Consider the following 47,609-nt stretch of genomic DNA (forward strand, 5'->3'; position numbering starts at 1 on the left):
ATGGCCCGTGCTACGGCTACCCGTTGTTTTTGCCCACCAGAGATTTCGTAGGGATATTTTTCAAGCAGTTGGTGAATGCCCAACTCCCGACTGACGCTCTCCACCTTGCTCATCATTTCCTTGACTGGTCTGCGAGAAAGGACTAGAGGGAGAAGGATATTGTCCTTGACAGACAAGGTATCAAGCAGATTGAAGTCTTGAAAGACAAAGCCAAGTTTTTCCCGGCGGAAGCTGGACGCGTCTTTGTTCTTGATGGTTGAGGTGTCCGTGCCATTGAGGTAGACCCGTCCTTCGGTTGGCTGGTCCAGCATGGCTAGGATATTGAGGAGGGTTGATTTCCCGGATCCTGATTCCCCCATGATGGCGACATACTCCCCTTTTTCCACGGTAAAATGAATGTCCTTTAGGGCTTCGACTTGCGTGCCTTGAAAGCGGGTTTTGTAGATTTTTTTGATGTGTTGAACGTCTAACAATGACATACTTTTCTCCTTTTACTAGTAGATCAAGAAAAATTCTTGGGTTTGTTGTAGGACTTGGCGACCAAATTCCGCCTTTTCCAGATCGGTTTGCTCATTTGGTTTCTCAGTCTTTTTGAGTTGTTTCATCCATTTCAAGAGTTTCATTTTCTTGACCTCCTTCATTTGATGAGACTATTGTATAAAAAATAAAAGGCGGCTACCATAACCTAACCTTTCATTTTGACGTTTATTTCTTACATTTTTGTAAGATGGGGAAAAACTAATCCATGACCAACTTCTTTTCTTCAAAGTGAATGGCAACGGTCGTGCCTTGGCCAACCTCTGAGTGGAGGGTGATCTTGTGGCCCAATTGCTCTGCAATTTTCTTAGACAGATAGAGCCCCAGCCCTGAGGATTGCTGGGTCATGTGGCCATTGTAACCGGAGAAGCCCCGCTCAAAGACGCGGAGGACATCGCTATTTTTGATTCCAATCCCGCTGTCTTTTATATAGAGAGTTTGGTCTTTGAAATAGATCTCTATTCCACCTGTACTGGTGTACTTGAGGCTATTGGACAAGAGCTGCTCGATGATGACCAAAAGCCACTTGCGATCGGTAATGACGGCGACATCCAAATCATGCAGGTTCACTGTCAAGTTCTTTTGGATAAAAAAGAGGGCATATTTGCGGACCACTTCTTTGATCAAGTCCTCTAGCGACACGCGCTTTAAGACCAGATCGTCATGGAAACTCTCCAGTCGCAGGTACTGCAGAACCAGATTGGCATAGGAGTCAATCTTAAAGAGCTCCTGCTCCATCTGTTGCTTGATAATAGGTGTCTCGACATCTTGGACCAAGAGCTGGCTAGCTGCGATGGGCGTCTTAATCTGGTGAACCCAGAGGGTGTAGTAATCCATCAGGTCATTGAACTTGGCCTGGGCTACTTTGCCTTGCTCCAGGCGCGCCTGCTGTTCTTCTGTATATTTTTCATAAAGGAGATGTTCCAAGGGCGAAGCAGCCTCTATTTCCTCATAAAACGCAGCTTTGCGATAGTCTTGAAAGGTTATGACGAAATCCCAGACCAAGACACAGAGGCTAAAAAAGCCTAGTACTAGAGTCGCATAGAGGAACACATTCCCCGTCTCTGGAAAGAGATAGGCAAAGACCAAATCGACGATCAAAAAGATGACCAATAGATAGAGCAGGCGCCTGCGGGAAACCACATACTGCCAAACAATATTTCCAAATTTATTCATGGGTCAACCCGTAACCGATGCCTTTCTTGGTTTCGATGAAGTTTGACAAGCCAGCCTCTTCTAACTTCTTGCGAAGGCGGGCCACATTGACAGACAAGGTATTGTCATCAATAAAGAAGTCGCTATTCCAGAGCTCCTTCATCATGTCATCGCGCGCCACGATACTGCCCGCATGCTCAAACAGGACGCGCAGAATCTGAAATTCATTCTTGGTCAACTTGATAACTTCCCCTTCATACACCAAGTCCGTGGACTTGAGATTGAGGATGGCTCCCCGGTACTCCAGCAGATTTTGATCTGTCCCAAATTCGTAGGAACGGCGCAAGAGTCCTTGAACCTTGGCCAGGAGGACATTTTGGTCAAAGGGCTTGGTGACAAAGTCGTCTCCACCCATATTGATGGCCATGACAATATCCATGGCTTGATCCCGTGAAGAAAGAAACATGATCGGAACCTTTGAAACCTTACGAATCTCCTGGCACCAGTGGTAACCATTGTAGAGAGGCAGGCCAATATCCATGAGGATCAAGTGGGGATCACTTTCGACAAAGATCCCGAGGACATCCATAAAGTCCTCTACTGTGACCACTTCATAGCCCCATTGTTCCAATAATTGTTTGACTTGTTGGCGGATAATTTCATCGTCTTCTACTAAGAGAATTTTATGCATGGCTTTCTTTCCTTCTTTTTTTCTTCCTATTATAACAGATTAAGCAGCAGAGAAAAAGGCTGTTTCAGAGGGAAAGAAGATCTCACTCCTCCTTTCTTGATGGAGGGCGCTTTTTCTCCATCCATTTTTGTGCTATACTAAAAGAAATAAGACACGGGAGGCACAGATGTCAACTATTTTTGATTACCTAAAAGAAGTGACCTACGATTCCATATACGACCGTCCCTTCAAGGAACTGGATGTCCTGGCACTGACAGAGCTGACCTATCTTCCTTTTGATCGGATCGTACCCCAAGGGGATACGACCAATATTGAAGTCCGCTTATCTGATGCAGCAGAGCTAGTCGATCGAACCACCGATTTCATCGTGACAGACCAACACCTGCAATTAGTCGATGACTTAGCTAGTTCAAAGCGTTTTAAAAACATCAAACTCCTTAACTATGTCAACGAATATGACCCCGATGTTCAGAAGCAGTTTGCGGCTATGACCTATCGTCTTACCATGGATGTTTATTTAGTTGTCTTCAGAGGGACGGATGACACCTTGATCGGCTGGAAGGAAGACTTCCACATGACCTATATGGACCATGTCCCATCTCAGAGGCGTGCAGCCAGCTACCTGCAAAACGTCATGAAGGAATTTCCTAAAGGGCGCTTCTTAGTAGCCGGTCACTCCAAAGGGGGCAATCTCGCAACCTATGCCTGCTCTCACCTTCCAAATCATCTGTTTGAACGGGTCGATGCCATCTACAGCTACGATGCTCCTGGCCTCAACAGGGCCATTATCGAGACCGAAGGCTACCAGCGGACGTCCCCAAACATTCTTCGCTTTGTTCCTCAAGGTTCCATCGTCGGCATGATGCTAGAAGTCCCTGAGCCTGCTACAATCGTAAAAAGCCGAGCTTTTGGTGGCTTTGTCCAGCATGACGCTTTTACTTGGATGATTGAGAAAGATAAATTTGTGACCCTGGATCAAACCAGTCCCGATAGCCAGCAGACCGACGAGACCTTGAAGCAGTGGGTTCGCGAAACATCGGCGGATGAGCGCAAGAAGTTCTTTGATACCTTCTTCGGCCTCTTCTTAGATGCAGGCATTACTTCAATCAATGATTTGAGGAACTTGAAAAATTTCTCCAAGATCAAAGAGATCTTTCAAAATGCTCAAGACCTAGATCCTACAGAAAGGGAAATGCTGGAACGTCTAGCCAAGCAACTCCTCGATACCCGTGTCCAAGCTTGGAAAAAATGGCAGACGGTTCCCCGTATTCTGGTTCAAATGACTGCATTTTTCAAGCGAAAAAAATCACTCTTGTCCTCCTCACCTCTGCTCCTTGAGAACAAAGAATGAGACTCAACAACTGAAAAAAGAGACCACCTCTTCTATTCACTAGAACACAAAAATCATCTGAAAGACATTTCAGATGATTTTCTATTTTCTATTGGTCCTGAGAAGATGGAGCATCTGGCGTGCCTTCTTCTATGGAAGCTGGGCTTGCAGGCTCTGTTTCTGTCTCAGTTGTGGCAGTGTTGTTCCCTGCTGAAGCTGCTGTTCCTGTTTCCACCGGAGTCTCTGCAGTGACAGGCGTTTCAGTTGTGGTAGCTGGTTTGGTCACTTCGGTTGCAGATGGCACCGCTGCTAACTCTGCCTGAAAGGCTTGGATAGCCTGTAGTAAGGCTGCCTTGTCACTCTTAGGATTAGCCAATTGGTCAAAGAGAGCTTCTAAGCGATCAAATACAGCATCACTAGCACCCTTTTCCTGCAATTGTTGGTGAAGCGCCATCAATTGGTTATAGAGCTGTTGATAAAGGGCGACATCCCCAATCTGAGGCTCTTCTGTTTGCTTTTGTTTTTGCTTTTCAATGGTGTCACTGATTTCGCGTAACAGAGCTTGTCCACTTGCAATAGCCTTGTCTGGATCCGTCTCATTTCCAAGCTGAGCCAAACTTGCTTCAAAGGCAGTTCGTTTGGCCTGGTCTTCGACTTGTGGCAAGAGCGACTGGATTTGCTCTGAGAGGGCTGTCAGGATGCTGGTTCGTTGACGGGATTCTGTCGCCTTGTCCAACTCTCCATATAAGCCCTTGAGGAAATCATAGACCGCTAAGTTATAAGATGGGGACTGACTTCCTTTTTGATCCAAAACTGTTTTTTCAACAGGATAGGTTTGGCCTTTTTCTTGAGAGAAGAGCTGGTCAATTGCTTGCTTGGTTTGGTAGAGTTCCATAAAGTGAGCCTTAGCATCCCAGGCTTCTTCAAAGGCTTGGGATCGATAGAGTTTCAAAGATAGATCTGCTGCCTTGGTGCGCAGTTCTGGTGTCAAGCGCGCGTCGCTCAAGCTTTGGTAGAAGTACTTGAGATAGTCGACCGATGTCACACCCGTCCGATCTTGCATCTCCTGAACAGCTTCTAATAGCTTCCCTTCCTGCTCTAAACGCATGCTATCCTTGGCAGCATAGGCTTCCTGCAATTGTGAGACCAACCCTTCCTTCTTCAGTTGGAAAGCTTCTGTGTCTAGCAAGCGCACTTGTTCCAGCAATTCCTGGTATCGACGATCGAGGGCTGTCTCTTCTTTTGGTTTGATCGCTTGAGTCGCATGGATGTACTGTTCATCAACCTGCTTAAGACTGGCAAGATAGCCCTCTGTTGAATTGCTTGGGAAACTCTTGACATTTTCCAAGAAGTGGCCCAAGATGAGCTCAATCCGTCGTTGTTGCAATGGATCAGAAGCGTAAAGAGTCCGGCTTTCTGCTAAAAGTTGGTTGACCCTGTCCTCTACTGCTTTTTTATCCAAGTCTCCTTTTTTGTAAGGCGATTGGATGGTAGGAAGGCGATGGGCTAAGTAGTCTGCTAGTCCCGCTGAACGTACCTTGATATAGTGGTTGTGATCGCCATGTGGGATGACAAACTGACCATTTTCAATCTGGAGGCTATAAGGAGAAATCCCCGAGCGAAGGGCTGTTGCATAGAGTTCATTGATAAAGTCTAGTTCAGGATTACCAGTCTCAAGTGGGATCCGGACATGTTCCTTACGAACGGCATAAGGGTGGATGTGGGTCGGATCGTATTCTTGGTCTGGATTGTTAAAGACAAAGAAACCATTGGAAATCTTAATGGCCTCACGAGGGACGCCGTAGGTCTTGCTGATGTATTGGATCTTTTCCTCATCTGAGGCATCGCGAGAATAGCTGGCAACATCATCTGTCAGTGGCTGTCCCTTGTCCTCTTCTTTCTTACCTGCCAGAGTTGCCTCTGCTGCTGCAATCTCTTGAGGAGAGAGGTCCTTTTTATAGAAATAATGAGCGTGGTTGCCATGAGCGACCATGTAACCGTCCTCGTCCTTACTGATGACCATGTCTGCATGGAAACCATGATCGTGCTCCTCTTCGTGCTCGTGATCATGACTGTCCCCATGTTCATGCTCGTGACTATCCCCATGTTCATGCTCGTGCTCATGGTCAATTGGTTTTGTACTTGGACTTGAAGGCCGGTTTGGACTTATTTCAGCAGGTGTAGTAGCACCTTGGGCCCGAAGCAGTTGGAATTGCCGTGCCAGCTCACGTTCTAAAGGAGATAGGGAGCTGTATGGGATAAAGTGGAAATGATCCCCGTGAGGGTAGACAATTCCTTGATCGGTCCACTTGGTGATCTTACTTGGATCAAAGACAGAACCATCAGACTCCACATGACGAGAAGACAGAGGTGTTTTTTGCAATTCTTCCATCAGATTGCTCAGGTTTGGACTCGGTTTCGATGTAGACGGTTTAGAAGTCGTTGGTGTCACATGGGAATTGGTTGGACTTGGTGACACCTGGTTGCTAGCTTGTTTTCCTAAGCTTGGAGAGGCTTGATCTGGAGTCCCTTGATTCTTACCTGCTTCTACACTTGGGCTAGCTAAGTACGAGCTTCCAGCCTGGTGGCCACTTTGACCGCCTAGGACAGAGAGGGCTGCTGCTAACTCGCCAGCAGATAAGGCACTCTTTGGAATATAATGGTAATGTCCACCATGGGGCACAATGAAGCCATCCCCTGTATCTGAAATGACATCTCCAGGGCTAAAGACATAACCATCGTCCGTACGATAGCCTCCTCCTGAATGATTTTTAGCAGTCAGCGTTTCAAGGGTCTTCCCCTCTTTTAGCGCTTGACTAGGTTGACGGAAGTCACGGGTTTTGCCTGCCTTGTGCGAGGAGCTCGCCTGTACCGATCCCGTTTCCCCTTCTTCTTTAGCGCCTCCTTTTTGTTGTTGAGCGATCTCTTCGATCGAGCGCACATTGACAGTATGCTGCGCATCCTTTAAGTAGAGATAGTATTTCCCAGCGCGTTTAATGATATAGCCATCCTTGACCTTGCTAACAATATCAGCTTCTTGGAGCTGATAAGTTGGATCTCGCAAAATCAACTCCTCACTAAAGATGGCATCAAATGGGACCTTACCACTATAGTAATGAAAATGATCCCCATGAGAAGTGACAAAGCCTTCATCCGTAATTTTGATGACAATCTGCTCCGCCTGAGTCTTTTCCTTGGCATTGACTGCTTCGATGCTGTCTTCCTTTTTGCTGGAGGCAGTCGATGACGCTTTCTTTTCTGCCTGTAGATACTGAATCTGATTCTTTTTCTCTTCCTTAGCTTGTGGTTGCTGACTGAGCGCATAGGCACAAAGCCCTAGCCCCAAGGTCGCTACAATTCCAATCGTTCCCTTTTTCTTCATTCTTGATTTACTCCTCTAATTCCTTGGCTAAAGTCGCCATATTTTCTTCTAAATTTTCTAATAGATCCTTATCATTTTTCGGATCAGCTTCCAGTGGATCCAAGACCTTGACACGCGCCCCTGTTGCCTTGGCAATACTATCTGCCACTTTTGATGACGTGTGCTTTTCCACAAAGATCGTTTTCACCTTGTAGTCTTTGACAAACTGCTGGATCTCCGCCAATTGCCGAGCGGTCGGTTCTTGCTCTGGGGAAATCCCTGCAATCCCTAACTGCTTGAGACCAAAGCGTTTGGCCAGATAGGAAAAGGCCGTATGCTGGGTCACAAAAGTCTTTTGCTTGGCCTTGTCAAAGAGAGGCTGGTAGTGGGCTACCAGTTCCTCACAGCGCTTTTCAAGCTTTTGAGCATTGGTCTGATAGAGCTCCTTGTTCTTTGGATCAATCTCTCCCAAGCGCTGGGCGATGATCTTTCCTTCCTCTGCGATTTTTACAGGATCCAACCAAGTATGCGGATCATACAAGTGCTTGGCTTCTTTTCCCTGACCAGCATCGACATCCTCTAATCCAGCCACCTTATCAAGGGTCATTCCTTGGCTGCCTTCGATCACTCGCAACTTGGAACCTTGAAGATTGGGATCTAAGCGACCGGCCCAAGATTCCAGGGTCTGAGAATGATAGACAAATACATCCGCATCATAGATCTGGGCCACTTCCTTGGTTGAGGGTTCATAATCATGGATCCCTGCACCTGACTGAACCATCCAGATGTCATTTTGATCGCCAGAGATTTCCTTGACCAGGGCATAGATAGGATAAAAACTCGTGACAATTTTAAGACCTTTTTTAGAAGGGGGCTTGCCTGCATTTCCTTGACTTCCACAAGCTGTCAGCAGAAAGAAACCGAGAAACAAGAGTCCCAGAACCTTCATTCTTCTCCTATTCATCCTTCACCTCTTTTTCATTTTCGTTAACTAGTTTATTAATCAGTTAATTAACTAGTTAATAATACTGCTAATCATTTGCTTTGTCAAGTCTTTTTTGCATATTTTTCCTTTTAATGCTAGAGACTAACAATTTCCTAGACCCCACGAGCCTTTCTTACAGTAAAAAAAGAGGCTGGGACAAAAGTCCTAGCCTCTCTATTGTTTTTGGATTGTCGAGCAAGACGCAGTTGTTGAGTGGGCTCTAATACGCTGATTTCATCAGCTTATACAGGCCTACTCAACTGTGCGGAGGTGGAACGACGAAATCGAATTCTAACGAATGACCGATTTCTGTCCCACTCTCTTTTATTGACGGTAGAAATATTGATCAGCCGGGTAGTTGCCTGCAGATTGAGTGACCACTAGACGTGGCTTGCTGGTATCAGACTGGTCTCCATCTGGATTTTGGAACCCGATTTTCAAAAGTCCAATCGCAGCACCAGTCTCACCCATCTTCATCTCAACATAAGGGATCTTGCTCTTCTTATCCGAGTCCGCAACAGCCTTGAGGCTGCCTTGGCCCTTGACTTTTCCGTCTGCTTGGATGACGATTTCAGCTCCCTTGCCATTGCGCCAGGTTCCAGCTAAGCTTGAGAAATCGCCTCCGTTAATGGCCGCAATATCCAAGTCTTTCTCTTTTTTCGGTTGTGGGTAAGCTTTCCACCACTCTAGATGATAATCCCGAAAGGCCGCATCCCCAAAGAGAATCCGACGTTCTTGGGAAGCTACTCCATCAGGACCTGTCACACCTGCTGGGATCAAGTACAAGGTTTGCTCTTGCCCTTGGATCGCAGTCGCATTGGCCCCAGTGAAATAAACTTCATAATAGCCTTTTCGCTTCTTAGGCTCTTTTTCTTTATTGAACAAGTAACTCGCCCGAGTGCCTCCACTCCAGAAAGTCCAGCCAGTCTCCCCATTTACAATACTTGGAAAGGCATTGGTCTTGTTTTGGTAATACTCTTCTGGAGTATAGCCATAAAGTTTAAAACCGGAATCTGCGATTTCCTTTTCATAGGTATCATTGGAATAAGCACCTTCAAACGGTGAGAGATTGCCATCAAGGACGACATCATTTGGATCTGTCGATTTGAAAAAATCCTCCCGATTGGCAAAGACCATCTCGTGGTCAGGATTTTTATCAGACATGGTGACCGTGATCAAAGGCTTCTTATCTGTCTTGTATTTGAAGACACGAACAGTGACTGTAAAGTCTGTATTACCATCGGACTTTTTCATCTTGCCTGTAGAAACTTTATTAGACCCTTCGACCTTCCAATCCGTACTAAATTCAGCAGATACCTTGCCATCAGACGTTTGGTAATCGATCTTCCAAGCCTTGCCTTTTTTCTCGATTTTGGCTTCATCCCGTTCATTAGAGACGTAGTCACCACTCAAGTCAATAGCTTTTTCCTTTGGCTTAGTGGCCTTCTTACTGGTCTGGTTAAATTCCTTTTGATGGTCTGGTTGGATGTTGGAGCTAGAGTAGAGATAGACTCCACCGATCAGAACAGCTGCTCCGACCAGCCCCAAAATCGGCCCCAGGTATTTTTTCTTCCACTTAAGATTCATTTTACTACCTCCATGGAATAAGATCTTTACACTAGTATACCCTAAATCGAAAGTATAGTAAAATTCCCCTCTATGTAGTGGTTTCCCCGGCTTAAACCGACTAGTTTGAGCAGAGAATACCTGTTTTTCAAAAACAATATTTTGTTTATCATTATTTTTTTATCGTTTTTCGATACTTTTTTATTGACTAATTTTTTATAAGGAGTATACTATAAGTGAAAAATAAATAAACTTCAAGGAGGCTTGCGATGAAAAACTCAAAAACCTTAAAAAATGTCATTGAAGTCTTAACGGCTTTCATTTACTTCTGTGGCTTTATGACTGTGGCTGCACTGGTCGTCCACCTGCTTTCCCGCATGGGGCTTTTCAAAGATCTCATTCAATCAGGTCGCTTGTCCTTTGATGCGAATGGCATCCAGCTCTTCCCCAAACATCCGCAACCTCTCTGGCAGTTGCTCTTCCCACTAGCCTCAAGCGCTATCTATATTTACCTTCTCATCACCATTCGCAGCTTCCTCCAAAATCTCTACCAAGAAAAGATCTTTTCTCACTCCAACATTGATCTTTGCAACCGAGCTTGGAAGATTCTCTTGGTCTTGTCCTTTATGTCTGGCACACTTGAAACCAGTGGAAATGCTTATCTCCTCCCCTTCACTTTCCAATTTACCTTTAACACAGGACTTCTTCTTGCTGTCCCAATTGTCTGGGTCCTTGGCAAGATTTTAGAGAGAGGGATTGAGATTGCTGAAGAAAATGAGCTAACCATTTAAGGAGGGTGCCATGATTATCGTCAATCTAGATGTCATGCTGGCCAAGCGAAAAATGAAATCCAATGAGCTAGCCGACAAAATCGGCATCACGACAGCCAACCTCTCCATTCTCAAGACCGGCAAGGCCAAAGCCATCCGCTTCACTACTCTTGAAGCCATCTGCAAAGAACTCGACTGCCAGCCTGGAGATATCCTAGAATACAGGCCAGATGAATAGGGACTATATTCGGAGACTTTCCTTGGGTGAGGACGGACGGTAGCGAATCCCTCTGGGATTCCATACCTAAGATTTGAGCCCACTGTCTCAAATCTTCCGAGAGTCTGAAACGATACCGTTTCAGACTCTTTTCTCACTGCGGAAGTCTCCATTAATATTCATTACTAATAGGACTCATATACCATCCTTATAAAATTCAATGATGGGAACTATATCGACACAAGAAAAGCACTCCCGCGGGAGTGCTTTTTTACATATGTTTAACCAATAATGCTTCCATTTGGAACAGATGGATCAACGGTTAGGACCGTTAATTGATCTCCGTGTTCTGCGGAAAGAATCATACCTTGGCTGACATATTTCTTCATCATCTTACGTGGTTTGAGGTTGGCCACGATTTGGAGTTTCTTACCGACTAATTCTTGTTCATTTGGATAGAATTTCGCAATACCAGAGAGGATTTGACGGTCTTCGCCATCTCCTGCATCTAGGCGGAAGCGTAGCAATTTGTCTGATCCTTCGACGCGTTCCACTTCTTTGACTTCTGCTACACGGATTTCAACCTTGTCAAAGTCTTCAAATTTGATCTCATCTTTTTCAGACTTGAGTTCCACTTCTTCTGGAATCCATTCTTTTTCTTGTGGTTTTCCAGCAGTCATTTGAGATTGGATGTAGGCAATTTCTTCTTCCATGTCGAGACGTGGGAAGATTGGAGTTCCTTTGGCAACCACTGTGACATTTTCAGGGAAGCCTGCTAAGGTCAAGTTTTCAAGATCGAAGTCCAAGCCCAAGCCAAGTTGTTCCATGATGGCGTTTGAGGTGTTCATCATGAATGGTTGGATCAAATGAGCCACGACACGAAGACTAGCTGCCAAGTGAGCCATGACCGCTGCCAATTGTTCCTTGTCCCCATCTTCTTTAGCGAGGACCCAAGGAGCTGTCTCATCGATGTACTTGTTGGTCCGAGAGATGATGTTCCATACGGCTTCCAAAGCGCGTGGGTAATCAACCGCGTTCATTTGCTTGTGATATTCTGCGATGTTTTCTTCAACTACCTTAGCCAAATCTGCATCAAATGCTGTGACATTTTCCACATAAGCTGGAACTTGGCCACTAAAGTATTTATTGATCATGGCGACCGTCCGGTTGAGGAGGTTTCCAAGGTCATTGGCCAATTCATAGTTGATGCGGGCCACGTAGTCTTCTGGTGTGAAGGTCCCATCTGAACCAACTGGAAGACTACGCATGAGGTAGTAACGAAGCGGATCCAAGCCGAAGCGTTCCACCAACATTTCTGGGTAGATGACATTCCCTTTAGACTTAGACATCTTGCCGTCTTTCATGACAAACCAACCATGGCCAATCAAACGTTCTGGCAATTTGATATCCAACATCATGAGAAGGATTGGCCAGTAGATGGAGTGGAAACGAAGGATGTCTTTTCCGACCATGTGGAAGACCGTTCCGTTCCAGAATTTGTCAAAGTTTTCATGATCTTCTTGGCCATAACCAAGAGCCGTCACATAGTTAAGCAGAGCATCAAACCAAACGTAGACAACGTGTCGAGGATTGGATGGAACTGGGACTCCCCAGGTAAAGGTAGTACGAGATACCGCCAAATCTTCCAAACCGGGCTCGATGAAGTTTTTCAACATTTCATTGAGACGGCCATCTGGCGTGATGAAATCAGGTTGGGATTTGAAAAACTCAACCAAGCGGTCTTGGTATTTGCTGAGACGAAGGAAATAAGATTCTTCAGAAACCCATTCTACTTCGTGGCCTGATGGGGCTACCCCACCGATGACCTTGCCATTCTCATCACGGTAGACCTCAGCCAATTGGCTTTCTGTAAAGAACTCTTCATCAGAGACTGAATACCAACCAGAGTATTCACCAAGGTAGATGTCGTCTTGAGCCAGCAAGCGTTCAAAGATCTGGGCCACCACTTTTTCATGGTAATCGTCTGTCGTACGGATGAATTTATCATATGAGATATCGAGTAATTGCCAGAGTTCTTTCACTCCAACGGCCATCCCATCTACATAAGCTTGCGGCGTGATCCCAGCTTCTTCTGCTTTCTGCTGGATCTTTTGACCGTGCTCATCAAGACCAGTCAGGTAGAAAACATCGTAGTTCATCATACGTTTGTAACGCGCCAAGACGTCACAGGCGATCGTTGTGTATGCTGAACCAATATGCAATTTACCAGATGGGTAATAGATAGGGGTTGTGATGTAGAATGATTTTGTCATGTTTCTTTTCCTTTCAGGGCTAATGGAACCCAATTTAGTAACACTCTATTATAACATTTTTATGAGACCCTGAAAACCCAAAATCAGCTAGGATCTAAGGAAGACAAGCAAAAAGAGAGTGGGACAGAAATAGGTAATTCGTTAGAATTCGATTTCGTCGTCCCACCTCCGCACAGTTGAGTAGGGCTGTATAAGCTGATGAAATCAGCGTATTAGAGCCCACTCAACCACTGCGTCTTGCTCTACAATCCAAAAATAAGAAGAGGCTAGGACTTTTGTCCCAGCCTCTTCTATGATTGATAACGAATCCCGCTAGAATTGCCTCGCTTTGGTATTTCTAGGCTCGGGATAAAAATATCCACTGGATATTTTTATTTTCCAAGATAGTATTCTTTTACAACGTTCAATTTTTCGTCAAATTCGAATACCAATGGTGGGAAGTTAGGGATTTCCACATCCATGATTTCGTCGTCTGACAATTGTTTGATGTGTTTTACAAGGGCACGGATTGAGTTACCGTGTGCTCCTACGAATACGTTTTTACCGTCTTTAAGAGCTGGAGCGATTTTATCTTCCCAGAATGGAAGGGCACGTTCCAAAGTAACTTTCAAGTTTTCAGCATCTGGAATCACTGAATCGTCAAGTGAAGCGTAACGACGGTCAGTGTGTGCTGAGTGTTCATCATCACGGTCCATTGCAGGAGGCAATACATCGTAAGAACGACGCCAGATGTGAACTTGTTCATCACCAAATTGTTCAGCAGCTTCTGCTTTGTTTTTACCAGTCAAACCACCGTAGTGACGTTCGTTCAAACGCCATGATTTTTCAACTGGAACCCACAATTGGTCAGAAGCTTCAAGAGCCAAGTTAGTAGTTTTGATCGCACGTTTCAATACTGAAGTGTATGCTTGGTCAAATTCGATACCAGCTTCTTTGATCAATTTACCAGCGTCGATCGCTTGTTGTGTACCTTTTTCAGACAAATCAACATCAGCCCAACCAGTGAAAAGGTTAGCTTTGTTCCATTCAGACTCACCGTGGCGAGCAAAAACCAATTTTACCATTAGATGGATCTCCTTTTTATTCTCCGAGGTTTCCCCCGTTTATCTATTTTATTCTACTAGATTTTCAGTAAAAAATCTAGTGGCGACCATAGAAAAGTGCAATTTCTCACAAAAAAGAGCCTGACGGCTCTCTTGGAATATCTTCATCATTGTTTTTGACACTCTGAGCAAATACCATAGACGGTCATTTGGGTCTTGGTGATCTGGTAGCCACTTTGACTGGCTGCTTCTTCGCGAAGATCTGGGACTTCAATGTCCACATCTGCGATACGGCCACATTTTTCACACACCACATTCAAATGGTCATGCCCCATGAAATCAAAATAGGTCGTGGTATCATTGCGAACCTTGATCTCAGAAACAACCCCCTCATCAATTAAAACCTTGATATTGTTGTAGACAGTTGCTAGACTCATGCTTGGAAACTGAGGCAATAAATCGCGATAGATCTTCTCAGCACTTGGATGTTCATGACTCGCCACTAAATAGGAAAGAACTGCTCTGCGAGTATAGGTAATCCGAATGCCCTTAGCACGCAAACTTTGCAAAACTTCTTCCACTCGCTCTTCTTCATGACGATGCAATGTGTTCACTATGATCCCCCCTTTCCAATTTGATTTAATCGATTCGTTACCCCTATTATAGCATGTTTCAAAATAAATCACTATTTAGAATGCTTTTAATTAAAAAAATGTCCAGTGGACATTTTTTTCACGAGCCTGAAAACGGAAAAGCGAGGTTATGTCCAGTGGACACTGATTCACGTATCTAAATACGACTTTTTATCTTAAAAATGAAACTAATTAATTAGTTTCATTTTTAAGAGAACCGAGGAATAATGAACCACCAATCAATACGATGATACCACCAATCCATCCTAAGAATGGGATAATCGCAACAGATCCACCTACAATCAGTAGCTCTGAAGGAGCAACACCCACTCGCTCATCACCCTTGTAATAAACAATTGCAATAATTCCTAATACTAGATTTGCAATTTTCAAAGCATTTAATAAAAGAATTGATCCAGCAGTTGCATCTGAACTAGCTGTAGCAGCTGCAGTACCAAGAATAAAGAACGGTCCAACTAATAGTAAAATACCACCAACTAAACCTACAATTCCGCTAAAAAGTGCTAAAGTTTTTGTTTTCATCTTACTTTTCTCCTATTTTATACATTTAGAACTAACTAAATTCTATTGATTAGATATTATATGTTCTACATGGTTACCAGAATATCCTACATATACAAGTATTAATTTGAACTTTCTCCAAATTACATATAGTAATACAGACAACCACTATAAACTTTTCTTAATTGCTCCCTTTCCTAATTTACTTTCATGCTCCACAGTATTATACTATGGTTACTAAAAAAAAAAAAGCATTTTTTGAAATTAATTATTATTTAGTGAAATTTTTTATAAAAAAAGAATTAAGCATCAAACTTAATTCTACTATGCAACGTAAAATTAATAAATCCCTCTCACTACTCTCAGCCGGTCCAACTGGTCATCCAGCGCACGGTTCCTAGGATCATTTTGACCACGAGGATCATAAAACAGAACTCCAGTACAAACCACAGCCCTTTCAGTAGATACAAAATAGGTCGGATAAACAACAGGGCAAAGAGTCCTAAAATGAATCGCATGTTCTTTTCTCTCTCTTTCTTTTTTCCTATTATACCCTTATCCTATAGAGCTGTCCAACAAAAAAACCACCCTAGAAATCTAGGATGGCTTTTCAAAATGCAATTATTTAACTGCTTCTTTAAGAGCTTTACCAGCTTTGAATGCTGGAACTTTAGAAGCTGCGATTTTGATTTCTTTACCAGTTTGTGGGTTGCGACCTTTACGAGCTGCACGTTCACGAACTTCGAAGTTACCGAAACCGATCAATTGAACTTTTTCACCTTTTGAAAGGTATTCTGAAACAGCTGCAAATACAGCGTCAACTGCTGCTGCTGAGTCTTTTTTAGTCAATTCTGTAGCTTCTGCCACTTTTGCGATCAAATCTTGTTTGTTAGCCATTTAACAAATCCTCCAAATTTTTTTAGGCTTTACGCCTTAACAGTACTATAATATCTAAAAAAAGCCTTTAGGTCAAGTACTAAACCTGTTTTTTCAAACATTTATTCAGCTTATTCGTAGCGCACCAAAACTGCAAATGCATTCTCACCTGTATGGGTTTGAATAATCGATCCAGTTTCGAGAACAGGGATTGCTTTTTCAACGAGCGATTGCAACTGAGCCTTCATTTCATTGGCCCACTCTGGTGTTCCTGCATAAGAGATTCCGATCTCAGCCACCTTATTATGGGAAAGTTTCTCTACCAATTCATCCAACCATTTCTTAAAGGTCTTGTTCCCACGCCCTTTGACGATTGGTTCCAACTGATGGTCCTTCATTTGCATCACCACACGGATGTTAAGAAGCGAGCTCAAAAGTCCGGTAACACGGCCAATTCGACCACCTTTAACTAGATTTTCCAAGGTAGATACGCCGATATACAACTCTGTCTTTTCTTTGACTTCTTCAATACGAGCTAAAACGGTGTCTAGATCTGCTCCTTCTTTAGCCAACTTAGCTGCCTCAACCACTTGGAACTTCATGGCTTGGTCTGTAAAGCCACTATCAATCACAGTCACTTCTGCTCCTGACAAGGTTGCTCCTTGACGTGCCGCCTCTACTGTTCCTGACAAGGCATGAGACATATGAATCGAAACGATATGAGCTCCGTCTGCTGCTAACTTTTCATAAATTTCCGCAAAAACTCCAACGGGTGGTTGGCTGGTCTTTGGAAGATTTTTGCTAGACTGCATTAAGCGCAAGAAGTCCCCTTGGCCCAACTCACTGTCAGAATAAAGGACTCCATCCACCATAACAGAAAGCGGCACAATCGTAATGCCATATTCTTCAACCACTTCAGGCTCAATTGTAATAGATGAGTCTGTAACTATTTTAATATTTGCCATATATTCCTATACTCTTCCTAGAATGTTCTGCTTTCATTATATCAAAAAACACGAGGTTTTGCAGTGAAAGATAACTAGTTCGGCTCCCTTAATCATCTGCAGCAGAAAAACCTGTATTGTGAAGGACATGGTCTTGGACAATTCCTTGATCATCCGAGAGCAACCCATGGAGAACCCCTCCATAAACAGCGCCCCCATCGACACCCATTTTTTGATCTGAAATCCAAAGATTTTCGGTACCGACTGGCTCATTGAGCAGTCCATAGACCGGTGTATGACCAAAGACGATCCATTTGCCTGTCTGATTCTCCGCTTCATGGAATGGTTTTCGGATCCAGACCTTTTGGTAATCACTGGTTTCTCGCCAATTTTCAAGGGTTAGATCCACACCAGCGTGGACAAAATAATAGGTCTCTGTCTCGTAGTCAAAAGGCAAACTACGGATGAAAGCCACCAAGTCAGGAACGGCGTTTTCTACTGCTTGCGCATCCGCAATCCCATCTACAGGAGCATCGAGTGGCCGGCCTAACAGAGAGTTGATGGTCGTATCGCCACCATTTCTTCGGTAGTGGTCATAACGCTCTTCTGGATTGTCCAACCAGGCTAAAAACATGTACTCGTGATTCCCGGAAAGGCAAACAGCTCCGTGATGGTCTACGTAGTCTTTTACGATTTCAATCGATCGTTTGCTGTTTTCGCCTCGATCTATCAAATCCCCTAAAAAGATCAATTGGGCTTTTCCATCCCACTCTGTCATGATCTCTTCTAGCATTTGTGCTTTTCCGTGAATATCTCCGACTACAAAGTATGTTGACATTGTTTCAAACCTTCTTTCTCTTAACGCTTGAGAAGTTGCTCTGCTTGTTGACGGGCAGCTTCCGTTAAATCCTCTCCTGCCAGCATCTTGGCAATTTCTTCGATTCGTTCTTCTCTATTGAGCAAACGCACAGTAGATACAGTTGAGTGTTCATCACTGATTTTCTCAATATAGAATTGATAATCTGCTGCAGCGATGACTTGAGGCAGGTGAGAAATGGCAAGCACTTGGCCATTTTGACCAATCTTATGAATTTTCGCTGCGATGGCTTGGGCCACGCGCCCAGAGACTCCTGTATCCACCTCGTCAAAGACGATACTGGTTTTTCCTTCTTTTCGAGAAAAAGCCGACTTAATGGCCAACATCAAACGTGACAATTCTCCGCCAGATGCTACCTTGACAAGGGGTTTAAAGTCCTCACCTGGGTTGGTCGAAATGTAAAATTCGACGGCTTCATTTCCCTCACGATTAAACTTAGCCTTGCTAAAACGCACTTGGAAACGCGCCTTGTCCATGTAGAGGTCTGCCAATTCTTGCTGGATTTCATTTTCCAAGGCTTGGGCCAGAGCATGCCGCTGATCACTCAAATCTTGAGCCAAGGTGACCAAACTCTTTTCCAAACGTTTGAGTTCTTTTTCCAAGTCCTCAGACGAGAGGTCACTTCCGGTGAGGAGGCTATATTCTTTGGTGATTTGCGCCAGGTATTCTAAGACATCCTTGACTTGGCCACCATACTTGCGCGTGATGGAGTGGATCAAATCTAAACGTGATTCCACCTGCATGAGGCGATTGCCATCAAACTCCAGACCATCGACTACATCTTCTAAGCGCTTGGTAATATCCTCAAGGGCATAGAAGGTTTCAGATAACTGGCTTGAGAGCTCTTTGTAGCTGGGATCATATTCTTCAATGCTTTCCAGATCATTCATGGCTGAGCGAACATTGGAGAGGCTCGAAAATTCTTCTGCATCCAGCATGGTATAGGCATTGGTTAGGGTATCTGCAATCATCTTGTGGTTGAGCAGGCGTTGGCGTTCTTGCTCCAGACGCACGTCCTCATCCACTTCCAAGGCAGCTGCCTCAATCTCTGCGATTTGAAACTCCAACATCTCGATACGGGCCTTGTTTTCCTGCTGGTTGCGCTGGAGTTCCACCACTTGTTTGCGCAGGCGTTTGTAGTCTTCAAAGGTCTGACGATACGCGTCTTTGGTTTGGAAAAAGGCTGCATCCCCAAATTCATCCAGCATAGCGATATGCAATTGGGGCCGCATAAGTTCTTCCTGATCATGCTGGCCATGGATGTCCACCAAATGTTGACCGACTGCCTTTAAGACAGATAAATTCACCATCTGACCATTGATCCGGCTGACACTTCGTCCATTTTGCAGGATCTCTCGGCGAATGATCAATTCATCGGTCCACTCTAGTCCTTGCTCTTCAAAAAGAGCTGTCAGGTGTCGATTACTCTCAACGGTAAAGAGACCTTCGATTTCCGCTTTTGGGGCTCCATGTCGAATGACATCCGTCGTTGCGCGGCTTCCCAGCATCATGTTCATGGCATCGATAATGATGGATTTCCCTGCACCTGTTTCCCCTGTCAGTACCGTCATTCCCTTTTCAAAATTTAAGGAAATCTCTTCGATAATGGCAAAGTTCTTAATCGAAATTTCTAATAGCATAGGCTCTTACCACCCAAAGATTGATTTGAGGATATTCTCTGCTTCTGGAGCTGAATAGGCGATCAACAAGATCGTATCATCATCTGCAACAATACTAAAGATATGCTCCTTATAAATCTCCCGCAAGCGACGTTTAACTAAGGGAGCTGTCCCTGGAACCATGGTGAAATTGACATATTCTCCCATGCGACGATGAGACAAGATATTGCTTTCGATCATCCCAATCCCTTGGTGGTGCTTACGTGGCAATTCATAGACATAGGTCATGTCTTTTAGAGGGCGTTTTACGATGCCCAATTCTTTGATATCCCGTGACACCGTCGCTTGGGTTGCTGAGATGCCTTCTTCTTTCAAATGTTCGACGATCTCTTCTTGCGTCCCCACTTCATGATCGCGAATGAAGCGACGAATTTTTTCTAATCTGATATTCTTACTCTTCATGTTTAAATTCCTTGTGTGCCAGCTCCACAACAGCCTCCAGCTGCTCTGTAGTCGGCTTTGTTTTCTCTTCTTTTTTTTCTAGATACATCAAAAATTCGATGTTGCCATGGCCTCCTTGGATAGGGGAATAATCTACTCCCATTACCGCAAAGCCATGTGTCCCTGCAAAAGCAGCGACCTTTTCAAGAACGGCTAAATGAATCTTAGGATCCTTAATGATCCCATTTTTCCCGATCTGTTCGCGTCCTGCCTCAAACTGAGGTTTGACCAAGGCCACGACTTGTCCATTTTCTGCCAAAATCCGGTGAAGGGCTGGCAGAATCAAGTCTAAGGAAATAAAGCTGACATCGATACTCGCAAAGCTCGGTGTCGCTTCAAAATCATCTGGCTCGGCATAGCGGAAATTGAACTGCTCCATCGAGACCACCCGAGGATCATTGCGCAATTTCCAGGCCAACTGATTGGTCCCGACATCCACCGAAAAGACCTGGCTGGCTCCGTTTTGCAGCATGACATCTGTAAAGCCACCTGTAGAAGCTCCAATATCAATCGTAATTTTACCCTCTACAGATAAACCAAATTGGTTCAGGGCTTTTTCTAATTTGAGTCCGCCCCGACTGACATATTTAAGCTTTTCGCCCTTTAATTTCAACTCGGTTGCTTCATCAATTTTTTCACCCGGTTTATCGAAGCGCTCACCATTGATAACGGCAACGACAAGGCCTGCCATCACCCCTCTTTTGGCTTGTTCGCGGGTATCAAATAGGCCTTGTTTATAGGCTAATACATCCACTCTTTCCTTAGCCATCTATTCGTAATCCTTCTATTAATTTCTTGATCGCTCGCGGATCAAACTCACAAGCACTTGTAATCTGATCCAACAAGTCCTCGCAAGCGTCTAATTCACTTGTCAGCAAAGCTTTTGATTCTTCCAATCCCAACAGGGCTGGATAGGTCGATTTTTCAGCTACTAAGTCCTTTTGAGGGGTCTTACCCAAAGCTTCAAAATCAGCGACCAGATCCAAAATATCATCCCGCACTTGAAAAGCCAGGCCTAATTTTTTCCCGATTTTTTCTAAGAGCTGACCAATGTCTGCTTGCAACTCTAAAATCAAAGCTGCTGCAATGAAAGGATAGGCAAGGAGGCGCCCTGTCTTATTGGCATGGATAGTCTGCAATTCTGCTAGCGTGAGCTGTTTGTGCTCCCCTTCCATATCAAGGACTTGGCCAGCTACCATTCCACGACTACCGGAAGCATCCGACAATTCTAAGATCAAGGAAACCTTGACCGCATCAGGAAGGGCACTCGCAGCTATCAGCCCAAAGGGATCGAGAAAAAGCGCATCCCCTGCTAAAATCGCCAAGTCTTCTCCGAATTTCTTGTGGTTGGTCAATTGCCCCCGACGGTAATCGTCATTGTCCATGGCTGGTAGATCATCATGGATAAGGCTTCCTGTGTGGATCATCTCCAATGCCCCTGCCACCTGAAAATGAGCCTCTGTCAACTCCTGTCCGAAGGCTTCTAACAATTCTAGAAGAAGCATTGGGCGCAGGCGTTTTCCACCTGCCTGGATCGAATAAAGGACCGAGTCCACTAAATGGGGGGCAACGGCTTTCTCCTCATAAAAAGAGCGAACTGCTTGCTCTACTCTATTTCGTTTTTCTTCTTGTCTCATGCTAGATCCGCTTCAGTACCATCTGCTTGCATGACCTTGACCAAGGTTTTCTCTGCTTGATCCAAGGTATCTTGCAATTCTTTTGACAACTTCATTCCTTTTTGGAATTCTGTAATGGCTTCTTCAAGAGCCACATCTCCACTCTCCAATTTTTGGACGATGGCTTCCAAATCTGCTAAATTTTCTTCAAATTTCTTTTCTTTCGACATGTTTTACCTCTACTTCTAACTGGCCATCTCTCATGATGAGGGACAGCGGGTCTCCTTCTTTTACGTTAGCAACCGAGTCTAGGACCTGATCGTCTTGCTTAACCATGGCATAGCCACGCGCAATAATCCGACTGGTATCGAGCATCAAGAGGGCTTCTGATAAGCCTTGCACCTTGGTCTTTTGCTCTTTTAGGACTTGTTCCATTCGGTTGGTTAAGATTCTCTTATCTTGGAGCAGGCGGTCTTGGTAGCGCTCAATGCGATGCAAAGGCGACATGGCTTCTAGGCGATGACGCAGACCTTGCAGCTGATTGGCCCCTTGTCCATAAGCATCCCGCATTCCTTGTTTCAATCGTAATTGCAACTGGTCAATTTTTTGCAGGTAGCCATCATAGAGTCTTTCAGGCTGTCTAAAAATAACCGATTGACTTAATTTGGCCAAGCGTTCACGATTATAGGCCAAACGATTGGACATGGCTGTTGCCATGCGATTTTCCTGCTTTTGTAAATGGGACAAGAGATCCAGCTTCGTTACTGGAGTGGCCAATTCAGCAGCGGCTGTCGGAGTAGCGGCTCGTCGGTCTGCTACAAAATCGGCTAGAGTCGTATCTGTCTCATGTCCAACACTGGAGATAATCGGAATCCGCGATTCAAAAATGGCTCGCACCACTGCTTCTTCATTAAAGGCCCAGAGATCTTCAATTGAACCACCCCCACGACCGATAATCAAGACATCCAAATCATCCCGTTGATTGGCTCTTTGAATATTAGCAACCACCTCACTAGATGCGCCGTCACCCTGAACCTTGGTCGGGTAGAGCACAATCTCTACACCAGGGAAGCGTCGGCTCACCGTTGTGATAATATCGCGAATCACGGCCCCACTTTGACTAGTGATGACCCCGATCTTTCTTGGAAATTGTGGCAGAGCTTGCTTCCACCGATCCTGAAAGAACCCTTCTTCGGTCAACTTTTTCTTGAGTTGCTCAAATTGGATGGCCAAGGCCCCTACTCCATCTGGCTCAGCCTTTTCAATGACAATGGAATAACTCCCACTTGGCTCATAGAGCTGAATGCGACCGATGACGTTGATCTTCATGCCTTCTTCTAGCTCAAAACCAAAGCTTCGATAAACCCCAGCCCAGACCGTCGCCTGAATAACCGCTTTTTCATCCTTTAATGAAAAATACTGGTGGTTGGGGCGTTTTCGGAAATTGGAGACCTGCCCTGTCAGATAAACCCTTTCCAAATAGGGATCCTTATCAAATTTTAATTTCAAATATTTGGTCAAACTTGATACGGATAAATAGTTGGACATAGGAACTCCTTTCTGCAGAATATGATCAAGTTTAATTATACCAAAAAACACCAAAAAAGGCTGGCAGACAAAGCGAAATCATGAATTTCCTTTCTCTACAAGCCTCATTTTATTCAAGTTACCCTCTACTTGTCTGTTTAACACCAGCTTCCCTATTTTTCACACTTCTCTAACCGTTCAATAAAGGAGCTAAGAAGTGCTTGGGGTTCCCCTTCATTTGGATAGGCATAACTAATATAGAAGACTGTTTTTTCCTCTTCAACCAGCGGAATTTTGACAAGATTTGGATATTCTGGAAAGAGAGTCAGATCGGTCATAAGACCAATTCCCAAATTTTCTTCGATGAACACAAATCCTATTTAGGATACAACAAAAGAGGCTGGGACAAAAGTCCTAGCCTCTCTATTGTTTTTGGATTGTCGAGCAAGACGCAGTTGTTGAGTGGGCTCTAATACGCTGATTTCATCAGCTTATACAGGCCTACTCAACTGTGCGGAGGTGGAACGACGAAATCGAATTCTAACGAATGACCGATTTCTGTCCCACTCTCTTTATTCTTTAGGAGGCTTTTGTATCCTATTTTTGATAGGTTTTCACGACCCAATCGACCCCTTCATCTGCCGTGAGAGTATAGACGGGATTCTCAGTCGTTTCATAAAAAGTCATGGAGAGAGTTTTGCCATCCACGAATACTTCGATGGAGTTGGTATCGCGAATGATCGAAAAATGATGATCCTTTTCAGTATCCAACTGAATCCATCTCGATTGAAATGCTGGATTTTCTTTTCCAGAAATGGGGTACCCAAATTGGTCTCGACTTAAGCTAAAGCGTTTTCGAGAGGCGTCATAAACCAATTGCAAGACACTATCAGGATCAGTTTCATCGCCATAACCAAGGATAAAGGAGCGACCCGGTTTGGCATCTAGTTCAAACAAGGTTTGTTTCCCTTTAGCTGAGATTATGATCTGATTGCCCTTAACAATGGTTTCTAGAAAATTCTCTACAAGAAAGTGTTCTTTCACTGACTCAGGTAACTCCTGAACCAATCGTCCGTCTTTCAAGGACAATTTTCTTGGAAGAGTCATACTACCTGCCCACCCATGAGCTAAATCATGACTGGGGATAGACCGGTGCCACATTTGCATCCAAGCAACCATGTAGCGTTCGCCATTTGGTCCTTGACAAGTTTGAGGGGCATAGAAATCCAAACCACCATCGATTTCATCATAGGAATCGACACGAAAATGCCCCGTTTCCCAATTCATGTCACCGATAAAGGTAACCGTCGAATTTAAGTTCCAGTATTTTTCTTGCTGCCTTTCCATTTCAATGGGAGACAAAATCAAGACCCATTTGCCATCTAAAGGGAAGAAATCAGGACACTCCCACATAATCCCTTGCCCTTTTTCACCTTCTAGAAGGACTGATGTAAAGGTCCAATCTACTAGATTACTTGATGCAAATAGGAAAATTTGACCTCTTTCGTCTGGTGTCTTAGAAGCAACGACAGCGTAATAGTTTCCTTGATATTCAAATACTTTAGGATCACGAAAATCTGCAATATCTGCGATCCCCTCAATATGTTGAGCATGGATCACAGGATTAGTAGGCAACTTTTCAAAGGTAATGCCATCTGTCGACACCGCAAGACACTGCGTCTCTTCTCGCTTTTCCTCATCGTCTACATGACCAGTATAAAGCAAATAGAGCTTGTCATCTTTCACAATAGCACTACCCGAGAAACAACCATCCTTATCATAGCTTTCACTTGGTGCTAAAGCTACTGGCAGTTCTTCCCAATGGAGAAGATCTTTTGATTTGGCATGCCCCCAATGCATGGGACCCCAAACACTATCATAGGGATAGAATTGGTAAAACAAATGGTATTCCCCACGGAAATAAACAAAACCATTTGGATCGTTCATCCAGCCGATAGGAGGTAGCAAATGAAATGCCCCTCTATATTGCTGGTCAACCTTCTCCCTGTTTTCATCGATATACTGATTTGCTTTTCGAATGCTTTCCTTCATTTTTTTACCTATTTTCTATTTTCAGTGCTGACAACCTGATCTTGGTCACTCCATTTCTTCATCCATTTGGGGATTTCTTGGCTGATGGTTGTCGGCAGAACCACATAGGCCTCCTTGCTCAAGTCCTCAGCAATGGCTGAATGAAGATAAGTCGCAACCACCACGCGCTCATAGAGACTGACCTGTGGAAATTGACTCACAAATCCTGCGATCATCCCTGCCAAGGTATCCCCCATTCCACCTGTGGCTTGATAGGGACCACCAACATCTAGCTGATAGCCCTCTTCTTGCCCACTTGTCCAAATGCGGGTGTGAGGCCCTTTTTCTACAATGACAGTCCCTTGAGGAAAGTTCTGTACTGCTCTTCGACTCTTGCCTTCTGTCTGGCTTGCTAGATCAAGCCCTGACAGTTTTTCCCATTCTTTTTGATGAGGGGTAAAGACCAACTGAGCCTCTGGCAGGTCAAACTGAGAGGCTGTAAAAAGACTGATAGCTCCTCCATCTAATATCAAGACCTGCTGGCTAGAGACTTGTTCAAAAATCATGTGCAAGATTGCTTGGTTTTCTCTTGCTTCCTTTAAGCCCGGTCCTACGAGAATCACGCTAGCTTTTTGGAGTTGCTCACAAAGGAGTTCGTGATCTGCCAAATCAAAGCCCATGGCTTCAGGAAGATGGCTATGAAGGGCTGTCAGATTATCAGGATCTGTTGCGACAGTAACCAGCCCCGCACCACTATGAACCGCAGCAAGCGCCGCCATAATAATAGCTCCTCCATAGGGGTAAGTCCCCCCAATCAAGAGCAGGCGACCAAAATCTCCCTTATAAGAATTTGCCTTTCGCTTTGCAATAACACGTTGGATCTCTTCTTTCTGAATTGTTCTCATACCTTCCTCATTTCTAGCGAAAAAGGAGAAGCCACGACTCCCCCTCCTTCTTTTATTTTCCTCTGAATTCTGCAAAGACTTGCAAGATCTTAGCAGCCACAGCTTGTGGTTGATTTTGTTTGGCTACCAATTGATCATCCGCATAAGGCCGAAGGGCTGGAAAATCACCAATTTGAACTGCATAAAGAGCTTTTTCAAAGAGCTCGATATCATTTTGATCATTGCCAAAAGCCACGAAATTCTCTCCGCAGAGTTCTTCTACTGTTGTCGCTTTATGCGTGTCTGCTGGATTGAGATAGATGCATTTTTCATGCGCATGATAGCGGATATGGGCCTTATCTGTCTTTTCGATCCGCTCGATAATCTCATCCACGAGCTCCTCATGGCCACCCATATAGATCACGACCTTAATCGGATCTGTCAGCTCCTCTAATGAACGATACTGGGCTTTCTTGAGGGGATCTACATTAGCAACAAAGGGAATCTTTTCCAAAATCTGTCCGCTATAATCAAAGGTATCATCCACAAAAAATGGTAGATTGTAATGGCGACAAAAGCCAAGGACTTCCCGATACACATCCTTGTCCAATTGGTCCTCATATACTAATTGCCCCTGACGATAGGCCAATCCACCATTTAAACCAATCACGAGTTGCTGACTCAATGGGTCCCCTAAAAGGCCCAAGCAGTCCCGGTAAGAACGTGCAGAAGCAAAGGCAACTTCATGGCCAAATTCTTCTGCTCTCAATAAGACCTGTTTGATTTCATCATCGATTGTGACACCATCGAATGACAGGGTTCCATCTAAATCAAATACAAACTTCATCTTGTTCACACTTTCATTTTTTTAAGGCACGAACAGCTGCTTCGTAGGTCTGCTCCATCAGCATGGTGACGGTCATAGGCCCAACCCCTCCTGGTACCGGGGTAATATGACTGGCCAAAGGGGCAACGGAGTCAAAATCGACATCCCCACACAATTTGCCATTCTCATCGCGATTCATTCCGACGTCAATAACGACGGCGCCTTCTTTCACGAAGTCTGCTGTTACAAATTTCGCACGACCGATTGCAACAACCAAGATATCTGCTCTTCTAGCAATTTTAGGCAGATGATGGGTCCGAGAATGGGTCAAGGTTACCGTCGCATTTTTAGCGAGGAGCAACTGCGCCATTGGTTTTCCAACGATATTGGAACGACCAATCACGACTGCTCTCTTCCCTTCTAGATCAATCCCGTACTCTTTGAACATCTCCATGATACCAGCGGGAGTCGATGGCACCATGAGAGGATTTCCAGCCCACAAGCGTCCCATATTCAATGGATGAAAGCCATCCACATCTTTTGTCGGATCAATCGCTAAAAGTACTGCATCCGCATCGATATGCTTAGGCAGTGGCAACTGCACTAAAATCCCATGCCAAAGGGGATCTTGATTGTAGTGTTCGATCACTTCTAATAATTCAGCTTGGCTAATACTTTCAGGAAGTCGTCTCACTTCACTCCGAAAGCCTGCCGCAATAGCAGAACGCTCTTTATTTCTTACATAGATTTTGCTAGCTGGATTATCTCCTACCACGATTACAACGAGACCAGGCACAACCCCTGTCTCTTCTTTTAATCGTACTGTTTTCTTCGCAATCTCACCCTGTAATTTTGTAGCGAGCGCCTTCCCATCAATGATTGTCGTCATGTCAATTCTCTTTCTAGTCAAGTAATGAAAATAGTCCTCTCTATTATAGCAGATTTCAACTCTCAAACCTAACTGTTCCTAATTAGAATTTCTTATAGACGAAAACTATAGCCAGATGGACAAAAAATGAGCTTGAGACCACCCCAAACTCATCCACACAGCTGCTTAGTAAAGCAATTCATAAATTTCCATTGCAATTAAATCAATGCTATCAAATGTATAGGTTTCACGCGCTTCAACATCACGAAGTGTAAAGGTTGAACCTTCTTCTTCATTGTGGTTGTAGGCTACTTCAGCGACAACAACACCGTCACGTTCAAAATTACGTTTCAAGTTTCCACCGTCTTTTGTCATCGTCTCCAAACGGTTGATAATCCGTACTAAATGTGATTCCATTTTATTTCTCCTCTTTACTTTCTACTCTCCTATTTTATCATAAAAGAGAAAGCTCTTCCAATAAAAATTCACATTTTTCCATTGATTTGCTCTCTTCTTCACTCCTTAGCGACATTCCGTAGCAAATTCTTGCAAACTTCTAGAATACTGATATAATGAAACTATAAATCTTTGACTATTTTTGACCTTTCAAAAATAGGCTCGTCTCTTGATGGAAAACCATCAAAAACCTACTGTGAGGTATGTATATGCTTTGTCAAAATTGTAAAATAAATGAATCAACCATCCATTTATATACAAATGTAAATGGACGTCAGCAGCAAGTAGACCTCTGTCAAAATTGCTATAAAATTATGAAAACAGACCCAAATAACAGCTTCTTGAAAGGCATGACCCAACGGAGCCAACTCACTGGAGATCCTTTTGAAGATTTCTTCAATAACCTTGGAAACTTCCAAAGTCCGCAAGAACCTCAAACCCCTCCAACTCAATCCGGAGGCAGTTATGGAGGTGGCGGCTACGGCCAAAACAATAACCGTGGTGGTGGTCAAGACCCCCGTCAAGCACGCCCTCAAAAGCCAAAAGGACTGTTAGAAGAGTTCGGCATCAATGTCACAGAAATTGCCCGCAAAGGGGATATTGACCCTGTCATTGGCCGTGACGAGGAGATTATCCGTGTCATCGAAATCCTCAACCGTCGAACCAAGAACAATCCGGTTCTGATTGGAGAGCCTGGGGTCGGAAAAACTGCTGTTGTGGAAGGCCTGGCTCAAAAAATCGTCGATGGCGACGTTCCTCATAAATTGCAAGGAAAAGAAGTCATCCGCCTAGATGTCGTGAGCCTCGTTCAGGGCACAGGCATTCGTGGTCAATTCGAAGAACGCATGCAAAAATTAATGGATGAAATTCGTCAACGCGAAGATGTTATTCTGTTTATCGACGAAATCCATGAAATTGTTGGCGCAGGATCAGCTGGCGAAGGCAATATGGACGCTGGAAATATCCTTAAACCAGCCTTAGCGCGCGGAGAACTCCAATTAGTCGGTGCTACTACCCTCAATGAATACCGTATCATTGAAAAAGATGCGGCCTTAGAACGTCGGATGCAGCCCGTTAAGGTCGATGAACCAACGGTTGAAGAAACCATCACCATCCTCAAGGGCATCCAGAAAAAATACGAAGACTACCACCACGTCCACTATACAGACGGGGCCATTGAAGCGGCAGCTATTCTTTCAAACCGCTATATCCAAGATCGCTTCCTGCCAGACAAGGCCATTGATTTGTTGGATGAAGCAGGGTCTAAGATGAACCTAACCCTAAACTTTGTGGATCCAAAAGTGATCGACCAGCGCTTGATTGAAGCGGAAAATCTCAAAGCTCAAGCGACACGCGAAGAAGACTTTGAAAAAGCAGCCTACTTCCGCGATCAAATCGCGAAATATAAGGAAATGCAGGGTCAACATGTCACCGATCAGGAAACCCCTGTCATCAGTGAAAAAACTATTGAACACATCATTGAACAAAAGACCAATATTCCTGTTGGCGATTTGAAAGAAAAAGAACAGTCTCAATTGATCAATCTGGCTTCTGATTTGAAAGCTCATGTGATCGGTCAAGATGATGCAGTAGATAAAATCGCGAAAGCCATTCGACGCAATCGTGTCGGCCTAGGATCTCCAAATCGACCAATCGGAAGCTTCCTTTTTGTCGGACCAACCGGTGTCGGAAAGACCGAATTGTCTAAACAATTGGCGATCGAGCTCTTTGGCTCTGCAGATAATATGATCCGCTTTGATATGAGCGAATACATGGAAAAACATAGCGTAGCGAAACTAGTCGGAGCTCCTCCAGGCTATGTTGGCTACGATGAAGCTGGACAACTAACGGAAAAGGTCCGTCGCAATCCTTACTCTCTCGTGTTGTTAGATGAAGTGGAAAAAGCCCATCCAGATGTCATGCACATGTTCTTGCAAGTCTTGGATGATGGCCGTTTGACAGATGGTCAAGGCCGTACCGTTAGCTTCAAAGATACCATTATCATCATGACCTCTAATGCTGGAACTGGCAAAGCTGAGGCCAATGTTGGTTTTGGAGCCGCTCGCGAAGGTCGCACCAACTCCGTACTTGGAGAACTCGGTAACTTCTTTAGCCCTGAATTCATGAACCGTTTTGATGGCATCATTGAATTCCAACCTCTATCAAAAGAAAATCTTCTCCAAATCGTTACCCTTATGCTGGATGAAGTCAATCAACGTCTCGCACAAAATGAGATTCATCTGGATGTGACAGAGAAGGTCAAAGAAAAATTGGTCGATCTAGGATACGATCCAAAAATGGGGGCCCGCCCACTCCGTCGTACCATCCAAGACCATATCGAAGATGCTATTACCGATTATTACCTGGAACATCCAAGTGAGAAACAACTCAAAGCCGTCATGACCAGCAATGGGAATATTAGCATCAAAGCTGTTCACAAGACGGCTGAAAAGAAGTCAGAAGAATAATCAGTAAAGGTACATTCAGAGAGTGGGACAGAAATCGGTAATTCGTTAGAATTCGATTCCGTCGTTCCACCTCCGCACAGTTGAGTAGGGCTGTATAAGCTGATGAAATCAGCGTATTAGAGCCCACTCAACCACTGCGTCTTGCTCTACAATCCAAAAATAATTGAGAGGCTAGGACTTTTGTCCCACTCTCTTTCTTTTTTCCCTCCAGATTTTTGCTAAAAAATATGATATAATGATGAAAAAATAAGAAAAGAGAAAACCATGACCATTCCAAGTTTTGGTGAAAAAAAACAAGATGTGACCTACGTCAATCGCTATGGTGTCTACGCTGTTATTCCCAATAAGGACAAGGATCAGATCATCCTCGTTCAAGCTCCAAATGGGGCTTGGTTCTTACCTGGCGGGGAAATCGAGGCAGGTGAAGATCACTTGCAAGCTCTGAAACGGGAACTGATCGAAGAATTAGGTTTTACCGCTGTTTTAGGACAATACTATGGCCAAGCAGATGAGTATTTCTATTCCAGTCATCGCGACACCTACTACTACAATCCTGCCTATATTTATGAAGTGGTAGACTATACAGAGGCTCAAAAACCACTGGAAGATTTTAACAGTCTTGCTTGGTTTCCTGTAGATGAAGCTATTGAAAAACTCAAACGTGGCAGTCACAAATGGGGCATTGAACAGTGGAAAAATACCCACAAAAAATAAAGGAATTCTTTCACAAATAATAAAAAAGTGCTATAATAAATGAAGATAGAGGTTAGGAGGAACTCATATGAAGCTCATTAATACCACAAATAGTCATGCTGTACTGGTCAAAAGCCAACTTGCCAGCACTGACGCCTTGCTTGTCGAGGTTTATTCCGCGGGCAATACCGATGTCGTTTTTACACAGGCCCCAACACACTATGAATTATTGATCAGTAACAAACACCGAGCTATTCGTGAAACTGAAGTAGAAAAAATTCGTGAGTTCTTTTTAAAACGTAAGATTGATCTTCAAATCATTGACCAATCCGCTATTAAAACCCTCTACTCCGATAAACTAATTGAAATTTCCTTTCCAATTACAAAGTAAGGCCAATTTGCCTTACTTTTTTTATTTCCTTAATTCATGAATCTCTACACTATTCTAGCCATTAAAAAAGAAGTTCCTTTATGGAACTTCTTTTAATGGCTTTTATTTAGCTTCAAATCCTTCTGCGACTGCGTCCGCAAAGTTCTCTTCGACGATGCTTGCACAGTGATCACAGATGGTTGCATGATAGTGGCGTTCAGCCGTTGTTGGGTCGATACGACGGCAACGATCACAAACTTCACCAGTGGCACGTTCAACTGTGAAGGCTACATCTTCAAAGGTCACTGCACCTTCTGGAGCTGAGCCTTCTGCGATGGTCAATTCAGAAACAATCAAGAGTTGAGCAACATTGCTATCAACAGCTCCAAGAAGTGTTTTCACGACTTCGTTTGGATAAACTGTCAAGTGAGCTTCAAGTGATTTACCAATCACTTTTTCATTCCGTGCTTCTTCCAAGGCCTTTTGCGCTTGACCACGGAAGTCCATGAAGGCTGACCATGTATCCAAGATTTCTTCTTGGTTGGCAAACGTTTCTGCTTCTGGCAATTCTGACAATTGAACGAAGTCTTCTGCTTCAAACTCAAGATAAGACCAGATTTCTTCAGCAGTGTGAGGAAGAATTGGAGTTAAGAGTTTCGTGATTTTCACAAGGATGTCATAGAAGACTGTTTGCATTTGACGGCGTTCTAGTGACTTAGCTCCTTCGATGTAAACAACATCCTTGGCAAAATCTAGGTAGAAGGCTGACAAGTCAACGTTGATAAAGTTAACAAGCGCCTTGTAGATCGTCAAGAACTCAAAGTTTTCATAAGCATCACGGATGGTCTTAACAAGCTGGTTAAAGCGAATGGTCATGTACTTGTCAACTGAACGAAGCTCGTCGTAAGCAACTGTATCCTCAGCAGGGTTAAAGTCAGAAGTGTTGGCAATCAAGAAACGAAGAGTATTCCGGATCTTACGGTAAGTCTCAGACACTTGGCTCAAGATATCCATTGAGATACGCACGTCATTACTTGAGTCTACACTGGTTACCCAGAGACGCAAGATTTCAGCACCAAATTGCTTTTCAACATCACTTGGAGCAATGGTATTTCCAAGAGATTTAGACATCTTCTCACCTTTACCATCCAAAGCAAAACCTTGAGACAAGATTTGTTTGTATGGTGCGACACCATGGTTGGCCACAGAAGTGATGAGAGATGAGTTGAACCAACCACGGTATTGGTCTGAACCTTCAAGGTAAAGATCAGCTGGGTATTTGAGTTCTGGACGATTAACCACAACCCCATTCCATGATGAACCTGAGTCAAACCAGACGTCCATGATATCTGTTTCTTTTGTAAATTCGCCATTCGGTGAACCCGGATGGGTAAATCCTTCTGGCAAGAGGTCTTTCGCTTCACGTTGCCACCAGATAATAGAACCATGCTCTTCAAAGAGTTGAGCCACATGTTCGATGGTTTCAGCTGTCATGATTGGTGTTCCGTCTTCTGCATAGAAGATTGGAAGAGGCACACCCCAGGCACGTTGACGAGAGATGACCCAGTCACCACGGTCACGAATCATGTTATAAAGACGCACTTTCCCCCATTCTGAGTGGAATTTCACTTTTTCAATTTCGTCCAAGATATCTTGACGGAATTTTGATACAGAAGCAAACCACTGTGGCACTGCACGCCAGATGATTGGTTTTTTCGTCCGCCAGTCAAATGGGTAGGAGTGAGAGATTTCTTCTTGAGCAAGGAGCAAATCACCAAGTTTTTCGATAACCGTTGGAACAACCTTGTCATAGAACTGACCTGCAAAGTCAGGGCCAGCATTCTCCATCATGATTCCTCGTTCGTTAACAGTAACAGCAACTTCGAGGCCATTGGCAATCCCTACATTGTAGTCATCCTCACCAAAACCAGGAGCGGTATGGACGATACCAGTACCTGAATCAAGGGTTACATGCTCACCAAGGATCACCAATTCATCCACTTCAGGATCCCATGGGTGTTCTGTAACGATATGGTTCAATTCTTTTCCTTGGTAAGTCGCAAGGACTTCAGCATTTTCCCAACCGAATTTTTCAGAAAGACTTGGCAAGAGCTCAGATGCTACGACATACTTGCGGTCAGATCCAGCAGGTTTCACTACGACATAATCAAACTCTGCTCCTACCGTCAATCCACGAGAAGCTGTAACCGTAAATGGAGTTGTTGTCCAGACAACGATGTAAGTGTCTGTATCTAGGATACCCTTACCATCTTTAACCTTGTTCGCATAATAAAGAGACGTTGATACCAAATCATGGTATTCAATCTCTGCTTCAGCGAGGGCTGATTCAGAAGACCAAGACCAGTAAACTGGCTTAGCTCCACGGTAGATATAGCCTTTATTGGCCATTTCACCAAAGACGCGAATTTGCGCTGCTTCATAGTCAGGCGTCAAGGTTACATAAGGATGATCCCAATCACCTGAAACACCTAAGCGTTTAAAGTCTTCGCGTTGTTTATCTACTTGAGAAAGCGCATATTCACGGCAGAGTTTCAAGTACTCAACCAAGTCCATTTCTTTGCGTTTCACACCTTGTTTAGCCAAGACTTGCTCAATTGGCAAACCATGGGTATCCCAACCTGGAATATAAGGGGCATAAAATCCTGACATAGACTTAGAACGAACAATGATATCTTTTGAGATCTTGTTCATGGCATGCCCTACGTGAATATTTCCGTTGGCATAGGGAGGTCCATCATGAAGTGTAAAATGCGGTTTTCCTTCATTCAACTCTTGACGGCGTTGATACAATTTTGCATCTTCCCATTCTTTTTGCCAAACTGGTTCTTTCGTTGGAAGACCAGCCCGCATTGGAAAGGCTGTTTTCCCAAGGTTCAATGTTTCTTTAAGTTTCATTGTGTCTCCTTATTGATTTAAAAAGCTATAAAAAAACACGAGCATCCTAAAAAGGACGATTGCTCGTGGTACCACCTTTGTTCGAGAAGTCGCAAGAGACTTTCTCCTCTCATCCCGTAACGAGGGAAACGTCCGTTCTTACTCAATAATTCAGAACGAATACTGTAAAAGGATCATCCATTAAGAGGGAGTGCAGATCTTCCACCATCATCTGCTCGCTAGACCTATCATTAATGGATCTGTTTTTACAAAAATTATAAAATATTGACAGATTCACGATTTGCATCATCTTCAGGTTGAACAGCTTCTTCAACCGCAACAACCTCCTCATTTTCATGACGAGCGTGCTCTGCTTCTTCTAAAGCGGATTGAACTTTTTCATTCAAACCTTCAAACGCTTGTGTCGCACCCAATTCTAAGTTAGCTGCTTCAATGCGTTTTTGCAATTCTTCGATTTCAGCTGGAGAGAATTGACGAGTCAAATCAATGTTCTCATCTTCTGCATGATGATGGTGAACAGATTCACCCAAAGCTTTCTCAACAATTTCACGGAAAGCTTCATCACTTGTTTGAATATACATAGCTGTTGGGCGAAGAATTTCATCCCATTCAGGCGTATCGATAATGCTCAATTGGCTTTCGATTGTTGATTTCAAACGTTGATGGAAGACGCGTGTCTTGTTCTTCAACTCCTCTGTTTCAACGGCAACCTTCTTGGCGTTATCCGTTGCATGACGAAGGATTTCATTTGCTTTTTGTTTTGCTTCATCTACTAAATGTTGTGCATCTTGTTCAGCTTGACGAACAATATTTTCAGAACGTTCGTTAGCTGCTTGTTTTACACGTTCAGCAGTATCTTGTGCAATCAAAACAGATTGACTCAATGAATCTTTCATTTCATCAAAATAGTTTAAGCGTTCTTCAAGAGCTTGAATTTTTGCTTCTTGATCATGATTTAAACGAACAAGATCTTCATAATCGCGAACAACGATATCTAGAAATTCTTCTACTTCGTTCGCATCATATCCTCTAAATTTAACGCCAAAAGTTTTATCTTTAATTTCTAAAGCAGTAAGAGCCATAACTCCTCCTCATTTTTTACTTAAGAGTACTTCAACAGTTACTTTATATTTTCCACTCTTTGAAATACCATTTTCAGAAACAATTTTAAGACGCCCAAAGCGTCGGACACTGACTAAATCATTCAAACTTACAGCATAGCTAACATTGGAAGTCGTCGCATAATTAACTTTCACCAAGCCAGAGCTAATCAACTGACTGGCTTGTGAGCGCGAAAGCCTGAAGGTCCCAGCAATCACCTTGTCTAACCGGAAACTCGACACGAGAATATCTCGCTGCTGGCTTTCTTCTTCTACAACAATCTGTTCAGATAGAGGAACTTCCCTAAGCTTAACAGGCACACAAGAAATTTTCTGGATGTGATCCATGAAATAGGGAACAAAACGCTGTTCAATAAAAACTTGGATCTTTCCTTCACTCGTTAGAATATCTCCAAAAGACTTGCGCTCCACTCCTAATTGGTGAACAATGGTCCCCAGAACCTGGGAATGGGTCAAGTGATGAAATTTGGAAGCATAGACCATCTCTATTAAGGCCAGATCAAAGTCACTTGGATCCAATTGATAATAATCCGGAGCCACAATGACCTTGGCATACTCCATTTTCTGCTCATCACTGGAAGCAAAGACCTGTAATTGATAGCTTGCCGCAACATTTCGTAAAATAGCGACCTGATGAGGGTTTAAAAAACCCGTCACTTCAACAGAATAGCGTTCAATTACTCTTTCTGACAATTCAATACAACGATCAATAAATTCGTGATCTTCGCGATTGAAATGTTGATAAATCTCTTTCTGTCCCATCGTATTCTAACCAATCAAAAATAGAAACAACCGAGCTAATAGCTGATTCATTAGGTTCAAGACCAAAAGTGCTACAAGAACCGTAAAATCCAAGCTTCCAACCTGCAAGGGTAACTTTCTAAAAAGGCTCAAAAATGGTTCAACTAGGCGGTGAACCATTTGTCCAAGAGTACTCTGAGGTGCCCCAGGGAACCAAGAAAGTAAGGCATAGATGACAAGAATGATGGAATAGATTTGAATGATATTTGAAAGATATTGAAAGATAATCATCTTAGCGATTACGTTTCATATCATAGTCGAATTCTGTCACTTCCACATCATTTGGAAGGCGAATATCTTCCACATTAACGACAACATTAATTGGAGTCAACAAGTACATGGTGCTTGCAACACGGCGAAGATTTCCTGCCAAAACATAACGAGCCCCATCCAAATAATCCAAACAACGACGGGCTTGTACCTCTGTCATATATTGGAAATCAATCAAGATACTCTCATTAGATAGTAATAGATCGACAATTTCAGTCGCTTCCTCGTATTTACGGGGATAGCGTACATCAATGGTAATCTTTTCATCTGTATTTGCACGATTAGCAGCCAATTCACGTTGACGTTCATGCAAGCGAGTGATATTTTCAGATGTATTTTTCGTTGTAGACATAGATTCCTTCACAGCTGCTGTAGATACAGGAGTTGTAACAGGTGCGACAGGAGTCGATTTTGGTTTTGGTTTTACCGGTTCTTTTTGACTAATCTGTGGACGTGGAGAAGTCACTTGAGGAGTTGGCTGTGGCTGTGGAACTGGCTGTGTTTCCGCACCAGCTGCTTTTGCCTCGCTAACTTCTACTTCTTCACCGTCTTCTGTGAAGTAGTCAATAAAGTTGTTAAATTTATCTTTTAATGACATAGTTCTTTCCTATTTAAAAAATGATGTCCCAATTCTAACATAAGTCGCTCCGTTCGCAATGGCTACTTCAAAGTCACGACTCATACCCATACTTAGTTCTGAAAAAGGCATATTTTTTAATTGTTTCTTTTCTAGTTGTTTCTGAAGTTGGTGAGTTTTTGAAAAAATATCCTGCAACTCTTCTTGACTAGCCTCAAAAGGAGCCATCGTCATTAAACCAACAATTTCAATTTTGTCCAGCTGTGCGATTTCCGCTAAAACATCATCCAGTTCATCGGGTGCAAATCCATGCTTACTTTCTTCCCCAGAAATGTTCACTTGGAGGAAACACTTGATCGGGTGTTCTGCTCGCTTTTGAATTTCTTGAGCTAGTTTTACCGAATCCAAGGCATGAAAGTAATCAACGAGATTGATCACGTCTTTTACTTTTCGCCGTTGGAGGCTCCCAATCAAGTGCCAAGTGAGATCATAGTCTTTTAGAGCTTGATACTTTTCTAGGAATTTATCAACACGATTTTCACCGATATGTTGGATACCTGTTTTTACCAGTGCTTCTGTTGTTGCAACATCTACATACTTGGTGACAGCTATCACATTAACTTGATCTTGGCGGTTAGCTTTGTTTCTTGCTGTTTCTACTTGTTGCCGTACAAGATCAGCATTCTCTACCAGATTCATGATTAACGATTCCGGAAGAATGGTGGTGTTTCCAATTCATCATCATCTGAAGATGAATCTACATAACGATCAACTTGATGTGTTGATGTTGGTTCAGTTTGGCGAACGATATTCTCACGGCGAATATCCCAATCACCAAAAGCTGAGCCACGGTTTGGTTCTACCGCTGGACGACTTGGAGTTGTTGGCAATTCAACATCTTGTTTCAAATCAAATTCACGGTCAAATGGTGCCGTTTGTGGGCGTTGTTCACGTGGTCCTGTTTTATAAGGACGTTGTGAGGAAGCAATCCCGCTGACGCGTTCTACCTTGTCTTGACGGACACCGGTTGCAACAACCGTCACGCGGATTTCATCTTTAAGAGATTCATCAATAGATGTACCCAACCAGATGTTCACTCCGTGACCTGCAGCTTGGTTCACAATTTCTGAAGCTTCTTCAGCTTCGATCAATGTCATATCCAAACCACCTGTTACGTTGACGATCACGTCTTCAGCACCGTCAATGGTTGTTTCAAGAAGTGGAGAGTAAATTGCTTTACGAGCTGCTTCGATCACACGTTCTTCACCACTACCAACACCAATACCCATGAGGGCATTCCCTTTGTTTTCCATAACAGTCTTCACGTCTGCAAAGTCAAGGTTGATCAATCCAGGACTTGTGATCAAGTCAGTGATCCCTTGAACACCTTGACGAAGAACGTTGTCAGCTTCACTCAACGCTTCAAGAAGCGGTGTCTTCTTGTCCACAATTTCAAGCAAGTTGTTATTAGAAATAATCAACAATGTATCTACATGTTCGCGAAGTTCATTAATCCCTTCAATAGCGAAGTTCCCACGTTTTGAACCTTCAAACCCGAATGGACGAGTAACAACTGCTACTGTCAAAGCACCAACTGCTTTAGCAATACGAGCGATGACTGGTGCAGCACCTGTACCAGATCCTCCACCCATCCCTGCAGTGATGAAGACCATGTCTGCACCTTGCAAAGCTTCTGTTAACACTTCTTCGCTTTCTTCAGCTGCCTTGCGACCAACTTCAGGTTGACCTCCAGCACCCAATCCACGAGTCAATTTTGGACCCAATTGGATAACTGTTTCAGCTTTTGCACTTGAAAGTGCTTGAACATCTGTATTAGCTGCGATGAATTCTACACCGGCAACGCCTTCGTCAATCATACGATTGATGGCGTTACCGCCACCGCCACCGACACCGATTACTTTAATTACTGCACCTTGTGCCGCTGCTGTGTCAAATGAAAATGTCATAAATACTTACACTCCTTAATCAAACATATTACCGATCAAATTTTTCATTCGGTCTGTGAATGTAGTTTTTGGTTCTTGTTTGCTATCATTACTTGCTGCTGGAATTTCTTGAGCATCCACTGGAGATTCAATCTTCTCAGCATTGTACGCAGGTACTACCGGTTGTGCTGGAGCAGCAGGTTGTGGTTGTACTTGTGGTTGCACAGGTCGATCAAATTGAATCGGTTGTTGACGCAAGACTTCGTCTCCACGAACCGCAGCTTGAGCAATAATATCCACATCTGTCAAATTGCCTGCATATTCAGACAAACTAATCACATGGGCAAAAGCTGGATTGCGAATTCCAATTTGATTTGGAACAAACAATTTCACATTTACACCAAAGACTTCTTGAGCCAATTCTTCAACACCAGGAAGGATTGCGCCTCCACCGATAATCACAACACCACCAGGAAGATCCAACAAATGTCTTCTCTCAAGGTCTTGCTTAATTTGCTCAAAGATGTGTTTGATACGTGCCGAAATGATTTCAGCCAAATACTTCTCAGTCACTTCAACTGGCTCAACTTCACCAATAACTTCTACATGGAATACTTCGTTTCCAGCAGATGGCACATAGGCTTCACCGTAGTTGAACTTCAAACCTTCTGCCAATTTTTGAGAAGTCTTCAAAACTTTAGAAATATCTTTGGTCACGTAATCGCCACCTTCTTGGTAGATATTTGTAAATTGAAGTTCTTGGCTACGAACAGATGCCACTGTGGTTTGGCCACCACCCATATCAATCACTGTTGCTCCGAATTCACGTTCGCCTTCGTTCAAGACTGTTTTGATCATCGCAAGTGGGGAAATGATGATGTTTTCTACTTGTAAGCCTGCACGTTCAACTGTTTTACGCAAATTGTGCAAGATTGTACGAGGTCCTGTATAAAGAAGACCACGCATTTCAAGTCGGATCCCCATCATTCCGCGTGGATCACGGATTCCTTGGAAACCATCTACTGTGAATTCTTCAGGAATGAAGGTGATCACTTCACGATCCGGTGTCATACTTTTTGTGAGTGCAGATTTGACAACATTTTCAACATCTGCATCTGTGATTTCTTTTGAATCACTTGTGACTGGAATCATTCCTTGAGTCGCTTCGATTTGTAGTAAGTTTGCAGGCAACCCAACATTGACTAGATTGATTGAAATCCCTGCTTTTTCTTCAGCTTGGCTGATTGCAGTTTTAATTGCATTTGAAGCAGCTTCGATATCTACTATAATTCCATCTTTGACGCCAGCACTTTTTGCATTGCTGACTCCAATTACATTCATTTCTCCATTGACATGTTCTGCCACCAATACTTTTATTGAACTAGTACCGATATCTAAACCTGTAAAAAAGCCGTCTCTAGCCATTACACCAGTCCTCTCTCTTTATTTGTTTTCACTTTACATCTATTTATAGCCCTTTTAGTTGGAACTATCCAAACTTCATTATATCACAAAGAAGCCTAAAATGGACATTTTTTCTTCAATTATTTGAGATAATTTATGGGCTTTGCTCATTACCAGAAGAATTTTCGCCTTCTGGATTCTGTTCTTGGCTGGCTTCCTCAGAATGTTCTTCTTGCTTTTCTGTACTTTCAGCCTTTTCTTTTTCAGCTTGCTCTTTGGCATCTGCGATGGATTGTTCGCTATAGCTGAAGACTCCAGCCTCCATATCAATGGTGGAATCATCGTCTAATTGCTTACTAATGGCCTTATAATAAGGAAGCTTGCGGGTAATTTGGGAAACAGGGACCAAGATTTTATTATCATTTTTCATGGTAATGGTCACTAGATCCTTCGTAACCTTGCTTGGTGTCAGATCAACCGAAACAATTTTATCCGTAATGGAAGGCGAAATGGATTTCATTTCTTGGACGAATTGTCTGACTAATTCCCTATCTGAGAATTTCAAGCTAATATAGGAGGATGGTAAGTCCGAAGCAGGCGTTACTGTCTCAACTACTTCTCCGTTTTCCAATACTGGATAGTGGTCTTCTCCCGTCACATAATAAGCAACCACTTTGTGTTCCACTACATTAACTTTAAAGGTCACTGGAAATTGATAATGCATGTGCACTTCTTTGATCCATGGACTAGCTGTTTTTATGTTTTGTTCATAGACCGACTTATGAAGGAAGGTCGTCAGAGTATAATCTTCTTCTTTAATACGGCTTTTTTCATACAATTTTTGCTGGTCAACCGCTTTATTCCCTGAAAATTCAATCACTTTCTGTGTAGACAAGGGACTTAAAAAATAGATCGAGAGAAGGGCGACAATCGAGCTGATTCCGATAACCGGAAGGGCACGATAGATATGGCGTTTTGCCACTGTCGGTTCCTTCTTTGTTTTTTTCGTCTTTAAGCGTTCAAAAAACGAAGGCTTTTTCTCTTGCTTCTCTGAAGGATCTAGCTCCTCTACAGCCGGACCGTTCTCTTCTCTTTCTGAACTTTCTCCATCCGCATCTGGATCCTCTTCGACCTCAGATTCATTTTCCTCTTCAGAATCTTCTATTTCTTCTTCAGATTCTTCCTCTGAGATAGAAGCCGATTCATTTTCTGAAAGATCTTCGTCTTCTTGTGCTTCTTTGCTTTCAGTTTCCTCTGTTTCAGCTTCTTCCGCTTTTTCAAGCGCCTTTTTTTCTAAATATTCTTTGTTTCTTTTTTGCCAGGCTGACAATTCTGTAATTTTGTCATCCGTTGGTGTTTTTTTATTGTCGTCCGTCATCTTTTCCCTTACTGATATCTTTTTGAAGCAGGCCATAAAAATCGTCTAGTGAAAGGAGTTCTGTCGATTTTTCCATTGCTTGGTGGTAAACTTGGCTTTGCTTCAACATTTCTTGAATGGTTTCATTAAAGGTTTCGAGGGTCAATTGATCTTCCTGCAATTGCTCTGCATAACCTTTATCCACAAAATATTGGGCATTTTCAATCTGATCGCCACGACTGGCTTCTTTTCCAAGCGGCACAATCAAATGGAGTTTGTTCATAGCCAAGAGTTCAAATAAGGTATTGGCTCCACCCCTAGTCACCACTAAATCAGCCTTCTGGAGCATAGGCAAATACTGATCGGTTACATAATCCACTCGATACAAGCCCCCCTCAGCCTGATTCAATGTTGAATCGCCCGTCAAATTGATGATATTGTAGTGCTGCAAGAGCTCTGCTTGATACTCTGTCACAAATTCATTAAAGACACGCGCACCGGCTGATCCTCCGACAAAGAGAAGGGTCGGCAACTCTTTTCGGAAACCTTTTGTTTTTTCTTCTAAAACTTCTGAAGTCGGCGGAATATGATCTGTGACTTTGGTTACCGCACCGATATGTTCACTCTTTGTCAAACCATGTGCTTGCTCAAAAGTCGTGTACATCTTGGTAGCAAATTTATAAGCAATTTTATTGGCCAATCCCATCGAGAGATCCGACTCATGGATATAGACAGGAACACGAGTGAGACGAGCCGCGATCACTGGTGGCACCGAGACAAATCCCCCTTTTGAGAAGAGAACTTGTGGACGCACACGGAGCAGAATCGCTATGGATTGGAGTGTTCCCCAAGCTACCTTGAAAACATCCATCATATTTTGGAAAGAGAAATAGCGTCGCAATTTCCCTGTTGCAATCGAATGGAATCGTACCTCTAATCCAGACTTTTTGATCTCTTGGTATTCGATTCCTTTTTTGTCCCCAATATAATGAACTTCCCATCCATCTTCGATAAATTTTGGAATCAAGAGGAGATTAAGGGTCACATGTCCCACGGTTCCCCCACCAGTAAACATTATTTTTTTCATTTTATTTCAACCCTTTTACTGTAGCAAGGAATTCATCCCCACGCACTTCAAAATTCGGATACATATCCCAGCTGGCATTGGCAGGACTTAAGAGCACAACATCTCCAGGGCTAGCCAAGTCGAAGGCTTTCTTTGCAGCATCTGCCACATCTGTCGCATCGACATAAGGGACGCCTGCTTTATCGGCTGCGCGTTTCACTCGTGGAGCTGATTCCCCGAGAATCACCATTTCCTTTAGACCAGCAATGTGGGGTACCAATTCATCAAATTCATTGCCACGATCGAGCCCTCCTGCAATCAAGATAACCTTGCTGTTATCAAAACCAGAAAGAGCTTTTTGTGTCGCTAAAATATTGGTCGATTTACTGTCATTGTAGAATTTGACACCTTGAATCTCATCCACATATTGTAGACGGTGTTTTACACCCCCGAAGGCTGACAAGGTTTCTTTAATGACCTCATTCTCTACTCCCCGGACTTTTGCAACAGCAATCGTTGCCAAGGCATTTTCTACATTGTGGCTTCCTGGAACACCCAGTTCATCCGCACGCATGACAGCTTCTCCCTTAAACTTGAGAAGTCCATCTTCCAAATAAGCACCGTCCACTTTTTCGATTGTAGAAAATGGAAGGACCCTTGCCTTGGTTTTTGTAGCCAGTTCCTTAGCCAGGTCTTGGTTGAAGTTTAACACAATGACATCTTTTTCTGTCATATTCTTTTGAAGATTCCATTTGGCAGCTACATAATTTTCAAAAGAACCATGGTAGTCGATATGGGTTGGCATGAGGTTGGTAATCACTGCAATCTCTGGATGGAAGGCTTCAATGCCCATCAATTGGAAAGAAGACAATTCCATGACCAGAACTTCTTTTTCTGTCGCTGTTTGTGCGACTTGGCTGGCTGGAAAGCCGATATTCCCAGACAATAGACCACCTTGGCCAGCAGCCGTCAAGACTTCCCCGATCATGGTTGTCGTCGTCGTTTTTCCGTTTGATCCTGTAATCCCAATAATTGGCGCATCCGAAATCAGATAGGCCAATTCCACTTCAGTGAGGACTGGAATGCCCTTTTCAAGCGCTTTTTCGACCATCGGATTCGTATAAGGGATTCCTGGATTTTTGACCATGACTGCAAAGTCTTCATCCAACAACTCCAGAGGGTGACCTCCTGTCACAACTTTAATCCCTTCTTCCAGTAAACTTTGTGCTGCTGGATTTTCTTCAAAAGGTTTGCCATCATTGACGGTCACAATCGCTCCTAAGCGATCCAACAAACGGGCAGCTGACTCGCCTGACTTAGCCAAACCTAATACAAGAACCTTTTTATTTTCAAATTGTTTCACAAATTTCATGATTTCTTCGCTCCATTTTTATCACTCTCTATTTTACCTTTTTTTAGCAAAATTAAAAAGCCCAAAGGGCTTTAAAAATCACGTCACCGTTTATTTTTTCTGTTTGGTCGTCATTTTGGAAATATCTACCAAAGCCAGGTAGCCAACAAAGGCTAGAAAGGCACCGACAAAAAACTCGGACGGTAGTTGGAATATCTGAAAAATGGCTAGACAAGCAAGAACGATAAAAGAGACGATCAAGACCACCATTGTGACACTGTTTAAGGTACCACGAATACTCTTTGGGGTCATAAAAAGGTAAAAAAGGAGAATCAAAATCCCTAAGATAAAATAGACCATTTTGTTTCTCCTTTCTTTTCGTATTATTCAGCAGCTGCTGATTTTTTCTTTTTATTTGCTTTTTCGCGTTCTGCTTTATTCAAGATCTGTTTACGCAAACGGATAGATTCAGGTGTTACTTCCATGTACTCATCGTCGTTCAAGAACTCAAGAGATTCTTCCAAGGTCAAGATACGAGGAGTCTTGATAACCGCTGTTTGGTCCTTGGTAGCTGAACGGACGTTGGTCATTTGTTTTGCTTTCGTAATGTTGACAGTCAAGTCGTTCTCACGAGAGTTTTCCCCAATGATCATTCCTTCGTAAACTTCTGTACCTGGATTGACAAAGATCGTACCACGTTCTTCAATAGACATGATCGAGTATGTCGTTGCTTTTCCGTTATCGATGGAAACAAGAGCACCACGGTGACGTCCACCAATTTCTCCTGGAATCACTGGCAAGTATTGGTCAAAGGTGTGGTTCATGATTCCGTAACCACGTGTCATTGACAAGAACTCTGTTGAGTATCCAATCAACCCACGCGCTGGAACAAGGAAGACCAAACGAGTTTGACCGTTACCAGTTGCGACCATATCCAACATTTCACCTTTACGTTCAGAAAGGCTTTGGATAACAGATCCTTGGTATTCTTCTGGTGTGTCGATTTGTACGCGCTCAAATGGTTCACATTTGACACCATCAATTTCCTTGATGATAACTTCTGGACGAGATACTTGCAATTCGTATCCTTCACGACGCATGGTTTCAATCAAGATAGACAAGTGCAATTCCCCACGTCCTGAAACTGTCCATTTATCAGGTGAGTCCGTCGGGTCAACACGAAGAGAGACGTCTGTTTGCAATTCTGCTTGCAAGCGTTCTTCGACCTTACGAGAGGTCACCCATTTCCCTTCCCGACCTGCAAATGGTGAGTTGTTGACCAAGAAGGTCATTTGAAGGGTTGGCTCATCGATGTGAAGGATTGGAAGTGCTTCTACTGCGTCAGTTGGTGTGATGGTTTCTCCAACGAAGATATCTTCCATACCAGAAATAGCGATCAAGTCACCAGCTTTAGCTTCTTGAATCTCGCGACGTTCCAAACCAAAGAAACCAAAGAGTTTGGTCACACGGAAGTTTTTAGTTGTACCATCCAGTTTAGAAAGGGTAACTTGGTCCCCAACCTTAACTGTACCACGGAAGACACGTCCGATACCGATACGACCAACGAAGTCATTGTAGTCAAGAAGAGACACTTGGAATTGAAGGGGCTCATCTGAGTTATCAACTGGAGCTGGGATGTGATCAATAATGGTATCAAAGATCGGTGCCATAGTTTTTTCTTGATCTGCTGGATCATCTGACAAGGATGATGTTCCGTTGATCGCTGATGCATAAACAACTGGGAAGTCAAGCTGGTCATCATCCGCACCTAGCTCGATGAAGAGTTCCAAGACTTCGTCTACTACTTCTGCTGGACGAGCAGATGGCTTATCGATTTTATTAACTACAACGATCGGCACAAGGTCTTGTTCCAAGGCTTTTTTCAATACGAAACGAGTCTGAGGCATAGTTCCTTCGTAGGCATCTACGACCAATACAACCCCGTCAACCATTTTCATGATCCGTTCCACTTCTCCACCGAAGTCCGCGTGTCCTGGTGTGTCCATGATATTGATCCGAGTTCCGTTATAAGCAACGGCTGTATTTTTAGCAAGAATGGTAATCCCACGTTCTTTTTCAAGATCGTTTGAGTCCATTGCACGTTCTTGCAATTCTTTACGTTCATCCAAGGTGTGCGATTGTTTCAACAATTCGTCTACCAAGGTTGTTTTACCATGGTCAACGTGGGCAATGATCGCAACGTTACGAATATCTTCTCTTAATTTTGTCATGATTTCCTCTATATAATTTTAAATAATATTTCTAACTGAACAATTATACCACAGTCCCGTTTAAAAAACACAGTTCAGCTAGTTGTAAATGTTTTCATCCTCATTTCTTTTCTCCGACTCGATTTCCTTTTCATTTCATGATACACTGATGATAAGAATTTCAGAAAAAGAGGCTCCCATGAGATTAGATCAATTGATGGCAGACCATCATTACGCTCGCAAAGACATCAAACAACTTCTGGCCCGAAGGCAAATCTTGGTCGATCACCTACCAGCTAAAAAACTGTCACAAAACATCGACCCTGGACTCCAAGAGATTCAAATAGGGGAACGGCTCATTCAGGAACCGCGTCACCACTACTACATGCTCCATAAACCAATTGGAGCCGTGACTGCCAAAAGAGATGCCCAGCATCCAACAGTAATCGATCTGGTAGATCCCCAACAAGAATATCCAGATCTTTATCCGCTTGGTCGCCTCGATCGCGATACCAGTGGTCTGCTCCTCATCACAGATAATGGGCCCCTTGGTTTTCAACTTCTACATCCTCAATATCATGTGGATAAAACTTATCAAGTTGAAGTCAATGGACCGCTCTATGCAGCCCACATCGAGCAATTTCAGAATGGGATTTCATTCAAAGATGGCCCCATCTGTAAGCCTGCTTCCTTAACCATTCTAGAAAGTAGCCCTAGCTACAGCAAGGCCCAGGTCCGAATCTCAGAAGGAAAATACCACCAAGTGAAAAAGATGTTCTTAGCCATTGGCGTCAAAGTAATGACCTTAAAACGCTTGTCTTTTGGTCCCTTCACCTTGGATCCTCAGTTAGCCCCTGGCGAAAGCCGGCCTTTGAATGAAGTGGAGCTCACCTGGGTCAAAGATTCCCTTGAAAAAACGAGATAAAAAGAGGCTGGGACAAAAGTCCTAGCC

Annotated in this window: 46 protein-coding genes; 7 read left to right on the forward strand and 39 right to left on the reverse strand. The window is 43.5% G+C overall.

Annotated elements, in window-relative coordinates:
* From HMPREF2917_RS11710 to HMPREF2917_RS06055, 4 genes are all read right to left on the reverse strand, one after another.
* A partial coding sequence (locus HMPREF2917_RS11710) for an ABC transporter ATP-binding protein (RefSeq protein WP_256324256.1) occupies positions 1 to 479 on the reverse strand: 479 nt, incomplete at its 3' end.
* Between the two features lie 15 nt (positions 480 to 494).
* Positions 495 to 623: a hypothetical protein gene (locus HMPREF2917_RS11715; RefSeq protein ID WP_256324257.1), complete on the reverse strand. Its 129-nt coding sequence runs from the start codon at positions 621 to 623 to the stop codon at positions 495 to 497.
* Between the two features lie 115 nt (positions 624 to 738).
* On the reverse strand, positions 739 to 1,713 hold the full coding sequence (locus HMPREF2917_RS06050) for a sensor histidine kinase (protein ID WP_070589573.1): 975 nt from the start codon (positions 1,711 to 1,713) through the stop codon (positions 739 to 741).
* On the reverse strand, positions 1,706 to 2,383 hold the full coding sequence (locus HMPREF2917_RS06055; RefSeq protein WP_070589575.1) for a response regulator transcription factor: 678 nt from the start codon (positions 2,381 to 2,383) through the stop codon (positions 1,706 to 1,708). The genes HMPREF2917_RS06050 and HMPREF2917_RS06055 overlap by 8 nt, the downstream gene beginning before the upstream one ends.
* A 166-nt stretch (positions 2,384 to 2,549) precedes the next feature.
* Between HMPREF2917_RS06055 and HMPREF2917_RS06060 the strand changes: the two genes are divergently transcribed.
* Entirely contained in the window at positions 2,550 to 3,734 is a 1,185-nt protein-coding gene (locus HMPREF2917_RS06060; RefSeq protein ID WP_070589577.1) for a DUF2974 domain-containing protein, read from the forward strand.
* A gap of 88 nt (positions 3,735 to 3,822) precedes the next feature.
* Here the strand turns inward: HMPREF2917_RS06060 and HMPREF2917_RS06065 are convergent, their stop codons facing one another.
* From HMPREF2917_RS06065 to HMPREF2917_RS06075, 3 genes are all read right to left on the reverse strand, one after another.
* Entirely contained in the window at positions 3,823 to 7,095 is a 3,273-nt protein-coding gene (locus HMPREF2917_RS06065; protein WP_070589579.1) for a pneumococcal-type histidine triad protein, read from the reverse strand.
* A gap of 7 nt (positions 7,096 to 7,102) precedes the next feature.
* A complete protein-coding gene (locus tag HMPREF2917_RS06070) occupies positions 7,103 to 8,038 on the reverse strand; it encodes a metal ABC transporter solute-binding protein, Zn/Mn family (protein ID WP_024054879.1) in 936 nt (311 codons plus the stop codon).
* Positions 8,039 to 8,383: 345 nt separating this feature from the next.
* Complete coding sequence (locus HMPREF2917_RS06075) at positions 8,384 to 9,646, reverse strand: DUF6287 domain-containing protein (RefSeq protein ID WP_070589581.1); 1,263 nt, start codon at positions 9,644 to 9,646, stop codon at positions 8,384 to 8,386.
* A 248-nt stretch (positions 9,647 to 9,894) separates the two neighbouring features.
* On the opposite strand from HMPREF2917_RS06075, the gene HMPREF2917_RS06080 reads away from it, so the two are divergent.
* Positions 9,895 to 10,416 carry a DUF2975 domain-containing protein gene (locus HMPREF2917_RS06080; RefSeq protein WP_070589583.1) on the forward strand — a complete coding sequence of 174 codons (522 nt, stop codon included), beginning with the start codon at positions 9,895 to 9,897 and terminating at the stop codon, positions 10,414 to 10,416.
* Positions 10,417 to 10,426: 10 nt separating this feature from the next.
* Positions 10,427 to 10,633 (forward strand): helix-turn-helix domain-containing protein, encoded by a 207-nt coding sequence (locus HMPREF2917_RS06085; RefSeq protein ID WP_003006064.1) that lies wholly within the window; start codon positions 10,427 to 10,429, stop codon positions 10,631 to 10,633.
* Positions 10,634 to 10,893: 260 nt separating this feature from the next.
* Here the strand turns inward: HMPREF2917_RS06085 and metG are convergent, their stop codons facing one another.
* The 19 genes from metG to HMPREF2917_RS06180 form a co-directional block, all read right to left on the reverse strand.
* The gene (gene metG / locus HMPREF2917_RS06090) at positions 10,894 to 12,885 is read right to left on the reverse strand and encodes a methionine--tRNA ligase (protein ID WP_070589585.1); all 1,992 of its coding nucleotides are present in this window, start codon (positions 12,883 to 12,885) and stop codon (positions 10,894 to 10,896) included.
* A 371-nt stretch (positions 12,886 to 13,256) separates the two neighbouring features.
* Entirely contained in the window at positions 13,257 to 13,949 is a 693-nt protein-coding gene (locus tag HMPREF2917_RS06095; RefSeq protein WP_003012031.1) for a phosphoglycerate mutase, read from the reverse strand.
* Positions 13,950 to 14,095: 146 nt separating this feature from the next.
* Entirely contained in the window at positions 14,096 to 14,542 is a 447-nt protein-coding gene (locus HMPREF2917_RS06100) for a Fur family transcriptional regulator (RefSeq protein WP_083307671.1), read from the reverse strand.
* Positions 14,543 to 14,752: 210 nt separating this feature from the next.
* Positions 14,753 to 15,103 carry a hypothetical protein gene (locus tag HMPREF2917_RS06105; RefSeq protein WP_070589587.1) on the reverse strand — a complete coding sequence of 117 codons (351 nt, stop codon included), beginning with the start codon at positions 15,101 to 15,103 and terminating at the stop codon, positions 14,753 to 14,755.
* 600 nt (positions 15,104 to 15,703) lie between these two features.
* On the reverse strand, positions 15,704 to 15,979 hold the full coding sequence (locus HMPREF2917_RS06110) for an HU family DNA-binding protein (RefSeq protein ID WP_003006038.1): 276 nt from the start codon (positions 15,977 to 15,979) through the stop codon (positions 15,704 to 15,706).
* A gap of 110 nt (positions 15,980 to 16,089) precedes the next feature.
* Complete coding sequence (locus tag HMPREF2917_RS06115; protein ID WP_049514252.1) at positions 16,090 to 16,923, reverse strand: DegV family protein; 834 nt, start codon at positions 16,921 to 16,923, stop codon at positions 16,090 to 16,092.
* An 88-nt stretch (positions 16,924 to 17,011) separates the two neighbouring features.
* A complete protein-coding gene (locus HMPREF2917_RS06120) occupies positions 17,012 to 17,740 on the reverse strand; it encodes a metallophosphoesterase (protein ID WP_070589589.1) in 729 nt (242 codons plus the stop codon).
* 20 nt (positions 17,741 to 17,760) lie between these two features.
* Positions 17,761 to 19,419 (reverse strand): DNA repair protein RecN, encoded by a 1,659-nt coding sequence (gene recN / locus HMPREF2917_RS06125; protein ID WP_070589590.1) that lies wholly within the window; start codon positions 19,417 to 19,419, stop codon positions 17,761 to 17,763.
* A 6-nt stretch (positions 19,420 to 19,425) separates the two neighbouring features.
* Positions 19,426 to 19,860, reverse strand: a complete 435-nt coding sequence (locus HMPREF2917_RS06130) for an arginine repressor (protein WP_003006022.1) — start codon at positions 19,858 to 19,860, stop codon at positions 19,426 to 19,428.
* Positions 19,850 to 20,668 carry a TlyA family RNA methyltransferase gene (locus HMPREF2917_RS06135; protein ID WP_049503544.1) on the reverse strand — a complete coding sequence of 273 codons (819 nt, stop codon included), beginning with the start codon at positions 20,666 to 20,668 and terminating at the stop codon, positions 19,850 to 19,852. The genes HMPREF2917_RS06130 and HMPREF2917_RS06135 overlap by 11 nt, the downstream gene beginning before the upstream one ends.
* The gene (locus tag HMPREF2917_RS06140) at positions 20,661 to 21,536 is read right to left on the reverse strand and encodes a polyprenyl synthetase family protein (protein WP_070589592.1); all 876 of its coding nucleotides are present in this window, start codon (positions 21,534 to 21,536) and stop codon (positions 20,661 to 20,663) included. Before HMPREF2917_RS06140 ends, HMPREF2917_RS06135 begins: the two co-directional genes overlap by 8 nt.
* Positions 21,533 to 21,745: an exodeoxyribonuclease VII small subunit gene (locus tag HMPREF2917_RS06145; RefSeq protein ID WP_003006013.1), complete on the reverse strand. Its 213-nt coding sequence runs from the start codon at positions 21,743 to 21,745 to the stop codon at positions 21,533 to 21,535. The genes HMPREF2917_RS06140 and HMPREF2917_RS06145 overlap by 4 nt, the downstream gene beginning before the upstream one ends.
* Positions 21,723 to 23,063 (reverse strand): exodeoxyribonuclease VII large subunit, encoded by a 1,341-nt coding sequence (gene xseA / locus HMPREF2917_RS06150; protein ID WP_070589594.1) that lies wholly within the window; start codon positions 23,061 to 23,063, stop codon positions 21,723 to 21,725. Before xseA ends, HMPREF2917_RS06145 begins: the two co-directional genes overlap by 23 nt.
* A 152-nt stretch (positions 23,064 to 23,215) precedes the next feature.
* Entirely contained in the window at positions 23,216 to 23,413 is a 198-nt protein-coding gene (locus HMPREF2917_RS06155; RefSeq protein WP_070589596.1) for a type 2 periplasmic-binding domain-containing protein, read from the reverse strand.
* A 226-nt stretch (positions 23,414 to 23,639) separates the two neighbouring features.
* Positions 23,640 to 25,094, reverse strand: coding sequence for a glycoside hydrolase family 32 protein (locus HMPREF2917_RS06160; protein ID WP_070589598.1), 1,455 nt, complete (start codon positions 25,092 to 25,094; stop codon positions 23,640 to 23,642).
* A gap of 8 nt (positions 25,095 to 25,102) precedes the next feature.
* The gene (locus HMPREF2917_RS06165) at positions 25,103 to 25,978 is read right to left on the reverse strand and encodes an NAD(P)H-hydrate dehydratase (RefSeq protein WP_070589600.1); all 876 of its coding nucleotides are present in this window, start codon (positions 25,976 to 25,978) and stop codon (positions 25,103 to 25,105) included.
* A gap of 52 nt (positions 25,979 to 26,030) precedes the next feature.
* Positions 26,031 to 26,804 carry an HAD-IIB family hydrolase gene (locus tag HMPREF2917_RS06170; protein ID WP_070589602.1) on the reverse strand — a complete coding sequence of 258 codons (774 nt, stop codon included), beginning with the start codon at positions 26,802 to 26,804 and terminating at the stop codon, positions 26,031 to 26,033.
* Between the two features lie 13 nt (positions 26,805 to 26,817).
* Positions 26,818 to 27,672, reverse strand: coding sequence for a bifunctional methylenetetrahydrofolate dehydrogenase/methenyltetrahydrofolate cyclohydrolase (locus HMPREF2917_RS06175; protein WP_070589604.1), 855 nt, complete (start codon positions 27,670 to 27,672; stop codon positions 26,818 to 26,820).
* Between the two features lie 165 nt (positions 27,673 to 27,837).
* The gene (locus HMPREF2917_RS06180; protein ID WP_003005989.1) at positions 27,838 to 28,068 is read right to left on the reverse strand and encodes a DUF1797 family protein; all 231 of its coding nucleotides are present in this window, start codon (positions 28,066 to 28,068) and stop codon (positions 27,838 to 27,840) included.
* A gap of 248 nt (positions 28,069 to 28,316) precedes the next feature.
* Between HMPREF2917_RS06180 and HMPREF2917_RS06185 the strand changes: the two genes are divergently transcribed.
* From HMPREF2917_RS06185 to HMPREF2917_RS06195, 3 genes are all read left to right on the forward strand, one after another.
* Positions 28,317 to 30,575: an ATP-dependent Clp protease ATP-binding subunit gene (locus HMPREF2917_RS06185; protein WP_070589606.1), complete on the forward strand. Its 2,259-nt coding sequence runs from the start codon at positions 28,317 to 28,319 to the stop codon at positions 30,573 to 30,575.
* Positions 30,576 to 30,839: 264 nt separating this feature from the next.
* The gene (locus HMPREF2917_RS06190; protein ID WP_070589607.1) at positions 30,840 to 31,289 is read left to right on the forward strand and encodes an NUDIX hydrolase; all 450 of its coding nucleotides are present in this window, start codon (positions 30,840 to 30,842) and stop codon (positions 31,287 to 31,289) included.
* A 67-nt stretch (positions 31,290 to 31,356) separates the two neighbouring features.
* Positions 31,357 to 31,659 carry a DUF1827 family protein gene (locus HMPREF2917_RS06195; protein ID WP_049485812.1) on the forward strand — a complete coding sequence of 101 codons (303 nt, stop codon included), beginning with the start codon at positions 31,357 to 31,359 and terminating at the stop codon, positions 31,657 to 31,659.
* 102 nt (positions 31,660 to 31,761) lie between these two features.
* On the opposite strand, the gene ileS is transcribed toward HMPREF2917_RS06195, so the two are convergent.
* The 13 genes from ileS to typA all read right to left on the reverse strand — a co-directional run bounded on the left by ileS (position 31,762) and on the right by typA (position 46,678).
* Positions 31,762 to 34,554: an isoleucine--tRNA ligase gene (gene ileS, locus HMPREF2917_RS06200; RefSeq protein ID WP_070589609.1), complete on the reverse strand. Its 2,793-nt coding sequence runs from the start codon at positions 34,552 to 34,554 to the stop codon at positions 31,762 to 31,764.
* 254 nt (positions 34,555 to 34,808) lie between these two features.
* A complete protein-coding gene (locus HMPREF2917_RS06205; protein WP_070589611.1) occupies positions 34,809 to 35,636 on the reverse strand; it encodes a DivIVA domain-containing protein in 828 nt (275 codons plus the stop codon).
* Between the two features lie 9 nt (positions 35,637 to 35,645).
* Positions 35,646 to 36,437, reverse strand: coding sequence for a YlmH family RNA-binding protein (locus tag HMPREF2917_RS06210; protein ID WP_070589613.1), 792 nt, complete (start codon positions 36,435 to 36,437; stop codon positions 35,646 to 35,648).
* A 6-nt stretch (positions 36,438 to 36,443) separates the two neighbouring features.
* Positions 36,444 to 36,707, reverse strand: coding sequence for a YggT family protein (locus tag HMPREF2917_RS06215; protein ID WP_070589614.1), 264 nt, complete (start codon positions 36,705 to 36,707; stop codon positions 36,444 to 36,446).
* Position 36,708: 1 nt separating this feature from the next.
* Positions 36,709 to 37,344 (reverse strand): cell division protein SepF, encoded by a 636-nt coding sequence (locus tag HMPREF2917_RS06220; protein WP_070589616.1) that lies wholly within the window; start codon positions 37,342 to 37,344, stop codon positions 36,709 to 36,711.
* A 9-nt stretch (positions 37,345 to 37,353) separates the two neighbouring features.
* Positions 37,354 to 38,022: a YggS family pyridoxal phosphate-dependent enzyme gene (locus HMPREF2917_RS06225; protein ID WP_070589618.1), complete on the reverse strand. Its 669-nt coding sequence runs from the start codon at positions 38,020 to 38,022 to the stop codon at positions 37,354 to 37,356.
* A 2-nt stretch (positions 38,023 to 38,024) separates the two neighbouring features.
* The gene (ftsZ, locus tag HMPREF2917_RS06230) at positions 38,025 to 39,290 is read right to left on the reverse strand and encodes a cell division protein FtsZ (protein ID WP_049474213.1); all 1,266 of its coding nucleotides are present in this window, start codon (positions 39,288 to 39,290) and stop codon (positions 38,025 to 38,027) included.
* A gap of 15 nt (positions 39,291 to 39,305) precedes the next feature.
* Positions 39,306 to 40,694 carry a cell division protein FtsA gene (gene ftsA, locus HMPREF2917_RS06235; protein WP_070589620.1) on the reverse strand — a complete coding sequence of 463 codons (1,389 nt, stop codon included), beginning with the start codon at positions 40,692 to 40,694 and terminating at the stop codon, positions 39,306 to 39,308.
* 133 nt (positions 40,695 to 40,827) lie between these two features.
* The gene (locus HMPREF2917_RS06240; protein WP_070589622.1) at positions 40,828 to 42,051 is read right to left on the reverse strand and encodes a cell division protein FtsQ/DivIB; all 1,224 of its coding nucleotides are present in this window, start codon (positions 42,049 to 42,051) and stop codon (positions 40,828 to 40,830) included.
* The gene (locus tag HMPREF2917_RS06245; protein WP_070589624.1) at positions 42,035 to 43,117 is read right to left on the reverse strand and encodes a UDP-N-acetylglucosamine--N-acetylmuramyl-(pentapeptide) pyrophosphoryl-undecaprenol N-acetylglucosamine transferase; all 1,083 of its coding nucleotides are present in this window, start codon (positions 43,115 to 43,117) and stop codon (positions 42,035 to 42,037) included. Before HMPREF2917_RS06245 ends, HMPREF2917_RS06240 begins: the two co-directional genes overlap by 17 nt.
* 1 nt (position 43,118) lies before the next feature.
* A complete protein-coding gene (gene murD, locus HMPREF2917_RS06250) occupies positions 43,119 to 44,468 on the reverse strand; it encodes a UDP-N-acetylmuramoyl-L-alanine--D-glutamate ligase (protein WP_070589626.1) in 1,350 nt (449 codons plus the stop codon).
* Positions 44,469 to 44,558: 90 nt separating this feature from the next.
* Complete coding sequence (locus HMPREF2917_RS06255) at positions 44,559 to 44,807, reverse strand: DUF3165 family protein (protein WP_049507003.1); 249 nt, start codon at positions 44,805 to 44,807, stop codon at positions 44,559 to 44,561.
* A gap of 23 nt (positions 44,808 to 44,830) precedes the next feature.
* Complete coding sequence (gene typA, locus HMPREF2917_RS06260; RefSeq protein WP_070589628.1) at positions 44,831 to 46,678, reverse strand: translational GTPase TypA; 1,848 nt, start codon at positions 46,676 to 46,678, stop codon at positions 44,831 to 44,833.
* A gap of 178 nt (positions 46,679 to 46,856) precedes the next feature.
* Here typA and HMPREF2917_RS06265 point away from each other — a divergent pair, with 178 nt between their 5' ends.
* Positions 46,857 to 47,582 (forward strand): 16S rRNA pseudouridine(516) synthase, encoded by a 726-nt coding sequence (locus HMPREF2917_RS06265; protein WP_070589630.1) that lies wholly within the window; start codon positions 46,857 to 46,859, stop codon positions 47,580 to 47,582.
* Positions 47,583 to 47,609: the final 27 nt, after the last annotated feature.

It is taken from the genome of Streptococcus sp. HMSC061E03 (genome assembly GCF_001813505.1).
Classification (GTDB): domain Bacteria; phylum Bacillota; class Bacilli; order Lactobacillales; family Streptococcaceae; genus Streptococcus.

Excerpts from the sequence above, each read along its gene's own strand:
- HMPREF2917_RS11715 (WP_256324257.1), bottom strand. The coding sequence starts at position 623 with ATGAAACTCTTGAAATGGATGAAACAACTCAAAAAGACTGAGAAACCA.
- HMPREF2917_RS06050 (WP_070589573.1), bottom strand. The coding sequence starts at position 1,713 with ATGAATAAATTTGGAAATATTGTTTGGCAGTATGTGGTTTCCCGCAGG.
- HMPREF2917_RS06055 (WP_070589575.1), bottom strand. The coding sequence starts at position 2,383 with ATGCATAAAATTCTCTTAGTAGAAGACGATGAAATTATCCGCCAACAA.
- HMPREF2917_RS06060 (WP_070589577.1), top strand. The coding sequence starts at position 2,550 with ATGTCAACTATTTTTGATTACCTAAAAGAAGTGACCTACGATTCCATA.
- HMPREF2917_RS06065 (WP_070589579.1), bottom strand. The coding sequence starts at position 7,095 with ATGAAGAAAAAGGGAACGATTGGAATTGTAGCGACCTTGGGGCTAGGG.
- HMPREF2917_RS06070 (WP_024054879.1), bottom strand. The coding sequence starts at position 8,038 with ATGAATAGGAGAAGAATGAAGGTTCTGGGACTCTTGTTTCTCGGTTTC.
- HMPREF2917_RS06075 (WP_070589581.1), bottom strand. The coding sequence starts at position 9,646 with ATGAATCTTAAGTGGAAGAAAAAATACCTGGGGCCGATTTTGGGGCTG.
- HMPREF2917_RS06080 (WP_070589583.1), top strand. The coding sequence starts at position 9,895 with ATGAAAAACTCAAAAACCTTAAAAAATGTCATTGAAGTCTTAACGGCT.
- HMPREF2917_RS06085 (WP_003006064.1), top strand. The coding sequence starts at position 10,427 with ATGATTATCGTCAATCTAGATGTCATGCTGGCCAAGCGAAAAATGAAA.
- metG (WP_070589585.1), bottom strand. The coding sequence starts at position 12,885 with ATGACAAAATCATTCTACATCACAACCCCTATCTATTACCCATCTGGT.
- HMPREF2917_RS06095 (WP_003012031.1), bottom strand. The coding sequence starts at position 13,949 with ATGGTAAAATTGGTTTTTGCTCGCCACGGTGAGTCTGAATGGAACAAA.
- HMPREF2917_RS06105 (WP_070589587.1), bottom strand. The coding sequence starts at position 15,103 with ATGAAAACAAAAACTTTAGCACTTTTTAGCGGAATTGTAGGTTTAGTT.
- HMPREF2917_RS06110 (WP_003006038.1), bottom strand. The coding sequence starts at position 15,979 with ATGGCTAACAAACAAGATTTGATCGCAAAAGTGGCAGAAGCTACAGAA.
- HMPREF2917_RS06115 (WP_049514252.1), bottom strand. The coding sequence starts at position 16,923 with ATGGCAAATATTAAAATAGTTACAGACTCATCTATTACAATTGAGCCT.
- HMPREF2917_RS06120 (WP_070589589.1), bottom strand. The coding sequence starts at position 17,740 with ATGTCAACATACTTTGTAGTCGGAGATATTCACGGAAAAGCACAAATG.
- recN (WP_070589590.1), bottom strand. The coding sequence starts at position 19,419 with ATGCTATTAGAAATTTCGATTAAGAACTTTGCCATTATCGAAGAGATT.
- HMPREF2917_RS06130 (WP_003006022.1), bottom strand. The coding sequence starts at position 19,860 with ATGAAGAGTAAGAATATCAGATTAGAAAAAATTCGTCGCTTCATTCGC.
- HMPREF2917_RS06135 (WP_049503544.1), bottom strand. The coding sequence starts at position 20,668 with ATGGCTAAGGAAAGAGTGGATGTATTAGCCTATAAACAAGGCCTATTT.
- HMPREF2917_RS06140 (WP_070589592.1), bottom strand. The coding sequence starts at position 21,536 with ATGAGACAAGAAGAAAAACGAAATAGAGTAGAGCAAGCAGTTCGCTCT.
- HMPREF2917_RS06145 (WP_003006013.1), bottom strand. The coding sequence starts at position 21,745 with ATGTCGAAAGAAAAGAAATTTGAAGAAAATTTAGCAGATTTGGAAGCC.
- xseA (WP_070589594.1), bottom strand. The coding sequence starts at position 23,063 with ATGTCCAACTATTTATCCGTATCAAGTTTGACCAAATATTTGAAATTA.
- HMPREF2917_RS06160 (WP_070589598.1), bottom strand. The coding sequence starts at position 25,094 with ATGAAGGAAAGCATTCGAAAAGCAAATCAGTATATCGATGAAAACAGG.
- HMPREF2917_RS06165 (WP_070589600.1), bottom strand. The coding sequence starts at position 25,978 with ATGAGAACAATTCAGAAAGAAGAGATCCAACGTGTTATTGCAAAGCGA.
- HMPREF2917_RS06170 (WP_070589602.1), bottom strand. The coding sequence starts at position 26,804 with ATGAAGTTTGTATTTGATTTAGATGGAACCCTGTCATTCGATGGTGTC.
- HMPREF2917_RS06175 (WP_070589604.1), bottom strand. The coding sequence starts at position 27,672 with ATGACGACAATCATTGATGGGAAGGCGCTCGCTACAAAATTACAGGGT.
- HMPREF2917_RS06180 (WP_003005989.1), bottom strand. The coding sequence starts at position 28,068 with ATGGAATCACATTTAGTACGGATTATCAACCGTTTGGAGACGATGACA.
- HMPREF2917_RS06185 (WP_070589606.1), top strand. The coding sequence starts at position 28,317 with ATGCTTTGTCAAAATTGTAAAATAAATGAATCAACCATCCATTTATAT.
- HMPREF2917_RS06190 (WP_070589607.1), top strand. The coding sequence starts at position 30,840 with ATGACCATTCCAAGTTTTGGTGAAAAAAAACAAGATGTGACCTACGTC.
- HMPREF2917_RS06195 (WP_049485812.1), top strand. The coding sequence starts at position 31,357 with ATGAAGCTCATTAATACCACAAATAGTCATGCTGTACTGGTCAAAAGC.
- ileS (WP_070589609.1), bottom strand. The coding sequence starts at position 34,554 with ATGAAACTTAAAGAAACATTGAACCTTGGGAAAACAGCCTTTCCAATG.
- HMPREF2917_RS06205 (WP_070589611.1), bottom strand. The coding sequence starts at position 35,636 with ATGGCTCTTACTGCTTTAGAAATTAAAGATAAAACTTTTGGCGTTAAA.
- HMPREF2917_RS06210 (WP_070589613.1), bottom strand. The coding sequence starts at position 36,437 with ATGGGACAGAAAGAGATTTATCAACATTTCAATCGCGAAGATCACGAA.
- HMPREF2917_RS06215 (WP_070589614.1), bottom strand. The coding sequence starts at position 36,707 with ATGATTATCTTTCAATATCTTTCAAATATCATTCAAATCTATTCCATC.
- HMPREF2917_RS06220 (WP_070589616.1), bottom strand. The coding sequence starts at position 37,344 with ATGTCATTAAAAGATAAATTTAACAACTTTATTGACTACTTCACAGAA.
- HMPREF2917_RS06225 (WP_070589618.1), bottom strand. The coding sequence starts at position 38,022 with ATGAATCTGGTAGAGAATGCTGATCTTGTACGGCAACAAGTAGAAACA.
- ftsZ (WP_049474213.1), bottom strand. The coding sequence starts at position 39,290 with ATGACATTTTCATTTGACACAGCAGCGGCACAAGGTGCAGTAATTAAA.
- ftsA (WP_070589620.1), bottom strand. The coding sequence starts at position 40,694 with ATGGCTAGAGACGGCTTTTTTACAGGTTTAGATATCGGTACTAGTTCA.
- HMPREF2917_RS06240 (WP_070589622.1), bottom strand. The coding sequence starts at position 42,051 with ATGACGGACGACAATAAAAAAACACCAACGGATGACAAAATTACAGAA.
- HMPREF2917_RS06245 (WP_070589624.1), bottom strand. The coding sequence starts at position 43,117 with ATGAAAAAAATAATGTTTACTGGTGGGGGAACCGTGGGACATGTGACC.
- murD (WP_070589626.1), bottom strand. The coding sequence starts at position 44,468 with ATGAAATTTGTGAAACAATTTGAAAATAAAAAGGTTCTTGTATTAGGT.
- HMPREF2917_RS06255 (WP_049507003.1), bottom strand. The coding sequence starts at position 44,807 with ATGGTCTATTTTATCTTAGGGATTTTGATTCTCCTTTTTTACCTTTTT.
- typA (WP_070589628.1), bottom strand. The coding sequence starts at position 46,678 with ATGACAAAATTAAGAGAAGATATTCGTAACGTTGCGATCATTGCCCAC.
- HMPREF2917_RS06265 (WP_070589630.1), top strand. The coding sequence starts at position 46,857 with ATGAGATTAGATCAATTGATGGCAGACCATCATTACGCTCGCAAAGAC.